Consider the following 56,269-nt stretch of genomic DNA (forward strand, 5'->3'; position numbering starts at 1 on the left):
GGTTATCATTCATTTGTTCAGTTTTGATGGAGTTTGTGGAGTTTGCATTGACTCTTCCATCACATAGACACTACCAAGAATTAGTTATTGATTCAGCGGTTGTTCTGTGGTAAGATGTTCTTCCGCCCGTAATAAGGCGGTAAGATAAAATGCTTTTGTTCCTTGAAAACTGGATAGTGAATGAATGTGTAAACAACGCAAGGATCGCAAGATCCGCTAGTAACATCTCTAATCTTTATTAGCTTAGGATAAGCTATTAAGAGCACACGGAGGATGCCTAGGCGCTAGGAGCCGAAGAAGGACGTGGCGAACGACGAAATGCCTCGGGGAGCCGTAAGCAGGCTTTGATCCGGGGATGTCCGAATGGGGAAACCCGGCTGTAGTAATGTACAGTCACTCTTAACTGAATTCATAGGTTAAGAAGAGGCATACCAGGGGAACTGAAACATCTAAGTACCCTGAGGAAGAGAAAACAATAGTGATTCCGTCAGTAGCGGCGAGCGAACGCGGAGGAGCCTAAACCGGTAAGCTTGCTTACCGGGGTTGTGGGACGTCTCACATGGAGTTACAAAGGAATGGGTTAAGCGAAGAGGTCTGGAAAGGCCCGCCATAGCAGGTAACAGCCCTGTACCTGAAAGTCCATTCTCTCCGAGACGGATCCCGAGTAGTGCGGGACACGTGAAACCCCGTATGAATCCGCCAGGACCATCTGGTAAGGCTAAATACTTCCTAGCGACCGATAGTGAAGCAGTACCGTGAGGGAAAGGTGAAAAGGACCGCGGGAGCGGAGTGAAATAGAACCTGAAACCGTGTGCTTACAAAAAGTCAGAGCCCGATCTATGGGTGATGGCGTGCCTTTTGTAGAATGAACCGGCGAGTTATGTTCACGTGCAAGGTTAAGGTGAGAAGCCGTAGCCGCAGCGAAAGCGAGTCTGAATAGGGCGACTAAGTACGTGGGTGTAGACCCGAAACCGAGTGATCTACCCCTGTCCAGGGTGAAGGTGAGGTAACACTCACTGGAGGCCCGAACCCACGCATGTTGAAAAATGCGGGGATGAGGTGGGGGTAGCGGAGAAATTCCAATCGAACTCGGAGATAGCTGGTTCTCCCCGAAATAGCTTTAGGGCTAGCCTTGGATTCTAGAGTCGTGGAGGTAGAGCACTGATTGGGTGCGGGGCCCGCCAAGGGTTACCAAGCTCAGTCAAACTCCGAATGCCATAGACTTATAGCCAGGAGTCAGACGGTGAGTGCTAAGATCCATCGTCAAGAGGGAAACAGCCCAGACCATCAGCTAAGGTCCCCAAGTGTGTGTTAAGTGGGAAAGGATGTGGAGTTGCACAGACAACCAGGATGTTGGCTTAGAAGCAGCCACCATTTAAAGAGTGCGTAATAGCTCACTGGTCGAGTGACTCTGCGCCGAAAATGTAACGGGGCTAAACACGCCACCGAAGCTATGGATTGATCGTAAGATCAGTGGTAGGGGAGCGTTGTATGTGGGTTGAAGGTGTACCGTAAGGAGCGCTGGACAGCATACAAGTGAGAATGCCGGTATAAGTAACGAAAAGACAAGTGAGAATCTTGTCCGCCGAAAGCCTAAGGATTCCTGAGGAAGGCTCGTCCGCTCAGGGTTAGTCGGGACCTAAGGCGAGGCCGAAAGGCGTAGTCGAAGGACAACAGGTTGATATTCCTGTACCACCGTAAGCCGTTATGAGCAATGGGGTGACGCAGAAGGGGAACGTTGCGGACTGATGGAAGTGTCCGTCCAAGCAGTGAGGCTGATGTGTAGGTAAATCCGCACATCGTAAGGCTGGGCTGTGATGGGGAGCGAAATATAAGTAGCGAAGAACATGTACTCTGGCTGCCGAGAAAAGCCTCTAGCCAGGTGATGGTGCCCGTACCGCAAACCGACACAGGTAGGCGAGAAGAGTATTCTAAGGCGCGCGGAAGAACTCTCGTTAAGGAACTCGGCAAAATGACCCCGTAACTTCGGGAGAAGGGGTGCCTCGGTAGGGTGAATAGCCCGAGGGGGCCGCAGTGAAAAGGCCCAAGCGACTGTTTAGCAAAAACACAGGTCTGTGCGAAGCCGTAAGGCGAAGTATACGGGCTGACGCCTGCCCGGTGCTGGAAGGTTAAGGGGAGCGGTTAGGAGCAATCCGAAGCTGTGAACCGAAGCCCCAGTAAACGGCGGCCGTAACTATAACGGTCCTAAGGTAGCGAAATTCCTTGTCAGGTAAATTCTGACCCGCACGAATGGCGTAACGACTTGGGCGCTGTCTCAACGAGAGATCCGGTGAAATTTTAATACCTGTGAAGATGCAGGTTACCCGCGACAAGACGGAAAGACCCCATGGAGCTTTACTGCAGCTTGATATTGGACTTTGGTACGATCTGTACAGGATAGGTGGGAGCCTGAGAAGGCGGAGCGCAAGCTTCGCCGGAGGCGCCGTTGGGATACCACCCTGATCGTATCGGAGTTCTAACCTGCGCCCGTGAAACCGGGTGAGGGACAGTGTCAGGTGGGCAGTTTGACTGGGGCGGTCGCCTCCTAAAGAGTAACGGAGGCGCCCCAAGGTTCCCTCAGAATGGTTGGAAATCATTCGAAGAGTGCAAAGGCATAAGGGAGCTTGACTGCGAGACATACAGGTCGAGCAGGGACGAAAGTCGGGCTTAGTGATCCGGTGGTACCGCATGGAAGGGCCATCGCTCAACGGATAAAAGCTACCCTGGGGATAACAGGCTTATCTCCCCCAAGAGTCCACATCGACGGGGAGGTTTGGCACCTCGATGTCGGCTCATCGCATCCTGGGGCTGAAGTAGGTCCCAAGGGTTGGGCTGTTCGCCCATTAAAGCGGTACGCGAGCTGGGTTCAGAACGTCGTGAGACAGTTCGGTCCCTATCTGTCGTGGGCGCAGGAAATTTGAGAGGAGCTGTCCTTAGTACGAGAGGACCGGGATGGACGTACCGCTGGTGTACCAGTTGTCTCGCCAGAGGCATCGCTGGGTAGCTATGTACGGACGGGATAAGCGCTGAAAGCATCTAAGCGCGAAGCCCCCCTCAAGATGAGATTTCCCAATTAGTAAGACCCCTTGAAGACGACGAGGTTGATAGGTTCGGGGTGGAAGTGCAGCAATGCATGGAGCTGACGAATACTAATCGGTCGAGGGCTTATCCAAAATACCTGAATTAACAGGTTAACGCGTAGTTTACATTCATTCCTATTCAGTTTTCAGGGAATAAAGCTTCAGTAGCATGCGGCAAGTCTGCTATGCTCTTGAACTTTAGATCTGCAACACTTGGCGGTGTTGTAAACCTGATTTAAGCTCATGCTATGAATTCAGTTTTGCTAAAGCAAAACGCTCAGTTTGGTAACAATGGCGAAGGGGAACCACGCGTACCCATCTCGAACACGACCGTTAAGCCCTTCAGCGCCGATGGTACTTGGACCGCAGGGTCCTGGAAGAGTAGGACGTTGCCAAGCAACAGAAAGAACCTGATTTGTCTCTAAGACAAATCAGGTTTTTTTGTATCTGCACCATTAAGAATTCTCTGACGAATCGTAACAATGTGTAGGAGACCTTTTGCAGAAAGGAAAATCTCTAACGAATCGACACGAAGTTTAGCGGGATACTTGGAGCAAGCAAAGTCGAGTAATATGCATCCTGTAAAGCAATCTAGAGTTCTTTAGAACATCATTTCGGTGTAAATTGAAGCTTAAGCAACACCAGGATTAGTTAAAAGAATTCAACACATTAATATTCATACTAAATAATAATTTACGGCTTTAAAACAAACAGAACAAACCATCAACAACATTATCCCCAGACTTATACACATCGTACACAGCCTAAACCCCATATCTACTGCATAATTAGAATAGTTGATCACATATCCACAGGATACTTTATCCCCAACAAATGATGTATACGAGTTATGCACAATTGAATTCTCCCATATCAGTACAGGAAGTATCCCAGAAACTCATGTTCGGACTTACTCAATACGGATTAATTCACTGCTGCAATGACTGAGCGGAGGAGATGTCTATTTATTTGTTTAAATTCTTGTCAGAGGGGTATAAATCCGTGTAATCTTCCAACACTAACACATACAAGGTTGGTTTATTTTAAGGCTATTGGCAAATCGGTGAATATTGTATATAATGTTTACAAAGTCAAAGATAGTCAAAGTCAGTCAATGATTTTGTCCTTCTGACTTTCAGCCATTATTCTACAACTGGAGGATGAATCGATGCGTAATATCTCTGATATTATTGAACAATATCTGAAGAATATTTTGCTCGAAAGTCCCGAAGGAGCTATTGAGATTCAACGTAACGAGCTTGCGGAGAAGTTTCAGTGTGTACCCTCTCAGATTAACTACGTCATCAGCACTAGGTTTACATTGCAGAAAGGCTATGTCGTGGAGAGTAAGCGCGGGGGCGGGGGATATATCCGGTTGCAACGCATTGAATTGCCTGCTCAGGGAGCGCTGCAACTGCATATTCTGCAAAGCATCGGTACCCATATTGATCAATCCGCGGCGGAAGGACTTATTTATCAGCTGAGGGAAGGCTCTCATATCAGTCCTAAAGAGGCGGGGGTGCTGACCGCGGCTGTCTCCAGGGATGTGCTTACGATTAAGCTTCCTGTAAGGGATGAGATTCGTGCGAATCTGTTAAAAGCCATGCTGATATCCCTGCTATGTAAATGAGAGGTGCTCGCGCCAGCTCGAAAGCGACAGGAGGCTAGAAGAATGATTTGCCAGGAATGCGGGAAGAGACCGGCCACATTGCATTTTACGAAGATCATTTCCGGAGAGAAGACGGAATTTCACATTTGTGAGGTATGCGCACGGGAGAAGGGTGAAATGATTCCGGGAACACCGAACGGGTTCTCGATCCATAACCTCTTATCGGGGCTGTTAGACTTCGAACCCTCCGCTCAGAGCGCACTGGGCGCCAAACCGCAAGTTACACGCTGTGACAACTGCGGTTTAACCTATACACAATTCGGTAAGCTCGGCCGCTTTGGCTGCAGTGAATGCTACAAGCATTTCAATGCCCGATTGGATGGATTATTCCGAAGAGTTCATGGCAATACGGTGCATGTCGGCAAGATTCCGAAGCGCTCCGGAGGACGTATTCAAGACAAGCGCGAGATCGAGAATTTAAAGCGTGAGCTTCAAAACCGGATCGAGCAAGAAGAATTTGAGAGCGCCGCGAAAATCAGAGATGAAATACGCGAGCTGGAGAAGAAGCTCTCCGGCAATTAATTCGCCGGGCTTTCCACGATACGCAGAATGAATACAGCCACTTTCGAAGCCAACCCGCTAAGGAAGCGGGGCTTAGGAGGGATTTTCGATGGAACACCGAAGTTATACGGATAACGCTTTAAGCGAGTGGATGAAGGGTCATGGTCCGGATTCGGAAATAGTCATTTCCAGCCGGGTGCGTATTGCCCGTAACCTGCAGACGCAGCCCTTTCCGATGTTGGCCACGAATCAACAGTCGGAAGAAGTGTTGAATCAGATCACAAGCGCTTTACAGAATGAAGAGTTAAACACCATATCCAATTTCGACTTTATTCCTTTAACGGAGTTATCGGAGCTGGATAAGAGAGTGCTTGTGGAGAAACATTTGATTTCGCCGAACCTAGCGAATGAATCCCGGAACGGAGCCGTCATCTTAAGTGAGAACGAATCTGTGAGCATTATGGTGAATGAGGAGGATCATCTGCGCATTCAATGTCTTTGTCCCGGCTTTCAAATTAAAGAAGCATGGGATCTGGCCAGCCAGATCGATGATATATTCGAGTCGCAACTGGAATACGCTTTTGATGAGAATCGCGGTTACCTTACAAGCTGTCCGACGAATGTCGGCACGGGGATCCGGGCGTCCGTTATGATGCATTTGCCGGCGCTGGTGCTGACACAGCAGATTAACCGTATTTTGTCCGCGATTACGCAGGTAGGTTTGGCAGTTAGAGGACTTTACGGCGAAGGCAGCGAAGCATTAGGCAATCTGTTTCAAATTTCCAACCAAATTACTTTAGGGCAATCTGAAGATGAAATTATAGATAACTTGTACAGCGTAGCCCGCCAAATCATTGAACATGAGAAAGCGGCACGCGAGAAATTGCTTATAGAGTCGAAGCCCCGGATCATCGACCGCGTCATGCGTTCCTACGGCATTTTGTCCCATGCGGGTATTATGGATTCCAAGGAAGCGGCACAGCGTTTATCAGATGTTCGTCTCGGTATTGACCTCGGAATCATCCATCAAGTGTCTACGCATATCATGAATGAATTGATGGTTATGGCGCAGCCCGGTTTCCTGCAGAAGCAGTCCGGGGAGAAACTTTCCGCCGAAGACCGGGATATACGCAGAGCCGAATTGATTCGGGAGCGACTTTCTATCATATAATTGCATACCTATAATCCATGGAGGTGTATTTTAATGATGTTTGGCAGATTTACGGAACGTGCGCAAAAGGTGCTGGCGTTAGCTCAAGAAGAAGCTGTTCGCCTGGGACATAACAATATCGGAACAGAGCATATTCTGCTCGGCTTGATTCGTGAAGGGGAAGGCATTGCTGCTAAAGCTTTAATTGCGCTGGGATTAGGGCTGGAGAAAATTCAGGATGAAGTTGAATCCTTGATCGGCAGAGGCCAGGAGCAACCTAGCAATATCGCATATACGCCAAGAGCCAAGAAAGTAATCGAGCTTTCGATGGATGAGGCTCGCAAATTGGGTCATACGTATGTAGGCACAGAGCATATTCTGCTGGGTCTGATCCGCGAAGGAGAAGGCGTTGCGGCTCGGGTACTTAATAACCTGGGGGTTTCCCTGAACAAAGCCCGTCAGCAAGTATTGCAGTTGCTGGGCAGCAGTGAAGCGGTATCCTCTTCTCACGGCAACCCTGTGAATGTAAATACGCCGACGCTGGACGGTTTGGCTCGAGATCTTACCGTTTCCGCGAAGGAAGGCAACCTCGATCCGGTCATCGGACGCGCCAAAGAAATTGAACGCGTCATTCAAGTGCTCAGCCGCCGGACCAAGAATAATCCGGTGCTGATCGGCGAACCGGGTGTTGGTAAGACCGCGATCGCTGAAGGATTGGCACAGCGCATAATCAATAACGAAATTCCGGAAACCTTGCGTGACAAGCGCGTGATGACGCTGGATATGGGTTCCGTCGTAGCCGGTACTAAATACAGAGGCGAGTTTGAGGACCGTCTGAAGAAAATTATGGACGAAATTCGTCAAGCCGGAAACATCATACTCTTTATTGATGAGCTGCACACCTTGATCGGTGCCGGCGGCGCGGAAGGCGCAATCGATGCATCCAATATTCTGAAGCCGGCGTTGGCTCGGGGCGAATTGCAGTGCATCGGGGCGACCACGCTGGATGAATACCGCAAGTATATTGAGAAAGACGCCGCACTGGAGCGCCGCTTCCAACCGATTACGGTCGATCAGCCGTCTCCTGAAGAAGCGATACAAATTCTGTATGGCTTGAGAGACCGCTACGAAGCCCATCACCGTGTTAAAATTACGGATGAGGCCATTGAGCAAGCCGTGAAGCTGTCGGATCGTTACATCCCGGATCGTTTCCTGCCGGATAAAGCCATTGACTTAATCGATGAAGCAGGTTCCAAAGTAAGGCTGCATTCTTATACGATCCCGCCGAATTTGAAGCAAATGGAAAGCCGTCTGGAAGACATCCGTAAGGAGAAAGACGCGGCTGTTCAATCGCAGGAGTTTGAGAAAGCGGCATCGCTTCGCGATACGGAACAGAAGATGCGCGAAGAGCTGGATACGACGAAGAACGAATGGAAAGAGAAGCAAGGCCGCACGGATTCGGAAGTAACTCCTGAAGATATCGCGCAAGTGGTGGCCAGCTGGACAGGAATTCCGGTATCCAAGCTGAAGGAAGAAGAGACGGAGCGTCTGCTGAACATGGAAGCGATTCTTCATGACCGTGTCATCGGGCAGGAAGAAGCCGTGAAAGCCGTTTCCCGAGCGCTTCGCCGCGCGCGCGCAGGCTTGAAGGATCCGAAGCGTCCGATGGGCTCCTTCATATTCCTGGGTCCTACGGGAGTAGGGAAGACGGAGCTTGCCCGGGCATTGGCGGAAGCCATGTTCGGCGACGAGAATGCCGTCATCCGCATCGATATGTCCGAGTACATGGAGAAGCACTCCACTTCCCGTCTAGTAGGCGCGCCTCCGGGATACGTAGGTTATGATGAAGGCGGTCAATTGACCGAGAAAGTTCGTCGCAAGCCGTATTCCGTAGTGTTACTTGATGAAATCGAAAAAGCGCATCCGGAAGTGTTCAATATTCTTCTGCAGGTGCTCGAAGATGGACGTCTGACCGACTCCAAAGGACGCACCGTCGATTTCCGCAACACATTAATCATCATGACGTCCAATGTCGGCGCCGAAATGATTAAGCGTAATTCTACACTGGGCTTTACAGCTGCTGTGGATGCGGGTAAAGACTACTCGAACATGAAGGATAAAGTTATGGGCGAGCTGAAGAAAAGCTTCCGTCCCGAGTTCCTGAACCGAATCGACGAAATTATCGTGTTCCATTCCCTGGATGAAACGCATATTTCCAAGATCGTATCGCTGATGTCCGATGATCTTCGCAAACGTCTGAAAGAGCAGGAAGTGGACTTCACGTTAACTCCGGCTGCGCTGGCGTTCCTGGCGAAGGAGGGCTTCGATCCCGCATTCGGGGCGAGACCGCTCCGTCGAGCGATTCAGAAGCACATCGAGGACCGACTGTCCGAAGAGTTATTGATGGGCAAAATTTCCAAAGGCGATAACCTCATCATTGACGAAGAGAATGGAGCATTAACCGTTCATCCCAATGAGGCGGAAACCGTAAATAAATAAAGCACGCACAAGAAGCGCTTGGCTGCTCTTTCCAATGGGAGAGGGGGGTCGGGCGTTTTTTGTTCCTTTAAGGAGCGATTCTGATTCTTTTGGTGCAAAGGCTTTCCACGCTTCCTGCAAAATGGTAAACTTTAATTATGCTTTGGATATAAGGAGTACTTAATGGCAAAAGTAAAAACCAAGTTCCTCTGTTCGGAATGCGGCTACGAATCTCCCAAATGGTTGGGCAAATGTCCGGGGTGTCAAGCCTGGAATTCCATGGTGGAAGAAACGGAATCCGTAGTGAAGACACAAGGGATGAAATCATCGTTAATTTTTACGAAAGATAAACCAGTTTCGATCATAGATATTAAGAGCAGTCAGGAACCGCGCGTACTCACCAATATCGGAGAGCTGAACCGCGTTCTCGGCGGAGGCTTCGTGCCGGGCTCTCTGATTCTTGTCGGTGGCGATCCCGGGATCGGGAAATCCACCCTGCTTTTGCAGACATCGCATGCCCTCGCTGTGAAAGGACTGAAGGTACTTTACATATCGGGTGAGGAGTCTGTGAGCCAGACCCGCTTGAGAGCGGACCGCCTCAATGCATTGTCGTCTAACCTGTTCGTGCTCTGCGAGACGAATCTGGAGCAGATTGAAGAAGCGATCGAACAAGTAAAGCCCGACTTTCTGGTTATTGACTCGATTCAGACCGTATACCAACCCTCCGTTACCTCCGCGCCGGGCAGTGTAGCCCAGGTTCGGGAGTGTACAGGACATTTTATGCGTATTTCCAAGGGTAAAGGCATTGCAACCGTTCTGGTAGGTCATGTCACCAAGGAAGGCGCGATTGCCGGTCCTCGGATGCTGGAGCATATGGTGGACTGCGTGCTTTATTTTGAAGGGGAGCGGCATCATACGTACCGTTTGCTTCGCGCGGTTAAGAACCGTTTCGGGTCCACGAATGAGATCGGTATATTTGAGATGAAGGAAGCGGGATTAACCGAGGTGACGAATCCGTCGGAGCTGTTCTTGTCCGAGCGTCCGCTCGGTGTCGCCGGTTCCACGGTCGTTGCCAGTATGGAAGGGACCCGCCCTGTGCTCGTAGAGTTGCAGGCGCTGGTTAGTCCGACCAACTTTCCGACGCCCAGACGCATGTCCGCAGGTATTGATCATAATCGTCTGGCTTTAATCATAGCGGTATTGGAGAAACGCAACGGCATGTTCTTGCAGAATCAGGACGTGTATCTGAACGTGGCCGGCGGCGTGAAATTGGATGAACCTGCTGTGGATTTGGCGGCAGCCGTGTGTATTGCTTCTTCCTTAAAGGATCAACCGACCCGACCTTTCGACGTGGTGTTCGGTGAAATAGGCTTAACCGGTGAAGTCCGGGCGGTCTCCAGAATAGAGCATCGGGTAAAGGAAGCGGAAAAATTAGGATTCAAGCGAGTCATTGTACCGGAAAAGAGTTTAAAAGGTTGGAAACATCCCACCACTATTCAAATTATCGGAGTTAATACAGTAAAGGAAGCACTAGCGGCGGCGTTAGGTTAGGGGGCCAACAGGGATGAAAGAGAAGGAAGACACGCATAGAGATTTAGTTATGAGTCAATTGTTACAACTGGTAGCGCCCGGAACAGCATTCCGCGACGGTCTGGAGAATGTATTGCGGGCCAAGACCGGCGCGTTAATCGTAGTGGGTTATAGCCCTGAAGTTCAGGAAATCGTGGACGGCGGATTCTCTATCAACTGCGATTTTTCACCGAACTATCTATATGAGCTAGCGAAGATGGACGGCGCCATTATTCTCAGTGAAGATATTAAACGCATTCTGTACGCCAACACACAGTTAATTCCCGATTCCTCCATTTCCTCCATAGAAACGGGGATTCGTCATCGTACCGCGGAGCGGGTAGCGAAGCAAACCGGGAAACTGGTTGTATCCATTTCACAGAGACGGAATGTTATCACGCTGTATCAAGGCAATTTGAGATACTCCCTGAAGGATATCGGGGTGATCTTGACCAAGGCTAACCAAGCCATCCAAACCCTGGATAAATATAAAGCCGTACTTAATCAAGGGTTAACAAACTTAACCGCAGGTGAATTTGAAGAACTGGTTACCCTGCACGAAGTGGCTAATGTGGTACAGCGTGTTGAGATGGTGCTTCGAATTAAGGCCGAGATCAAGCGTTATATCAATGAATTAGGAAATGAAGGCCGTCTGATTACGATGCAAATGGAAGAACTGGTCGCCAACATTGAAGAAGATGCCGTGTTGCTTCTGAAAGATTATGCGCGTGACCGCAGTGATGAAAAAATTAAAGAGATTCAGGCGGGTCTGAAGAGGTTGACGGCGGATGAGTTACTTGAATCACACATGATTATCCGATTGTTAGGGTATGCCTATGCCAACAATATTCTTGAGGAGCCGATCGCGCCTAGGGGATATCGGATGTTAAGCAAAATTCCTCGTTTGCCGACCGTCATCATTAACAACCTTGTCGAGCGTTTTGGCATTTTGCCTCATATTCTCATGGCCACGATTGAAGAATTAGATGAAGTGGATGGAATCGGTGAAGTGCGCGCGCGAACCATTAAAGAAGGACTGAAGCGAATTCAGGAACAAGCTTTCATTGACAGGCATATCTGATATACCCTACAATCAAGGAATGACCAATTATTGCTACAACCGTGTCATATTTCCTCTATGCTCACTCCCTGTCATGACAGGCATCTGATTAGGGCATAGTAAAATCGAGGTGAAACCTTATGATAACGAAATCTCTGCCCAGTATCTTTACCATAGGCAATCTGTTTCTGGGGATCGTCTCCATTATTCTGGTGTTTAACGGTAATGCGCCATTAGCCGCGGTCATGGTCATCATTGCGATGCTCCTGGACGGGGTTGACGGAAGGGTAGCGCGAGCGCTGAACGTTCAGAGCGAATTCGGTAAAGAGCTGGACTCCCTGTCTGACGTAATTTCATTCGGCGTTGCTCCCGCATTCATCATATATGTGGTTGCCTTTCAGGAGCTTGCTCCGGCTGCGGGATGGATCGTGACTGCCTTGTTCCCGATATGCGGAGCGCTGCGTCTGGCCCGGTTCAACGTAATCTCGGGAACGCCGGGATACTTTATCGGTTTACCGATACCTGCCGCTGGCGGTGTGCTTTGTACGATGGCACTCTTTCAAGAAAATATCCATAACATCGCACTATTGCTTGCAACCATCGTATTGTCATTGCTGATGGTCAGTAATGTGAAATATCCTAACTTCAAGAAGGTAGGCATTCCGAAAGCGGCGATATGGGTTGTACCGATTATAGTCATCATTGCGATCGTCATTGCCTTGAATGCTTCACCCGATACGCTTTCCAAGCTTATCTTCGTACCTCTATTGATTTACGCCCTCTATGGGCTAAAAAAAAACGTTGACACGCTGTTTCGGCGCCGCCGCAAACAGCAAAGTGAAGATGTCGACGCGGTAGAACAGCAGCTCTAACAACTTCATAAAAATTTCGGGAATTTATCCCATAATAAAAAGCATTTATTTATCGCCAAGAGCGACAAATGAATGCTTTTTTTCATTTTGATTCAATTGATTACGACAGATTAAACAATCCTAGCGTGGAACATTTTCTCGATTCTTCATCAATAACGGTTTCCATGTCAATACTCAACAGATTGCATAAAGCCGAGATATAAAAGAAGTTCTTGCCAAGCTCCGCGGACACCGCTTCCTTACAAGTATCACATAGTTTGCCGTGAATATGTTGCTGCATAAGTCCCATGGCTTCCTGAAGATCGGGTTGTTCAGAATAACGTTGTTTCTCCGCATGAACCTCAATACAGCCGCACTCTGTAACCGACTTGATTACGGAACGGTGAACGGAAGCGTTAGCTTGATTGCACTTCGACAGCACATCCAGCAAGCTTCGGTGCCTAAGTAATAATTCGGAAACCTGATCCTGAAATTCCTTTAAGCTGGGAGAGTTCATTCCTTGCACCTCTATTATCTAGAATTTACTAATTTGATTATAACGAATAATGGTTTCGATATCAAAAGAAAACGCTTTTATGAAAAAAATAATCTCCAGGGGATTAGCCTTATATGAATTGGACCATAATTGTAACAGAAGCATGGAACAGGTGTGTGCTCTTTATTTCAGGAGGTGAATCCTATGATATTACAAAGAATGATTCAATGGTTGTGCGCTTGTGTGGGCGGGATGTTGGGCTACCAATGGAGTGTGTCTTCCGATGCGCCGTTGCGTTGGTTGGAACCCTTAACCGGGAGCGTGAGGATGAGTGGAGAATCGTACTGGTTAACCGGTGCGGGAGCGATTGTGTTTTTACTTGGTTCTTCTTGGGTAGCTAAGAAAGTTGCGACAGGGTTCCATAAAGCGGAGGCCCGATTAATGCAAATGCCTCTTGGGGATTTGATTACCGGAGTTGCGGGACTTATATTAGGACTGGTCATTGCTGTGTTGTTATTTCCGTCCATTCGCGAGCTGCAGGGTTACGGCTTGTTAATATCCGTATTCGTTACAGGTTTGCTTGGCTTTTCCGGTTACCGAATCGCTTACACGAAGAAGGAAGAAGCGGCCGAGCTGTTAAAGGGCATACGCGGCGGAGGCACCCGTAATAAGGAAAGCAAATTGTTCGAAGAGCACAAGATCTTGGACACCAGCGTCATTATTGACGGACGTATTGCGGATATTTGCAAGACCGGATTTATTGAGGGGACGCTCGTCATTCCGGAATTTGTACTCGAGGAGCTGCAACATATTGCGGATTCTTCCGATTTGTTAAAAAGGAACCGGGGACGCCGGGGGCTGGATATTTTGAATAAAATCCAGAAGGAATTGGACGTGCATGTTCTCATTTATGAAGGAGACTTTGAAGAAATCTCCGAGGTGGACAGCAAGCTTGTAAAATTGGCCAAAGTGCTTGGGGGCAAGGTAGTTACGAATGATTTCAACCTTAATAAAGTATGTGAGCTGCAGGGTGTGTCCGTTCTGAACATTAACGATTTGGCGAATGCGGTAAAACCTGTCGTTTTGCCAGGCGAAGAAATTCTGGTTCAGATTATTAAAGACGGCAAGGAATTCGGACAAGGTGTCGCTTACTTGGATGACGGTACCATGATTGTCGTGGAAGGCGGCAGAGACTTTATCGGAAGCACGATTGAAGTGTTAGTGACCTCTGTTCTGCAAACCTCAGCCGGCCGAATGATCTTTGCGAAGCCGAAGCTCTTGGAAAAAGCGCTGTAAACGATTATGATGGGAAGATAGAGTAAATCATTCTGTTCTCTAATCATACGGGTTGACAGGCGGGGAAGACATGAATCAGCTGGGCGTAGTGGTCGTGGCGGCAGGCAAAGGCTTGCGTATGGGCACCAAGGAAAGCAAACAATATTTACGGCTGAACGGAAAGCCGATATTGGTACATACATTGGAAGTGTTCAACAGGATGCAGGACGTGGATGAGGTCGTATTGGTTGTAGGCGCTGATGATGTTGAGCGTTGTGAAACCTACGTACGGGATTTCGGATTGACCAAAGTAAAGCACGTTATCGCCGGCGGATCCGAACGTCAGCATTCGGTGTATCAAGGCTTGGCGGCTCTGAATACGGATTGGGTGCTGGTGCATGACGGTGTACGGCCGCTCATTCGTGAAGAAGACGCTCTACGTTGCTTGCAGGGCGCGCGGCAATCCGGGGCGGCCGTGTTAGCGGTGCCTGTGAAAGATACAATCAAGATTGTGAATGAGGTAGGTGTCATCACCACGACGCCGGACCGCAAGAGCTTGTGGGCGATCCAAACGCCGCAGGCTTTTCGCCGTTTGGCATTGATGGCAGCGCATGAAGATGCGGCGGGAGAAGGTTTTCTGGGCACAGACGACGCGATGCTGGCCGAAAGGGCCGGAACGGAAGTGCATGTGGTTGAAGGCGATTATACGAATATTAAAATTACGACGCCCGAAGATTTGGATTGGGCGGAATACTTGCTGGGGAAACGGGGAGCGATGAATTAATGATACGCGTAGGACAAGGGTTTGATGTGCACCAACTGACGGAAGGCAGGAAATGTATTATCGGAGGCGTCGATATTCCGTATGAAAAGGGTTTGCTGGGTCACTCCGACGCGGACGTACTTTTACACGCGATTACAGATGCTATATTGGGCGCTCTGGGTCGCGGAGATATCGGCACACACTTCCCGGATACGGATGCCGCATTCAAGGATGCGGACAGCCTGGAGTTACTGAAGGAAGTGTGGGCATTCTCCAAGGAAGCGGGATTTACCCTTGGTAACCTTGATGCGACAATTATTGCGCAGAAACCGAAGATGGCGCCGTATATCCCGCAGATGGCCGAGATTATCGCGCAAGCTCTCGAGGCGGACCGGTCCCAAGTGAATGTGAAAGCAACGACAACCGAGCAGCTAGGCTTTGCCGGACGGGGCGAAGGGATTGCCTCGCAGGCGGTTGTTCTCTTAATTCAGAAGTGATAGAATCGGAAGGATAAGCAGTTGATCAGGATTTCGAGAGGGGAATTACAAGCATGGAGAGGGAAGTTCGTGTCCGGTACGCGCCAAGTCCAACCGGGCATTTGCATATAGGAAACGCGAGAACGGCGTTATTCAATTATTTATTCGCCCGCAGTCGCGGGGGAAAGTTTATTATCCGGATCGAAGATACGGATGTGAAGCGGAACGTGGCCGGCGGCGAAGAGAATCAGCTTACGTACCTGAGCTGGCTGGGTATGGACTGGGATGAGAGCATCGACAAGGGCGGAGAGTACGGACCTTACCGCCAGACCGAGCGTATCGACCTGTATAAAGAACAGTATGAGAAGCTGATTGCAGAAGGTAAAGCCTACTACTGTTATTGCACGGAAGAAGAGCTGGAGCAGGAGCGGGAAGAGCAGACCGCGCGCAGCGACATGCCGATGTACTCCGGCAAGCATCGGGACTTGACGGACGAACAGCGCCGAGCGTTTGAAGCTGAAGGCCGTGTGCCAAGCGTGCGTTTTCGTGTGCGCGAGGGAGCCGTGTACACCTTTGACGATATGGTGAAAGGTTCTGTCTCCTTCGAAGGGGACGGCATCGGCGACTTCGTCATCGTGAAGAAGGACGGCATACCGACCTACAACTTTGCCGTTGTAGTCGATGATTACCTCATGCGCATTTCCCATGTGTTGCGCGGTGACGATCATATCTCGAACACGCCGCGACAATTGATGATCTATGAAGCGTTGGGCTGGGAGCCCCCGGTATTCGCACATATGACGCTGATTGTGAATGAGAGCCGCAAGAAGCTGAGCAAACGGGATGAGTCCATCATTCAATTCATCGAGCAATATGATCGACTGGGTTTCTTGCCGGAAGCCTTGTTTAACTTTATTACATTGTTAGGCTGGTCTCCTGAAGGTGAGGACGAGATGTTCACCCGTGAGGAACTGATCAAGGTATTCGATCCGGGCAGATTGTCGAAGAGCCCGGCCGTCTTCGACACAACCAAACTGAACTGGATGAATAACCAGTACATGAAAAAAGCGGATACTGAACGAGTTACGGCCATGTGTATCCCGCATCTGCAACAAGCTGGCCGGATTCCAGCAGAGCTGGATACGGCGTCGGAGCAGTGGGTCACGCTTCTTGTCGGTTTGTATCAGGAACAACTGAATTGCGCGGCGGATATCGTGCCTATAACATCGCTGTTCTTTGATGACATCGGAGAACTGGAAGAGGACACGAAAGCGGTTCTCGCGGAAGAACAGGTTCCTGCGGTGGCGGAGGCTTTCCTAAAGGAAGTGGAGAATGCCCAAGAATTTAGCGCCGATGGGATGAAAGGATTGCTAAAGAATGTGCAAACCGAAACGGGATTCAAGGGCAAGCAATTGTTCATGCCGATTCGGGCTGTTCTGACCGGCCAGGTTCACGGGCGCGACTTGAATCAAACGCTGTTCCTTCTTGGTAAGGACAAGGTGGTTCAACGTTTGCAACAATTTTTGTCTACAAAATAATGATGATTCCGTATAAGTTATATTGTCTGTGAGGCTGATATTGGATATACTGTAAGCATAGGAATACAATAGCGATGAAGAGGAAAGTACGTTTAAGCGAGGAATCCCAGAGAGGATAACCGGCAAGGGATGATTGGCCGAGTGGAAGTTATTTGTTCCCCTTAAGCGGAAATGCGCCTGTGAGCTGCGCTTTTGATAACAACGTCCGTTCACGGACGGTTGGGGTAGAGAGTGCCGGATTATCCACGTTACGGATCCAAGACGGACATCTTAACGATGCCCAAGCAGAGTGGAACCGCGGATCACGCCTCTGCAGCGAATTAACGCTGCAGAGGCTTTTTGTTTGTACAGGGGAAGTTCATTTCATCATAAGGGTTACTCCCGGGGGAAGAGGGTAGGCGTCATGTTTCGCACAATGAGGTCGGATATCCAAGCAGTGTTCGACAACGATCCGGCGGCGAGAAGTCGGTTTGAGGTTATTTTCACCTATTCAGGTTTGCATGCCATCTGGGCTTATAGAATCGCGCACTGGTTTTATTTGCGTCAGTGGTTTACGTTAGCGCGCATGATTTCCCAAATCAGCCGATTTTTTACCGGCATTGAAATCCATCCTGGAGCGACCATCGGGGAGCGGTTATTTATCGATCACGGCATGGGTGTGGTCATCGGCGAAACGTGTGAAATCGGGAATGATGTCGTCTTGTACCAAGGGGTGACTCTCGGGGGAACGGGTAAAGAGAAAGGCAAGCGGCACCCTACGATCGGCAATCATGTCGTCGTCTCCTCAGGGGCCAAAATTCTAGGTTCGTTTACAGTAGGAGATCACGCGAAGGTAGGCGCGAATTCCGTCGTACTTAAAGCTATTCCGGCTTGTACAACGGTAGTGGGCATTCCCGGCCGAATTGTAAAGTATAACGGGAAGCGTATGGATGACAAACTAAACCATAGCCAAATGCCGGATCCAATCATTGAAGCATTCCGTTTTATGCAGAAGGAAATTCATGAGCTGAAGCAGGAAGTGGAACAATTGCGCGAGGGCAAGAAGCGGGAGAAGCCGAGCGAGACCGAGTTTCTGACCCGCGAAAGAGAAGCGACCAAGAAAGCTGAGGTATAGATTATGACCCTACACATATTCAACACGATGAGCCGGGAGAAAGAACCCTTCGTTCCGCTCGAACCAGGTAAAGTGAAGATGTACGTATGCGGCCCGACCGTATATAACTACATTCATATCGGGAATGCCCGTCCGGCGATATTCTTTGATGTCGTGCGGCGTTATCTTGCGGCAACGGGGTATGATGTTACCTATGTGCTGAACTTTACGGATGTGGATGACAAAATGATTCGCAAAGCCGAAGAACTGGGCGAAACAGTCCCGCAGATCGCGGAAAAGTTCATTGGCGCTTACTATGAGGATGTCCGCGGTTTAGGCATTCAGGATGCGGATATTCATCCGAGGGTGACCGAAACGATGGATGAAATCATTGAATTCATCCAGGGCTTGCTGGACAAAGGCTACGCCTATGTAAGCGAAGGAGATGTCAATTTCCGTACGTCGCGATTTGAAGAGTACGGAAAGCTGTCGCATCAGAATCTGGATGAATTGCAATTTGGAATCCGTATTGGTGTCGATGAGCGCAAAGAAAACGCGCAGGATTTTGTGCTCTGGAAAAATGCCAAACCCGGGGAGATTCATTGGAAGGCGCCTTGGGGTGAAGGACGTCCGGGTTGGCACATTGAATGCTCTGCCATGATTAAGAAGTATTTGGGCACGACCATTGATATTCACGGCGGCGGACATGACTTAACGTTTCCCCATCATGAGTGTGAAATTGCGCAGACCGAATCTTACACAGGCGAGAAATTCGTCAATTACTGGATGCATAACGGCTACATTAACATTAACAATGAGAAAATGTCCAAGTCACTCGGCAACGGCATTAATGTAGTCGAACTCAGACAACGCACGAAACCGCAGGCCATCCGTTATTTCATGCTTTCGGGCCACTATCGCAGCCCTCTGAATTTCAGCGAGGAGAGCTTGAAACAGGCTGAAAACAGTGTGGAACGAATTTGGAATTCGTATGGGAATCTTCAGCATCGATATACCAATGCCGCAGCCATTCAAGCTGTTGACGGGACGTTTGATCATCCTGAAATTACGGCTAAGCTTGAAGAGATCCGATCCGATTTCTATACACGCATGAACGATGACTTTAGTACACCGGATGCGATTACAGCATTATTTAACCTGGTCGCGGAAACCAATCTGTACCTGCAACAAGGAGTGGTAGGAGAGCCAGTACTGCGGCGGATGCTGGATTTATTCCAAGAGTTCGATGCGGTATTGGGTATACTGGAACAAGAGATTCCGGCTTTGTTGGATGAAGAAATTGAACGTTTGCTAACCGAGCGGGTGGAAGCTCGTCAAGCCAAGAATTGGGCGCGTGCGGACGAAATTCGTGATATGCTGACGGAGAAAGGCATCCTGTTGGAAGATACGCCGCAAGGGATGCGTTGGAGAAGGAAATGAGTGAAGTAATTACGAATCAACCTATCTATTTTCCCCCTGCCAAAAGAGCAGATCTAATGAATCCGCTGGTATTAGCCTATATGGGCGACGCCGTCTATGAAACCTTCATACGACAATATGTCGTGTCCCAGCCGAATCACAGGCCCAATCATCTGCACAGGGAAGCCACAAAGTTTGTTTCCGCCAAGGCGCAGGCCAGGGCTTTGGATCGCATGCTACCTTTATTGACGGAAGAAGAGGTAGATATCATGAAGCGGGGCCGGAACGCCAAGTCCGGGAGCTCCCCGAAGAATACAGATATCCTGGTTTATCGTCACAGCACGGCCTTCGAGTGCTTATTGGGTTATCTGTACTATCAACAACGGTTCGATCGTCTGGATGAACTCATGCGCTTCACCTTAGAGAAATAACAAAGATAAATCAGGAGGCAGTTCACATGGAAGAAGAATATATCGCCGGGAAGCACTCCGTACTGGAGGCGCTCCGCTCCGGCCGGGGCATGAATAAATTATGGATCGCGGAAAACGCGCAGAAGCAGTTGACGCAACCGATACTCGCGGAAGCCAAGAAGGCGGGAGTCATAGTCCAGTACGTGGACAAGCGCAAGCTGGACCAGATGGCTGACGGCGTGCAGCATCAAGGCGTCATGGCTCAGGTGGCCGCTTATGAATACGCCGAAGTCGAGGATCTGCTCGCGGCGGCCAAGGCCAAGAACGAGGATCCGTTCCTGATCATCCTCGACGAGATTGAGGATCCGCATAACCTCGGATCCATCTTAAGAACCGCTGACTGCACCGGCGTTCACGGCGTCATCATACCCAAGCGGCGCTCGGTCGGCCTCACCGCTACGGTATCCAAGACGTCCGCCGGCGCCGTCGAATACGTGCCGGTTGCGCGAGTGACGAATATCGCGCAAACGATCGACCAGCTCAAGGAGCTGGGTGTGTGGATCGCGGGTACGGATGTTTCCGCGAAGGAAGATTTGTACCGCACCAACCTGAACATGCCGATCGCCATCGTCATTGGCAATGAGCAGAAGGGTGTGGGGCGGTTAATCAAGGAAAAGTGCGACTTCCTGCTTAAGCTGCCGATGTTCGGACAGATCAATTCCCTGAACGCTTCGGTTGCCGCCGGCGTGTTCATGTATGAGGCCGTTCGCCAGCGCCAAGCGGCAAAGTAATCGCCATGAGGGAGATGGAAGAGTACTTGGTGGTGGACGGCTACAACATGATCGGCTCCTGGCCGGAACTGATCAAGCAGAAACAAATCAGTCTCGAGTCCGCTAGGGACCGCCTGATTGAGATGCTGTCGGAGTATCAGTCGTTTACCGGAATGAAGGTGATCGTCGTATTTGACGCTTACCTCGTTCCGGGGACAGGTTCCGAGCTTACGCAGAGCAAGGTGGCCGTACAATTCACACGGGAGAAGGAAACGGCGGATGAAGTCATTGAGCGTCTTATGTCGGAATTAACCAAACGCCGAAGACAGATTTATGTGGCTACTTCCGATTGGATCGAACAACATGTTACCTTCGGTAAAGGCGCGCTTCGCTTGTCGGCGAGAGAACTGCTAAGCGATATTGAAGACAGTAAACGCGAAATTCATGTTCAACTGAAGGAGCAGCAAACCCATTCTTCGCGCAACACGCTGGATAATAAACTGAGCCGGGATATGAAGCTTCTGTTCGAACGATGGAGACGGCAATAAGCGGATGTAAGTCATTTGTAAATTTGACGAAAAGGTGTCAAAACCTGCGGATCCCTTATTGACGGTTCTAGGTTACATAATATATACTTGGGATATTCTTTTTTGAAAATATAGGAAATGCATAAGCGCACCTGATATGGAATTTGCCTTGCGGGCCGGAGGGATTGTTGGTGGTTATCGACCTCAAAGAACTGAGAATGTACGAATATGATCTCAAAACCGACGAAGACATTGTCGACATGGTCCGTGATGACAATAGCGAAGCGCTTGAGTACTTGATTAACAAGTACCGTAACTTTGTCCGTGCCAAGGCGCGTTCCTATTTCCTGATCGGGGCCGATCGCGAGGATATCGTGCAAGAAGGCATGATCGGACTGTACAAGTCTATCCGCGATTTCCGCGGGGACAAGCTGGCCTCCTTCAAAGCTTTTGCGGAATTGTGCATTACCCGGCAGATTATTACGGCAATCAAGACAGCCACCCGGCAGAAGCATATCCCCCTGAATTCCTACGTTTCTTTGGACAAGCCTATCTATGATGAGGACTCTGACCGAACTTTGCTTGACGTTATTTGCGGCTCCCGTGTAACGGACCCGGAAGAACTGATGATCAACAAGGAAGAGTTTAGCGGACTCGAAGATATGATGGGTGAAATTCTGAGCGACCTGGAACGTAAAGTGTTAATGCTGTACCTGGACGGAAGATCCTATCAAGAAATCGCGGTGGATTTGGACCGGCATGTGAAGTCGATCGATAACGCCCTGCAACGTGTGAAGCGTAAGCTTGAAAGGTATCTGGAAGTAAGGGAATTATAATACAATGTATCTGCTGAGAGGGCTCCGTTTGGGGCTTTTTTTGTTTGTGCGCAAGACAAGAATCCATTTCCCAGTTGAATCTCATTTGGTAGGAAGGGTATAGTAATAGAATGACTACTAGAGTTAAAGAGGGAATGTTGATATGAGTTACCGTAAATTTTTACTGATCTTTAGTGCTTTTACCGTGCTGTTCGCCTCAGGTGTAATGGCTGCTTTTTATACAGTGGACCCCTTGCAATATTACAGACAGGCGTCGGCCTATCCGCCACTGTACTCCTTTCAGGAACGATATCAGAATCCCGGTTTAGCCCGTAATTACGATTACGACACTATCATCCTGGGAACCTCCATGACGCAATGCTTCCGGCCGTCCCATGTGGATTCCATACTCGGTGGCAAGACACTGAAGCTGTCAATTGAAGGATCCTATTCCCAAGAACAGAATTTAATTGCCAATGTAGCTCTGAAGACAGGCAAGGTGAAGCGTGTCATCTGGGGATTGGATTATTTTGCGCTGAGGGAAGGTAAGGATATTGTTCGGGAGGATCAGGGACCTTTTCCTTATTTCTTATATGATGATAATCCGTTGAACGACTATAAATATTTGCTGAATGTAACAACGATGAAAATGTCCTGGGAAATCCTTAAAGGAGAGATGGAAGGGAATCGGCGGGTGAAAAACCTGGACCTTCTTAATAATTGGGACTACCAAGCGACTTACGGCGCGAAGCCGGTGATGGAGAATTACAAGAAAGCTCTGGAGTTGGAACCGGAACTGAGGATTGGCGAAGATACGTTTGAAGAAGTGAAGACGACGTTTGAGGAAAATGTTTATGATCTGGTCAAGGCGCATCCGGACGTGGAGTTTATATTCTTTTATCCTCCTTATTCTATTTTAAGGCAACAGGTGTGGCATGAGCTTAATCCGGACCGGTATCAGAATCAAGAGCTGACGAAAAAGTATATTGTGGATCGGTTCAGCGCCATGCCGAACGTGCAGGTTTATGATTTCCAGAGCGCTAAGGATGTTACGTTCAATCTAGCAAATTATAAAGATGTGTCTCATTATTCGGAAGAAATTAATGTGTGGATGTTAAAGAATTTCAAGACGCGCAAGTATTTGGCCCGACCTGATAATATTGAACAAACCCTTACGGCGTTGAATGAACAGGTAGAGGCATTGGATGTTTCGGTACTGGCGCAACAGACGGACGCACCTGTGAAACAATAGGATGGGCCGTTTAGCTTGCTAAAAATATGTATATAATGCTGGTAAATACAAGTAGCGCAGCGTCAATACAATATCCTTGACATGATATTTGCCTTGTGATAAAGTGTTTTAGGTAGCCCTAATTATGCGTACGAATTTTTAGGTTGAACATAAACGACTATATATAAGGTTGTCTGGGGAGGTGCACAGCATGCGGGTAATCATTACTTTAGCTTGTACGAACTGCAAACAAAGAAACTACGCAACGACAAAGAATAAGCGCAACAACCCCGACCGCATCGAGTTGAAGAAGTACTGCAAGTACTGTAACGAATCAACAGCTCATCGCGAAACGCGGTAGTAGTTCCTTTGGAGGTGTAGTATCGTGGCTTTCATCAGCAGAATGAAACAAAGCTTTGGAACATCATTTTCTTTTTTCACGGACAGCGTAGCTGAACTGAAGAAAGTGAAATGGCCTAGCCGCAAAGAACTGACAAGCTATACAATTGTTGTTGTGCTTACAGTGGTGTTTGTTACGATTTATTTCGCTATTCTTGACCTCGGTATTTCTGAACTGCTGCGTCTTGTATTTGAATGAAAGTAGATCCAAGGGTGGCTTGTTATGGAGATGGAGAAAAGATGGTATGTAGTTCATACCTATTCCGGGTATGAGAACAAAGTGAAAGCCAATTTAGAGAAGCGTGTCGAATCTATGAGTATGACCGACAAGATTTTCCGCGTGCTTGTTCCGATGGAAGAAGAGATTGTGAACAAGGACGGGAAGAAGAAGACCGTTATGCGTAAAGTATATCCGGGCTATGTCCTAGTAGAAATGATTCAGACAGATGATTCTTGGTACGTTGTGCGTAACACTCCAGGGGTTACCGGCTTCGTAGGGTCCACGGGTGCAGGCTCCAAGCCTACAGCTTTGCTTCCTGAAGAAGTTGAATCCATCCTCAAGCATATGGGTATGGAAGAGCCGAAGGCGAAGATTGACTTCGAACTGAAGGAGAACGTACGCGTGAAGGTTGGGCCTTTCGCGAACTTTGTCGGGTCTGTGGAAGAAATTCTCGTGGACAAGATGAAGTTGAAAGTGCATGTGAATATGTTCGGCAGAGAAACGCCGCTAGAATTGGATTTCACGCAAGTAGAGAAGATTTAATTCTTCTTGTTCTTGCTGTGTTTTTCATGAAGCGCGCGGAGACTCTGTGTGGCTTGTCTGCAAGTGGCAGGCCATGGTTTAGTGGGAGGGAAACATCCCGTTACACCACATTATGGCAAGGAGGTGTTTTACATGGCTAAAAAGGTTATCAAGATGGTGAAATTGCAGATTCCTGCAGGTAAAGCGAATCCAGCTCCTCCGGTAGGTCCGGCGTTGGGTCAAGCAGGTGTCAACATTATGGCTTTCTGTAAAGAGTTTAACGCTCGTACCGCAGATCAAGCAGGTCTTATTATTCCTGTTGTTATCACTGTATTCGAGGATCGTTCCTTTACATTCGAAACCAAGACTCCACCGGCTGCTGTATTGCTTCGTGTAGCTGCGGGAATCGCTAAAGGTTCCGGCGAACCGAACAAGAAGAAAGTCGCAACAGTGAAACGCGCGAAAGTTCGCGAAATCGCTGAACAGAAAATGCCTGACCTTAACGCAGCGTCCGTTGAAGCGGCAATGCTGATGGTTGAAGGTACTGCCCGTTCCATGGGTATCGTAGTCGAAGACTAGTCGTTTGTCTCGCGGCCTGCAATGCAGGCTTGCATAGTGGGAGGAATATCCGCTAATACCACAAAGGAGGAGAATATTTATGCCGAAACACGGAAAGAAATATGTAGAAGCAGCAAAGCTGATCGACAGCGAAGCGACTTACGAGTCTCTTGAAGCGATTGAGCTTGTTAAGAAAGCAGCGACTGCCAAGTTCGACGAGACCGTTGAAGTTGCAGTTCGTCTGGGCGTAGATCCAAGAAAACAAGACCAGGCTGTTCGTGGCGTAGTTGTATTGCCGCACGGAACTGGTAAGACTAAACGTGTCCTTGTTTTCGCGAAAGGTGAGAAAGCGAAAGAGGCGGAAGCTGCTGGAGCGGACTTCGTTGGCGATCAAGACCTGATCAACAAAATCCAACAAGGCTGGTTCGAGTTTGATGTCTGCGTAGCTACACCTGACATGATGGCTGAAGTCGGTAAACTGGGTCGTGTACTCGGTGGTAAAGGCCTAATGCCAAACCCTAAAGCTGGCACGGTAACTTTCGATGTAACCAAAGCGGTTCAGGAGATCAAAGCGGGTAAAATCGAATACCGTCTGGATAAAGCAGGACAAATCCACGCGCCAATCGGTAAAGTATCCTTCGATGCAGAGAAGTTGAACGAGAACTTCCGTACACTTGTTGAAGCATTGAACAGAGCTAAACCGGCTGCGGCGAAAGGCATCTACTTGAAGAACATTGCTGTTTCTTCGACAATGGGCCCGAGCGCACGCGTTAACGTACAATCTTTCAGATAAGATAAACTTAAGAGAAGTTATTGTTGGTTGTTAAAGATTGGCAATTGACTAACTCAAATGGTTGTGTTATTCTGATTTACGTTGTTGTTCTGATGTAACATAAACAGTTGAATATGCTAACCGTAGACAGTAGGTGCTTTAAAGCTTAATTTCCTACCGAGGTGTTGTGATATATTAGGTCGTTTTCTTCGTGAAAATTTAACCGAACTTCATGCCTTCGTAGATGTCTACGGAGGCTTTTTCTATGAAGTTTCGGTATGTACCTAGAAATTATAGGAGGTGGACAGTTTGGCAAATACCAAGATTATTGAACAGAAAGAATTACGTGTTGGTGAAGTGGCAACGAAATTGCGCGAGAGCAGTTGTACCGTTGTTGCGGATTACCGCGGATTGAATGTTTCCCAAATTACTGAGCTTCGTAAGCAGCTTCGTGAAGCGGGAATTGAATTCCAAGTGCTGAAGAATTCTTTAACTAGACGTGCTACGGCGCAAACCGAGTTGACAGAATTAGACGAACACCTTACGGGTCCTACGGCGATCGCTTTCTCTACTGGCGATTTGGTAGCCCCAGCGAAAATCCTAACGGCTTTCGCGAAGAAGAACGACGCTCTTAAAGTTAAAGGCGGCGTTGTGGAAGGTCGCGTAGTTGGCTACGATCAGATCAAAGCTCTAGCAGACCTGCCATCCAGAGACGGACTTCTTTCCATGTTGCTTAGCGTACTTCAAGCTCCGGTTCGCAACTTTGCCCTTGCGGTTAAAGCTGTATCCGAGAAGCAAGAAGCTTAATCTATTCACCCTTTTTCAACAAACAAATCTATTTAAAATAACGGAGGTATATCCATGAGTAACGAGCAAATCCTAGAAGCGATTAAAGGTATGACTATTCTTGAACTGAACGACCTGGTAAAAGCAATTGAAGAAGAATTCGGCGTAACAGCAGCAGCACCAGTAGCTGTGGGCGGCGGCGCAGCAGCAGCTGAAGTTGAAGAGCAATCCGAGTTTGACGTAATCCTTAACAACGCTGGCGCATCCAAAATCAACGTAATCAAAGCTGTTCGCGAACTTACAGGCCTTGGTCTGAAAGAAGCGAAAGACTTGGTTGATAACGCTCCTAAAGCAATCAAAGAAAAAGTTGGCAAAGAAGAAGCAGACGCGGTTAAAGCTAAGCTTGAAGAAGCCGGCGCATCCGTAGAAGTTAAATAATTTAGCTTTAATAACGTCCCCTTGAAGCTCACCCTTCAGGGGGACTTTTTTCACACGCAAGAAGACCTGGGTTGACATTCTTTCGAGTTACTATGGAGGTTCATTAATGTCGGAACACTATTATACGAATAAACCTTCTACCGTTCACAAGCGACATACGATTGAACAAGAGCTCGTGGGCCGCAAGTTTACATTCGTGACGGATAGCGGTGTTTTCTCCAAAACAGGTGTCGATTATGGTAGCAAAGTGCTGATTCAGCATATGTCCATTCCTGAGCATGCTGAAGTGCTGGATGTAGGTTGCGGATACGGTCCAATCGGATTAGCGGCAGCAACGCTTGCATCTGCAGGCCGGGTCACCATGGTGGACATTAATGAGCGTGCCGTGGAACTCGCTAAAGAAAATGCGACACGCAACGGGATCTCAAATGTAGACATTATGCAAAGCGATGCGCTTGAAAGTCTGCAAGGCAGAACTTTCGACATCATTCTGACCAATCCGCCAATTCGCGCCGGTAAAGACGTGGTACACTCGATCTTCGAGCAATCTGCGAATCATCTGAAGCCCGGAGGTCAGCTGTGGGTTGTCATCCAGAAGAAGCAAGGCGCCCCGTCAGCCTTATCGAAACTGGAGGATTTATTCTCTAATGTAGAGGAGAAAGCTAAGGACAAGGGATATCGCATTTTTTGCGCAAAAAAAGCAGATTGAGTTGGAATTGACTTCAAATTCTGCTTGTGTTATCATTATAAAATGTCAGTATTGGGATGGTCTCATTTTTCTTTAGTTTGCTAAAATGTCAAGTTCTTTTTTATCATTTTTATGAATAAAAAATCGAGCGTTGACGTATAATGTTTAAATTTTGCGGCAAATCTACAAGAAGTGGGATCATAGGCAACAGCTAGAATAACATTTTTGGGAGCAGAAAACTCTTTGGGAGCAATTTTGTTAGGATTGCTTTACTAAGGGCTTTCTTTTATGTCTTTCTGTTTCCGAAATCGGGTATGAAAGTAGACATGAGGGGTGAGTTTAAGTTGGCAGGTCAACTTGTTCAATTAGGAAGACGCACTCGGAGAAGTTATGCCAGAATCGAAGAAGTGCTAGAAGTTCCGAACCTGATCGAAATCCAACAGAAATCCTATGAGTGGTTTCTGGAAGAGGGATTGCGAGAGATGTTTCAAGATATTTCTCCGATTCAGGATTTCACAGGCAACCTGGTTCTGGAGTTTATTGACTACAGTCTGGGCGAACCGAAGTATTCTGTCGATGAGTCCAAGGAACGAGACGTAACCTATGCGGCACCGCTGCGTGTTAAAGTGCGTCTAATCAATAAGGAAACCGGCGAAGTCAAGGAACAAGAAGTGTTCATGGGTGACTTCCCGCTGATGACCGATACGGGTACCTTTATTATTAACGGTGCGGAACGGGTTATCGTCAGCCAGCTGGTTCGCTCTCCTAGCGTCTATTTTAGCACAAAAGTCGACAAGAATGGGAAGAAAACATATACAGCTACCGTTATCCCTAACCGCGGTGCTTGGTTGGAGCTGGAGACCGATGCGAAGGATATTATCTATGTCCGTATTGATCGCACAAGAAAGATTCCGGTCACAGTTCTGTTAAGAGCATTGGGTTTTGGTACGGATGCAGAAATTATCGAATTGCTCGGTGAAGACGAGTATATTCGGAATACGCTGGATAAGGATAGCACGGATTCTACCGAAAAAGCATTAATCGAGATTTACGAGCGTCTTCGCCCGGGCGAACCTCCTACACTGGATAATGCGAGAAGCTTATTGGTCGCGCGTTTCTTTGATCCGAAGCGTTATGATCTTGCGAATGTCGGTAGATATAAGATAAACAAAAAACTACACATTAAAAACAGATTGTTTAATCAACGTCTTGCTGAGACGCTGGTAGACCCGGAAACAGGCGAGATTATCGCTGAAGCCGGTCAAATGATCGATCGTCGTCTACTAGACGAGATTCTGCCTAGTTTGGAGAAGAACGTAGGTTTCAGAGAGCACCGCATAGCTGCGGGCGTTCAAGATGCGGACAGCATTCCTCTTCAAACGATCAGTGTATTTGCACCGGATGAAGATGGTCGTGTAATCAAGATTATCTCGAACGGTATTATCGATAAGAGCATCAAGAACATTACATCATCCGATATTATCGCTTCGATTAACTATTTCATGAATCTGTTGCATGGCATCGGCAGCACGGATGATATTGACCATTTGGGCAATCGTCGTTTGCGTTCCGTCGGTGAACTCCTTCAGAATCAATTCCGTATCGGTTTATCCCGGATGGAACGTGTGGTTCGTGAGAGAATGTCCATTCAGGACGCTAATGTAATTACGCCTCAAGCGCTGATCAACATACGGCCCGTGATTGCGTCCATTAAAGAGTTCTTCGGAAGCTCCCAACTCTCGCAATTTATGGATCAAACGAATCCGCTGGCTGAACTTACGCACAAACGTCGTCTGTCCGCTCTCGGACCCGGCGGTTTGACTCGTGAGCGCGCGGGCTTTGAAGTTCGTGACGTCCATCACTCTCACTACGGCCGTATGTGCCCGATTGAGACTCCTGAGGGACCGAACATCGGTTTGATTAACTCCTTGTCCACCTTCGCTCGAATTAACGAGTATGGCTTCATTGAGGCGCCTTACCGTTGGGTTGATCCGAAGACAGGAAAGGTAACGGAACAGATTAGTTACCTGACAGCGGATGAAGAGGATAACTATGTTGTCGCACAAGCGAACGTACCGTTGGAAGCAGATGGAACTTTTGCTGAAGACATGGTTATTGTTCGTTACAATAAGCAAGCGGATAATATCTTGACGATGCCTCGTGAACGCGTGGATTACATGGACGTATCTCCGAAACAGGTTGTGTCGGTAGCGACGGCGCTCATTCCGTTCCTTGAGAACGATGACTCCAACCGCGCCTTGATGGGATCGAACATGCAACGTCAAGCGGTGCCGTTGCTCATACCTAAATCCCCGTTAGTGGGAACAGGTATGGAACATAAGTCGGCGAAAGATTCCGGCGTATGTATCGTGGCTAAGCATGACGGAATCATTGAGAAGGTTTCGGCGAATGAAATCTGGCTTCGTCGTCAGGAAATGGTAGACGGTAAACTTGTAAACGGCGATATCGTGAAGCACAAGCTTCATAAGTTTATGCGTTCCAACCAAGGTACCTGCATCAACCAACGCCCGATCTGCCATAAAGGCGAGATTATCAAGAAGGGTGACATCTTAGCGGACGGACCGTCCACCGAGATGGGTGAACTGGCGCTTGGACGCAACGTAGTTGTAGCGTTCATGACTTGGGAAGGTTACAACTATGAGGATGCGATCCTGCTTAGTGAGAAGCTTGTGAAAGAGGATGTTTACACCTCCATTCACATTGAAGAATACGAGTCCGAAGCGCGGGATACGAAGCTTGGACCAGAAGAGATCACACGCGATATTCCGAACGTCGGTGAAGACGCGTTGAAGAATCTGGATGAGCGCGGAATTATCCGTGTCGGCGCTGAAATCGCAGCCGGCGATATCCTGGTAGGTAAAGTAACGCCGAAGGGTGTTACGGAACTGACCGCGGAAGAGCGCCTATTACACGCCATCTTCGGGGAGAAAGCACGCGAAGTGCGTGACACCTCCTTGCGCGTACCTCACGGAACCGACGGAATCGTCGTTGACGTGAAAGTATTTACCCGTGAGAACGGGGACGAGCTGCCGCCGGGTGTGAACCAGCTGGTTCGCGCATACATCGCGCAGAAGCGTAAAATTTCCGAAGGTGACAAGATGGCCGGACGTCACGGAAACAAGGGTGTTATCGCCCGCATCTTGCCTGAAGAAGATATGCCGTTCCTGCCGGACGGAACGCCTGTTGAAGTTGTTCTGAACCCATTGGGCGTACCTTCCCGTATGAATATCGGACAGGTGCTTGAAGTTCACTTAGGCATGGCTGCCAAAGCATTGGGAATTTACACAGCTTCGCCGGTATTTGACGGCGCGCGTGAGTATGATGTTTTCGACGCCATGGAAGAAGCAGGCATGCAGCGTAACGGTAAGACTGTACTATACGACGGACGGACAGGCGATACGTTTGAACGTGAAGTTACCGTCGGTGTCATGTACATGATTAAACTGGCGCACATGGTTGATGACAAGATCCATGCCCGTTCCACAGGTCCTTACTCTCTCGTTACGCAACAGCCACTGGGCGGTAAAGCTCAATTCGGCGGACAGCGTTTCGGTGAGATGGAAGTTTGGGCACTCGAGGCATACGGAGCCGCTTATACGCTTCAAGAAATCCTTACCGTGAAGTCTGATGATGTGGTCGGCCGTGTGAAAACGTACGAGTCCATCGTCAAAGGCGAGAATGTTCCGGAGCCAGGTGTTCCTGAATCGTTCAAGGTATTGATTAAGGAGCTGCAGAGCTTGGGTATGGATGTCAAGATTCTCACCAAGAATGAAGAAGAAATCGAAATGAAAGAACTCGATGATGAAGATGATACGACCAGCGATAAGCTGAACCTCAACCTTGAGGGTGCGGAAGCCGGCGTGGAATAATACCGAAGTCCGGGGCAACCCGGACTGCCGGTCTTTTCATTGAGATGAAACTTTCATAATAGTCGATAACATACAGTTCGGGCAAAATCATTAGCACATTCAAGAGGAGGGTTGCTCCTTGATGGACGTAAACAACTTCGAATTTATGAAAATTGGTCTGGCATCGCCTGACAAAATTCGTTCTTGGTCCCGCGGAGAAGTAAAGAAGCCGGAAACGATCAACTACAGAACATTGAAGCCAGAGAAAGAAGGGCTGTTCTGTGAGAAAATCTTCGGGCCTACGAAGGACTGGGAGTGCCATTGCGGCAAATACAAGCGTGTACGTTATAAAGGTGTCGTCTGTGATCGCTGCGGCGTTGAAGTAACGCGCGCCAAAGTGCGTCGTGAGCGTATGGGTCATATTGAATTGGCTGCGCCTGTATCTCATATCTGGTATTTCAAAGGGATCCCGAGCAGAATGGGTCTCGCTCTGGATATGTCGCCAAGATCGCTGGAAGAGATTATTTACTTCGCATCTTATGTTGTAACCGATCCAGGAGATACACCTCTGGAGAAAAAGCAGCTTCTGTCCGAGAAAGAATATCGCAGTTACCGTGAGAAGTATGGCTATGGATTCCAAGCCGGCATGGGCGCCGAAGCGGTGAAGAAGCTTCTTCAGGATATTGAGGTCGACAAAGAACTTGAATTCTTGAAAGAGGAACTTCGCACAGCCCAAGGCCAACGCCGTAACCGTGCGATTAAGCGTTTGGAAGTCATTGAAGCCTTCCGTAACTCCGGGAATTTCCCGGATTGGATGATTCTCGACGTGTTGCCGGTCATTCCTCCTGAGCTGCGTCCGATGGTTCAGCTAGACGGCGGACGTTTCGCAACGTCTGACCTTAATGACCTTTATCGTCGTGTGATCAACCGTAATAATCGCTTGAAGCGTTTGCTCGACCTCGGCGCGCCGGATATTATCGTGCAGAACGAGAAACGTATGCTTCAAGAAGCGGTTGACGCTTTGATTGACAACGGTCGTCGCGGACGTCCGGTAACGGGTCCGGGTAACAGACCTTTGAAATCGCTCAGCCACATGCTGAAAGGTAAACAAGGCCGTTTCCGTCAGAACTTGCTGGGTAAACGGGTTGACTACTCCGGTCGTTCCGTTATCGTTGTTGGTCCTAGCTTGAAGATGTACCAATGCGGTCTTCCTAAAGAGATGGCACTAGAGTTATTCAAGCCTTTCGTTATGAAAGAATTGGTCAACAAAGGCATCGCGCACAACATCAAGAGCGCGAAGCGCAAAGTAGAACGCGTTTCCCCTGAAGTGTGGGACGTTCTTGAAGAAGTAATCAAGGAGCATCCGGTTCTTCTGAACCGCGCACCTACATTGCATAGATTAGGTATTCAGGCGTTTGAACCGATCCTGGTTGAAGGACGCGCCATCAAGCTGCATCCGCTCGTCTGTACCGCCTACAACGCGGATTTCGACGGTGACCAAATGGCTGTTCACGTACCTTTGTCCGCGGAAGCTCAAGCTGAAGCCCGTATTCTGATGCTTGCCTCCGGCAACATTCTGAATCCGAAGGACGGTAAACCGGTTGTAACCCCATCTCAGGATATGGTACTTGGTATCTTCTATCTGACGATGGACAATCCGGAAGCTGCCGGCTCAGGCATGATTTTCCGTAATGTTAACGAAGCCGTTTCCGCTTACCAACGCGGTACCGCATCGTTGCATGCTCGTGTTGCGATTCCGGTCAGAGCTCTGAACAAAGAATCTTTCACCGACAAGCAACAAGATGCAATGATCGTCACAACGATCGGTAAAATTATCTTTAACGAGATATTCCCGACGCATTTCCCTTATATTAACGAGCCAAGTAAGAACAACTTGATTAACGGAACGCCGGATGTATACTTCATCCACGAGAAGGGCGTAAACGTTCGCGAATATATTATGGGTCTTCCGGTTGTCGGCGGCGTCGGCAAGGATTATGTGGGTAATGTGATTGCGGAATGTTTCCGTATTTACCATACAACACAGACTTCCGTCATTCTCGACAAGATCAAACAACTTGGTTTCACGTACTCGACTAAAGCGGGAATCACGGTTGCCGTATCGGACGTTATCGTACCGAAGGAGAAAGACGAGATTCTTCAGGAGTCCGAAGGTAAGGTTAAAGTCGTTATGAATCAGTACCGTCGCGGTCTGATCACGAACGAAGAGCGTTATGACCGCGTTATCGCGATCTGGAGTAAGACCAAGGATGAGATTACAGAAGTATTGCTTAAATCCATGGATCGCTTTAACTCGATCATGATGATGGTTGATTCCAAGGCGCGGGGTAACAAATCGCAGATTACCCAATTGGGCGGTATGCGTGGTCTGATGGCCAACCCATCCGGTCGTATTATCGAGTTACCGATTAAGTCCAACTTCCGTGAAGGTCTGACGGTTTTGGAATACTTTATCTCTACGCATGGTGCCCGTAAAGGTTTGGCCGATACAGCCCTGCGTACGGCGGATTCAGGTTACCTGACTCGTCGTCTGGTAGATGTGGCCCAAGACGTTATCGTCCGTGAAGAGGATTGCGGTACGGATAAAGGCTTCAGTGTCAGCAAAATTCAAGACGGTAAAGAAGTCATTGAGGATCTGTTCGACCGGATTGAAGGACGTTATTCCTTCGAGACGATTCGTCATCCGCAAACTGGCGAAGTTATCGTGAACCGCAACGACCTCATCGATTCCAACAAAGCCGATGAAATTATCGCTGCAGGCGTAACGAAGCTTTCCATTCGTTCCGTATTGAGCTGCCGCGCGCGACATGGTGTCTGCAAAACTTGTTACGGACGTAACCTGGCTACTGGTAAACACGTTGAGATTGGTGAAGCGGTTGGTATTATCGCAGCGCAATCCATCGGTGAGCCGGGAACCCAGCTGACGATGCGTACGTTCCATACCGGCGGTGTAGCCGGAGACGATATCACGCAAGGTTTGCCGCGTATCCAAGAGTTGTTCGAGGCGCGTAATCCTAAAGGTCAAGCGATCATCACGGAGTTTGACGGTGTTGTTAAAGAAATCCGTGAAGCGAAAGACCGCCGTGAGATTGAAATCATTGGTGAAGCCGAATCCAAAGTATACGCTGTTACCTACGGTTCCCGTATTCGCGTAAGCGAAGGGCAACAAGTGGAAGCAGGAGATGAACTTACGGACGGTTCCATCGATCCGAAAGAAATGCTGCGTATTAAAGGCATCCGCGGCGTTCAGAACTATATTCTTCAAGAAGTACAGCGCGTTTATCGAAACCAGGGTGTTGAGATCAACGACAAGCATATTGAAGTTATGGTTCGCCAGATGTTGCGCAAGATCCGTGTCATTGATTCCGGTAACACTAAACTTCTGCCGGGCTCCTTTACCGACATTCATGAGTATGAGGAAGCGAACAGAGAAGTGCTGCTTAACGGAGAAGAGCCTGCCGTGGCTAAACCGGTATTGCTCGGTATCACCAAGGCTTCCCTGGAGACCGACTCCTTCCTGTCTGCGGCTTCCTTCCAAGAGACAACAAGAGTTCTTACGGATGCGGCAATCAAGGGCAAGGTGGATCAACTTCTCGGCTTGAAAGAGAATGTTATTATCGGTAAGCTGATTCCTGCGGGTACGGGTATGCACCGTTACCGCAATATTAAATTGGCTGATCCGGCCGGCGAAGAGTTGGAATCCGTGGATCCGGAATTAGAAACCGTTACTGTAGAATAGATTTTACTCACTTGCTCATATGTAGAGTCCGGGCCGAGTTTACATTCTTGGTCCGGATTCTGTATGGTAAGTATTACTTTAAGATTAGAGGATAACAATTAGGTAAAGTCCTTGACACCTTATAGTTGAAATGATAATATATCGAAGTGTGCCTAACAGGTTCTCTTCTGTACTTTGGAGGATGTAGCTTTTTATGTCTTATGAAAAAGTAATACAGAACAGCCGAATCAGCATTGGCACGAAACAGACAATCAGAATGGTGGAGCTTGGTCTTGCCACTGAAGTCTTTGTTGCGAAAGATGCAGATCCTAGGATTACGATAAAAGCAATTAATCTCTGCAAGAAGCACGGGGTTAAGGTGACGCAAGTGGATACGATGAAAGCACTCGGTAAAGCTTGCGGTATTGAAGTAGGTGCCGCTATGGCGGCAGCAGTGAATGAATAACCAAATTAGTGTTTTTGTCTGGCGTCAGGTTTGAGAGGATATATCTTCTCGGGCTTCATGACGCTGGCAAAAACTTTTCATTTGCTTATTTATGAACCGCCTGGGTCTGTGGGCTTAATGAACTTTTGGTATAATTTGAGGAAGGAGGTGGCGAAATGCCAACTATTAACCAACTAGTACGCAAAGGCAGAAAGGCTAAAGTAGTAAAGTCTAAATCTCCTGCGCTACAAAAAGGATTTAACGCTCTAAAACGTGAGGGTACTGAAATCAGCGCTCCACAGAAACGCGGTGTTTGCACTCGTGTAGGTACTATGACTCCGAAGAAACCGAACTCGGCTCTTCGTAAATATGCCCGTGTACGTTTAACAAACCGTGTAGAGGTGACTGCTTACATTGGTGGTATCGGTCATAACCTTCAAGAGCATAGCGTTGTATTGATCCGCGGAGGCCGTGTTAAAGATCTTCCGGGTGTACGTTACCACATCGTTCGCGGTGCATTGGATACTGCAGGCGTTAACAACCGTATGCAAGCTAGATCCAAATACGGAACGAAGCGTCCTAAAGTTAAGAAGTCTTAATCGTTTTACAGCAATGTGAAACTGAAATTATGAAATGAATTCATTTTTTGAGAAAGGGGGATAACAACTATGCCACGTAAAGGTCCCGTTACTAAAAGAGACGTATTACCGGATCCGATATACAACAGCAAGCTGGTTACCCGTCTAGTCAACCGTGTTATGATCGACGGTAAGAGAGGTGTCGCTCAAACAATTTTGTATGATGCGTTCAACCTGATTCAAGAGCGTACTGGTAAAGAACCGATGGAGGTTTTTGAAAGTGCGATTAAGAACATCATGCCAGTTCTTGAAGTTAAAGCACGCCGTGTAGGTGGAGCTAACTATCAAGTGCCTATCGAAGTTAAGCCTGAGCGCCGTACTTCCCTAGGTTTGCGTTGGTTGGTAAACTACTCCCGCAACCGCGGCGAGAAAACCATGGAAGAGCGTCTAGCTGCTGAAATCATTGATGCATCCAATAACACTGGAGCATCCGTGAAGAAGCGTGAAGATACGCACAAGATGGCTGAAGCCAACAAAGCGTTCGCTCACTACCGTTGGTAGGATAAGATTACAGAATCGTATCGGTTTACGCCTTTACGTTTCTGATACTTATATTTCTTAAAGTGTTAATTTGAAAGGAGACATAATCATGGCTAGAGAGTTCTCCTTGAAAGATACACGTAATATCGGGATCATGGCTCATATTGATGCTGGTAAGACTACTACCACAGAGCGGATCTTGTTCTACACTGGTCGTACGCATAAGATTGGCGAGGTGCACGAAGGTGCAGCTACCATGGACTGGATGGAGCAAGAACAGGAGCGCGGAATCACGATCACGTCCGCTGCGACTACCGCTGCTTGGAAGGGTCACCGCATCAATATCATTGATACCCCGGGACACGTTGACTTCACAGTTGAAGTTGAACGTTCCCTTCGTGTATTGGACGGGGCTGTAGGTGTATTCAGTGCCAAAGAAGGCGTTGAGCCTCAATCCGAAACCGTTTGGAGACAAGCGGACCGTTACGGCGTTCCCCGGATCGCATACGTAAACAAGATGGACATCATCGGTGCTGACTTCTTGGCAGTTATCGATCAAATGCGCGACAAACTGGGTGCAAACGCAGTTGCTATTCAATTGCCGATCGGCGCTGAAGATCAATTCAAAGGCGTTATTGACATCGTTGAAGAGAAAGCGTATATCTACAAAGACGATCTTGGTAAAGATGCAGAAGAAGTTGAAATCCCTGCTGAATACAAAGATAAAGTTGCAGAACTTCGTCTTGAACTGATTGAGCGCGTTGCTGAGTTGGATGAAGAATTGACAATGAAATACCTTGAAGGCGAAGAATTCACAATTGCTGAAATCAAATCCGCTCTTCGTAAAGGTGTAGTAGAAGTTAAGATCTTCCCAGTTATCGCGGGCTCTTCATACCGTAACAAAGGTGTTCAACCCATGTTGGATGCTGTTATTGATTACCTGCCGGCTCCCATCGATGTACCTGATATTAAAGGTCTTCTGGAAGACGGTTCCGAAGAAGTTCGTAAATCTTCCGACGATCAACCGTTCTCCGCGTTGGCGTTCAAGATTATGACGGATCCTTTCGTAGGTAAACTAACATTCTTCCGTGTATATTCCGGTGTTCTAAACTCTGGTTCTTATGTGCTTAACGCAACTAAGGGCAAGCGTGAAAGAATCGGTCGTATTCTTCAAATGCATGCGAACAGCCGTCAAGAAATTTCCGTCGTATACGCTGGAGATATCGCGTCTGCCGTAGGTTTGAAAGATACAACTACAGGAGACACACTGTGTGACGAGAAAAACCCGATTATCTTGGAGTCCATGAACTTCCCAGAGCCGGTAATTTCCGTTGCGATCGAGCCTAAAACTAAAGCTGACCAAGATAAGATGGGTGTAGCTCTGTCCAAGCTTTCTGAAGAAGATCCTACGTTCCGCGCTCACACGGACGAAGAAACGAATCAAACAATTATCTCCGGTATGGGTGAGCTTCACCTTGAGATCATCGTTGACCGTATGTTCCGTGAGTTTAAAGTGGAAACAAACGTAGGTAAGCCTCAGGTTGCTTACAGAGAAACGTTCCGTCAGGCAGCTAAAGTTGAAGGTAAGTTCGTTCGTCAATCCGGTGGCCGTGGTCAATACGGACATTGTTGGGTTGAGTTCGAGCCTCTTGAACCAGGCAGCGGCTTTATCTTTGAAAGCAAAATCGTCGGTGGTTCGGTTCCTAAAGAATTCGTCGGTCCTGTTCAAGCGGGTATCGAAGAATCCATGAAGAACGGTGTTATCGCTGGCTTCCCATTGGTTGATATTAAAGCAACTATGGTTGACGGATCTTATCATGATGTCGATTCCTCCGAGATGGCGTTTAAAGTTGCTGGCTCCATGGCGCTTAAAGCTGCTAAAGAGAAATGTAACCCTTGCCTTCTTGAGCCGATCATGAAAGTTGAAGTTACTGTACCTGAAGAATACATGGGCGATGTAATGGGAATGTTGAACTCCCGTCGCGGACGTATCGAAGGTATGGATGCTCGCCATGGCGCGCAAATCATTCGTGCTAAGGTGCCTTTATCCGAAATGTTTGGATATTCCACAACACTTCGTTCAGGTACACAAGGCCGTGGTGTATTCTCCATGGAAATCTCTCACTACGAAGAAGTGCCTCGTAACATCGCGGAAGAAATCATCGCGAAAAACAAAGGCGCATAGAAACGGTTTTGCATCCTGCCTCGTGCAGGTAGTATAATCGATTCATATAGAGTCCGCGCTCAAGCGGTATTCGTAAGAACCGGACTCACCCATATTACAAATTATTAAGGAGGCTTTTTCAAAATGGCAAAAGCTAAATTTGAACGTAACAAACCGCACGTTAACATCGGTACGATCGGTCACGTCGATCATGGTAAAACTACTCTTACAGCTGCAATCACTACTGTTCTTTCCAAAAGATACGGTGGCGCGGCAGTAGCCTTCGACCAAATCGATAAAGCTCCAGAAGAGCGCGAGCGCGGTATCACAATCTCCACAGCTCACGTTGAATATGAAACTCCTAACCGTCACTATGCACACGTTGACTGCCCAGGCCATGCCGACTATGTTAAAAACATGATCACAGGCGCAGCTCAAATGGACGGCGCGATCCTGGTTTGTTCCGCAGCTGACGGCCCAATGCCGCAAACTCGTGAGCACATCCTTCTTTCCCGCCAAGTAGGCGTACCTTACATCGTTGTATTCCTAAACAAATGCGACATGGTTGAAGACGAAGAGCTTCTAGAACTAGTTGAGATGGAAGTTCGCGACCTTCTTAGCGAGTATGAGTTCCCAGGCGACGACACTCCGATCATCCGTGGTTCCGCTCGTGAAGCACTTGCTAATCCAGAAGGCGAATGGGCTGACAAAATCATCGAGTTGTTTGAGCAAGTTGACACTTACATCCCAACTCCAGAACGCGACACTGACAAGCCTTTCCTTATGCCTGTCGAGGACGTATTCTCCATCACAGGTCGTGGTACAGTTGCTACAGGCCGTGTAGAGCGTGGTGTGGTTAAGGTTTCTGACGAAATCGAAATCGTAGGTATCGCTGAAGAAACTCGTAAATGTATCGTTACTGGTGTTGAGATGTTCCGTAAACTTCTTGACTCCGCTCAAGCGGGCGACAACATCGGAGCATTGCTTCGTGGTGTAGATCGTAATGATATCCAACGTGGACAAGTATTGGCTAAACCGGGTTCCGTTAAGCCACACACAAACTTCACAGCTCAAATTTACGTTCTGACTAAAGAAGAGGGTGGCCGTCATAAGCCTTTCTTCACAGGTTACCGTCCACAGTTCTACTTCCGTACAACTGACGTAACAGGTGTTATCTCCCTTCCAGAAGGTACTGAAATGGTTATGCCAGGCGACAACATCACAGTAACGGTTGAGCTAATTAACCCAATCGCTATTGAAGATGGTACTCGTTTCGCGATTCGCGAAGGCGGACGTACAGTTGGCGCGGGTGCGGTTGCATCCATCCAAAAGTAATTTAAACTTCATTTGAAGTTATTGAAGAGCTCTTGTCCTAACGGACTGGAGCTTTTCTTTTATATAGAAGAAACAGTGATATTTTGAGTCAAATCGGCTTGAAAAGGCCTTCTATGAAAATCCCAAGAAATATATAAACATTTTACTTGCAATGTGCCTAGGAATTATATATAATATTGACTGTTGGTCTGTGACGTTGCGATGATGTGAGAGGTTACCGACACACCCGGCTCCTTTGCCATGGCGGTGCTGCAGGAAAATTTTCACGGAGTATGTCCGATAATAAATTGGGCGATAGAAGGAGGGACTTATATGGCAAAGCAAAAGATTCGTATTCGCTTGAAAGCATACGATCACAGAATTCTTGATCAATCCGCAGAGAAAATTGTAGAAACAGCAAAACGTTCCGGTGCAGGTGTTTCCGGGCCGATTCCGCTTCCTACTGAGAAGCAAATCATTACTATTCTACGTGCGGTTCACAAATACAAGGATTCTCGTGAGCAATTCGAACAACGCACACACAAGCGTTTGATCGACATTGTTAATCCAACACCACAAACTGTGGATGCATTGATGCGTTTGGATCTACCATCCGGCGTAGACATCGAAATCAAACTTTAATCGGTTGACTTTGATTGTATACATGAACATTCTAACTACTAAGTGATAGAGGAAAAGAGGTGTCAACATGACAAAGGGTATCTTAGGGAAGAAGCTGGGGATGACTCAAGTTTTTACTCCTGAAGGTTTAGTAATTCCGGTAACTGTAATTGAAGCTGGTCCATGCGTAGTTCTTCAAAAGAAAGACCTGGAGAATGACGGATACGAAGCGGTTCAATTAGGTTTCTCCGATAAGAAAGCAAACAAAGCTATTAAGCCAGAGTTGGGCCATGCGAAGAAAGCTGGTACAACACCTAAGCGCTACATTCGCGAATTCCGCGGAATCAACCTTGCAGATTATGAAATTGGCCAAGAGGTTAAAGCTGATCTGTTTGAAGTTGGCGAATATGTTGACGTTACTGGTACTTCCAAAGGTAAAGGCTTTGCCGGCGTTATCAAACGTTGGAACCAAAGCACGGGCCCAATGTCTCACGGTTCCCGTTACCACCGCGGTCCAGGTTCCATGGGTTCCATCCAAGCTAACCGTGTACCGAAAGGTAAACGCCTGCCAGGACACATGGGTTCCGAAACCATTACGATCCAAAACCTCGAAGTTGTTAAAATTGACGCTGAGCGCAACGTAATCCTTGTTAAGGGTTCGATCCCAGGTCCGAAAAACAGCTACGTGAACGTTAAAACTACAACGAAAAACTAAGAACGAAAGAAAGGAGGATTCCTAAATGCCGAAAGTAACGCTTTTTAATGTAAGTGGTAAAGAGGTTGGCGACATCGAGCTTGCCGATTCCGTCTTCGGAATTACACCGAACACTTATGTACTTCATGACGCGGTAGTTTCTCAACAAGCTTCCCTGCGCCGTGGTACACACAAAACTAAAGGTCGCTCCGAAGTACGCGGAGGCGGACGTAAACCTTGGAAACAAAAAGGTACTGGTCGCGCCCGTCAAGGTAGCATCCGTGCTCCTCAATGGAAAGGCGGCGGTATCGTTTTCGGACCGACACCTCGCAGCTACGGCTTCAAACTTCCTAAAAAAGTTCGCCGTCTTGCGATTAAATCCGCATTGTCTTCGAAAGTGATCGACAACGAGATCATCGTATTAGATCAACTGACAATGAACGCGCCGAAAACTAAAGAATTCACTGCGATTCTTAACAACCTGAATGTTGCTCGTAAAGCATTGGTAGTTACAGCTACTTATGAAGACAATGTTGCATTGTCCGCACGTAACATCCCTGGTATTAAGTTTGTAACAGCTGAAGGAATCAACGTCCTGGATGTATTGGTTTATGACAAACTAATCATCACTAAGGACGCAGTAGCGAAGGTAGAGGAGGTGCTTGCGTAATGAAAAATCCTCGTGATATTATCAAGCGCCCTGTAATTACGGAACGCACAAGCGAAATGATGAACGACAGAAAATATGTCTTCGAAGTTGAAATGCGTGCAAACAAAACCGAAATCAAACTGGCGATCGAGTCGATCTTCAAAGTGAAGGTTACAGATGTTAACACACTGAGAATGGCTGCGAAACCTAAGAGATACGGTAAATATTCCGGTTACACTTCCGAATGGAAGAAAGCGATCGTAACACTGAGCGAAGACAGCAAAGCTCTAGAATTCTTCGAGACTGTATAATAAATTCTTAAAGTAAGGAGGGAATCCACGTGCCAATTAAAAAGTATAAACCGACATCGCCAGCTCGTCGCGCTATGTCCGTGTCCACTTTTGAAGAAATTACAACAAGCACACCCGAGAAATCGTTGCTTGCGCCGTTAAGCAAAAAAGCCGGCCGTAACAACATGGGTAAAATTACAGTTCGTCACCAAGGCGGCGGACACAAACGTAAATACCGTATCATCGACTTCAAGCGTACTAAAGATGGAATTCCAGGCCGCGTTGCTACAGTTGAGTACGATCCAAACCGTACTTCTAACATCGCCCTGATCCACTACGCTGACGGTGAGAAGAGATATATCCTTGCTCCTAAGGGTCTTAAAGTAGGCGACGAAGTAATGTCCGGACCTACAGCTGATATCAAAATCGGTAACTGCCTAGCAATGGAGAACATTCCCGTCGGTACAGTTATCCACAACATCGAGTTGAAGCCAGGCAAAGGCGGCCAATTGGTTCGCGCTGCAGGTACTGAAGCTCAACTTCTTGGTAAAGAAGAAAAGTACGTAACAGTTCGTCTGACTTCCGGCGAAGTTCGTAAAATCCTTAAAGTTTGCCGCGCTACGATCGGATCTGTCGGTAACGAAGATCACGAGCTAGTGAAAATCGGTAAAGCTGGTCGCTCCCGCTGGTTGGGTCAACGTCCAGAAGTCCGCGGTGTTGTCATGAACCCTAACGATCACCCACACGGTGGTGGTGAAGGCCGTGCTCCAATCGGTCGTAAATCTCCTATGTCTCCATGGGGTAAACCGACACTTGGTTACAAAACACGTAAAAAAGGCAAATCTTCTGATAAATACATCGTTCGTCGTCGCACGAAATAAGGAACACCTGATCGGTAATCGATTAGGAATCGTTGTTTGAAGGGAGGACAAAATATGGGACGCAGTCTTAAAAAAGGACCTTTCATCGACGCTTACTTGCTGAAAAAAGTTGAAGTTATGAACGAAGCCAGCAAGAAAGCCGTTATCAAAACATGGTCTCGTCGTTCGACGATTTTCCCTCAGTTTGTCGGTAACACTTTCGGTGTTTACGACGGCCGCAAGCACGTGCCGGTTTATGTAACTGAGGATATGGTAGGACACAAACTAGGTGAATTCGCACCTACTCGTACGTACAAAGGTCATGATGATGATCGCAAGACAGGCAAGAGATAATAAACGTAACTTCTTATATGTTTGAGAGGAGGTAATACAATGCAAGCTAAAGCAAACGCGAATTACGTTCGAATTGCTCCTCGTAAAGTTCAGCTCGTTATCGACTTGATCAGAGGTAAGGCAGTAGGTGAAGCGATCGCAATCCTTCGTCATACACCTAAATCCGCTTCGCCTGTAGTTGAAAAGATTCTAAATTCCGCAATCGCGAACGCAGAACACAACTACAACCTGGATACTAGCAAATTGGTCGTTAGCCAAGCATATGTAAACCATGGTCCGATTATGAAGAGATTCCGCCCTCGTGCGATGGGTCGTGCAAGTGCGATACACAAAAGAACAAGCCACATTACATTAGTGGTATCCGAGAAATAAGGAGGGAAAACGTGTGGGTCAAAAAGTAAATCCCGTCGGATTACGCGTAGGTATTATCCGTGACTGGGAATCCAAATGGTACGCTGGTAAAGACTTCGGCACTCTGTTGCTTGAAGATGTTAAAATCCGTGAGTACTTAAAGAATAAGCTGAAAGACTCAGCTGTATCTCATATCGAAATCGAACGTGCGGCTAACCGCGTTAACGTAACGATTCATACTGCTAAGCCAGGTATGGTAATTGGTAAAGGTGGATCTGAAGTTGAAGCGATCCGTACTCATATCACTACTATGTCCGGTGGCAAGAAAGTGCATATCAACATCGCTGAGATTAAATCTCCTGATCTGGATGCCATTCTTGTAGCTGAAAGCATTGCACAACAACTGGAGCGTCGCGTTTCCTTCCGTCGTGCGTTGAAACAAGCGATTCAAAGATCTATGCGTTCTGGCGCAAAAGGAATTAAAACTGCGGTTAGCGGTCGTCTGGGCGGCGCTGAGATTGCTCGTAGCGAAGGCTACAGCGAAGGAACAGTTCCACTTCATACACTTCGTGCGGATATCGACTACGGTACTGCTGAAGCTCACACAACATACGGACGTATCGGTGTGAAAGTATGGATCTATCGTGGAGAAGTTCTTCCGGCTGCCAAGAAAAAGGCTGTCCTACCGGAAGGAGGTAACTAATCATGTTAGTACCTAAACGGGTTAAACACCGCAAAGAGATGCGCGGTAACATGAAAGGTCGCGCTAAAGGCGGAACTGAGATTAACTTCGGTGAATACGGTTTGCAAGCTACTGAGCCGGCATGGATTACGAACAGACAAATCGAAGCTGCACGTATCGCAATGACACGTTACATCAAACGTGGCGGTAAAGTGTGGATCAAAATCTTCCCTTCGAAGCCAATTACACAGAAGCCTCTTGAAGTACGGATGGGTTCCGGTAAAGGTAACGTTGAGAAATGGGTTGCCGTTGTTAAACCAGGTAAAATCCTGTTTGAACTTGCCGGTGTACCTGAAGATATCGCTCGCGAAGCTATGCGTCTTGCTTCTCACAAACTTCCGATCAAGACTAAGTTTGTGAAACGTGAAGGATTGGGTGGTGAAGCAAATGAAGGCTAGTGAATTTCGCAACCTAACCACTGCTGAGATTGAACAAAAGATTACCGGATTTAAAGAAGAGCTCTTTAACCTCCGTTTTCAACTGGCTACTGGCCAACTGGATAACCCGACTCAAATCCGTGATTTGCGCAAAGAAATTGCTCGCGCCAAAACGGTATTACGTGAGAGAGAACTTGGGATTAGTTAAGTACAACTAAATTCAGAGAGGAGGCTGTTCAATGAGCGAAGATCGCAATCAAAGAAAATTGCAGGTCGGTAAAGTAGTCAGCGATAAAATGGATAAAACCATTACAGTTGCTGTTGAAACATACAAGATGCATGATCTTTACCACAAGCGCATTAAATACACGAAAAAATTTAAAGCACATGATGAGCTGAACGAAGCCAAAATCGGCGACACAGTGAAAATCATGGAAACTCGTCCGTTGTCCAAAGACAAGCGCTGGAGACTTGTTGAAGTGACGGAGAAAGCCGTTATTATCTAAACGGAACGAAACAATCCCGGAAGGAGGGAACTTGAATGATTCAACCATTTACACGCTTAAGCGTTGCTGACAACTCTGGTGCTAAACAATTGATGTGTATCCGCGTACTGGGTGGTACCGGCCGTCGTGTTGGTCACATCGGCGATTTGATCATCTGCTCCGTTAAACAAGCAACACCAGGCGGCGTTGTCAAAAAAGGTGATGTTGTTAAAGCAGTTATCGTTCGCACTAAACGCGACACAAGACGTAAAGACGGTTCCTACATCAGCTTCGACGAGAATGCGGCGGTTATCGTGAAAGACGATAAGAGCCCACGCGGAACTCGGATCTTCGGACCTGTTGCTCGTGAACTTCGTGATAAAGACTTCATGAAAATCGTATCTCTTGCTCCTGAGGTTATCTAAGAAGGAAGTTTGCAGGCGCAAACTTATAGGAGGTGTATTGAATGCCAAAAACTAAGAAAAGACTGGAAGACCATAACAACAAACTTCACGTGAAGAAGGATGACACGGTTATGGTGATTACAGGTAAAGATAAAGGTAAGAAGGGCCGTATCATCGCTGCTTTCCCTCGTGAAAACCGTGTATTGGTTGAAGGAATCAACATGGTGAAGAAGCATGCGAAGCCTTCCCAACAGAATCCGCAAGGCGGGATCTTGAATCAAGAAGCTCCAATTCACGTTTCGAACGTGATGCTGCTTGATCCGAAGAGCGGCCAGCCAACTAGAATCGGATATAAAGTTCTGGACAACGGTAAAAAAGTACGGGTTGCTAAAAAATCAGGCGAAGTCATTAACTAATCGTCTTAACAGAAAGGAGGCACACTTAACGTGACTGCAAGATTAAAAGATCGTTATCTGAATGAAATCACTCCTGCTTTAATGCAGAAGTTCACTTACTCTACAGTAATGCAAGTTCCTAAGATCGAGAAAGTCGTTATCAATATGGGTATCGGCGAAGCGGTTTCGAACTCCAAGGTTCTTGACGTAGCGGTAGAAGAGCTTAAACTGATTGCTGGCCAAAAGCCTGTTATCACAAAAGCTAAGAAATCCATCGCGGGTTTCAAACTTCGTGAGAACATGCCGATCGGTGCTAAAGTTACCCTTCGCGGTGAGCGTATGTACTACTTCTTGGACAAATTGTTCAACGTAGCATTGCCACGCGTACGTGACTTCCGCGGTATTTCCGCTAAAGCTTTCGACGGTCGCGGTAACTACACACTGGGCCTTAAAGAGCAATTGATCTTCCCGGAAATCGAGTACGATAAAGTCGATAAAGTACGCGGTATGGATATCGTTATCGTAACGACGGCCAAGACTGATGAGGAAGCTCGTGAGTTATTGATTCAAATGGGAATGCCGTTTACGAAATAAAAATTTCTGTGAAGCAGGCATTTGCTTTCGAAGCAACCTTGCTTCGCTAACTCAGGAGGTGTCAACCTAAGTGGCAAAAACTTCGATGAAAATTAAGCAACAACGTGCTCCGAAGTTCAAAGTACAGGCTTACACTCGCTGTGAGCGCTGCGGTCGTCCGCACTCCGTACTGCAAAAGTTCAAGATTTGCCGGATTTGTTTCCGCGAATTAGCATACAAAGGCCAGATTCCTGGCGTAAGAAAAGCAAGTTGGTAATCAACCCATTTTCGGGAAGGAGGTTCGCTACAATATGGTAATGTCAGATCCAGTTGCAGATATGCTTACACGCATTCGTAACGCAAACGTTGTTCGTCACGAAACAGTTGAATTGCCTGCTTCCAAGCAGAAGAAGGAAATCGCTGAGATCCTGAAGCGTGAGGGATTTATCCGTGACGCTGAATATATTGAAGACAACAAACAAGGGATTATCCGTATCTTCTTGAAATACGGCCCTAACAATGAGCGTGTTATCACCGGATTGAAGAGAATCAGCAAACCAGGTCTTCGCGTTTACACGAAAAGCACGGAAGTGCCTCGCGTACTAGGCGGATTGGGAATTGCAATCATCTCCACATCCAAAGGTGTTATGACCGACAAAGAAGCTCGTCAAACTAAAGCAGGCGGAGAAGTTATCTGCTACGTATGGTAATATAATTTTTAACGAATGGAGGTGCACGAATGTCTCGTATTGGTCGCAAACCGATTACAGTGCCTAACGGCGTTACTGTAACACTTGAAGATACAAACATCACGGTTAAAGGTCCTAAAGGAACGCTTAGCCGCGAATTACACAAAGATATGAAAGTGACTGTGGAAGACAACAACGTCGTTGTTGAACGCCCGTCTGATCATAAACTTCACCGTTCCCTACACGGAACTACTCGCAGCGTTATCAATAACATGGTGGCTGGAGTTTCCGAAGGATTCACGAAAAACCTTGAGCTTGTCGGCGTTGGATACAGAGCTAACAAGACTGGTGATAAAGTGGTTCTGAATGTAGGCTACTCTCACCCGGTTGAAATCACACCGGAATCCGGTATTGAATTCGAAGTTCCTGTTAACACGAAGATTATCGTTAAAGGAATCGATAAAGAACTGGTCGGCGCAACTGCTGCGAAAATTCGTTCCGTGCGCGAGCCTGAGCCTTACAAAGGTAAAGGTATCAAGTACGAAGGTGAACGTATTATCCGCAAAGAAGGTAAAGCCGGTAAGAAAAAATAAGATCGCTTAACGTGATCTTTCATGTATAAGCCCTCGGGGCTGCAACTGACTGGAAAGGAGTGACCATCAGGATGATTACAAAAGCTGATAAAAATAAGGCCCGTCTGAAAAGACACCTTCGCGTACGTAAGAAAATCCAAGGGACTACAGAGCGTCCTCGGTTGAACATCTACCGTTCTTCCAAACACATGTATGCTCAAATCATTGACGATGTTAGAGGTGTTACTATCGCTTCTGCATCTACTGTGGATAAAGAAGTTGACATTTCCAACGGAGGAAATGTTGAAGCGGCTCGTCAAGTTGGCGCATTAATCGCGAAACGTGCGAAGGATGCCGGTCTGGATCGTGTAGTTTTCGATCGCGGCGGATACTTGTACCACGGACGTGTTCAAGCTTTGGCAGACGCTGCTCGCGAAGCAGGTCTTGAATTCTAATCAATAAATAAGGAGGTAAACGACTTGCGTGTAGATCCTAATACTTTAGAACTGACTGAAAAAGTAGTTAACATTAACCGCGTAGCTAAAGTAGTTAAAGGCGGACGCCGTTTCAGCTTCAGCGCACTAGTAGTAGTGGGCGACGGCAACGGTTGGGTTGGTGCCGGTATCGGCAAAGCTGGCGAAGTGCCAGACGCCATCCGTAAAGGTATTGAAGATGCGAAGAAGAACTTGATTCATGTTCCTCTCGTAAAAACAACAATCCCACATCTTGTGACTGGTAAATTCGGAGCTGGTAGAGTATTATTAAAACCGGCATCCCAAGGTACTGGAGTAATCGCTGGAGGACCGGTTCGTGCGGTGCTTGAGCTTGCAGGTGTAGGCGATATTCTAACAAAATCTCTGGGCTCTTCGAACTCCATGAACATGGTGAACGCGACACTGGAAGGCTTATCTCGCCTGAAAAAAGCCGAAGAAGTTGCGAAACTTCGCGGTAAAACAGTGCAAGAGCTACTAAGTTAGGAGGGGAAACAATGGCCAAGCAATTACAAATTACCCTCGTTCGCAGTCTGATCGGTCGTCCGGAAACACAACGCGCCACTGTCAATACTCTTGGCTTGCGCAAAGTGAACCAAACTGTAGTTCACAACGATAACCCAGCCATTCGCGGTATGGTTAATCATGTGACTCACCTATTAAAAGTTACAGAAATCGAAGGCTAGAAATTATAGCGGAGCACAAAACTAGAGGAGGTGCAACGATGAAATTACACGAGTTACAACCTGCTCCTGGTTCCCGCCATCCGAAGAAACGCATTGGTCGCGGTATCGGTAGCGGTACAGGTAAAACGGCAGCTCGCGGACACAAAGGACAAAACGCTCGTTCAGGCGGTGGCGTTCGTCCAGGCTTCGAAGGTGGTCAAAACCCACTTTATCGTCGTCTGCCAAAGCGCGGTTTCACGAACTTCAATCGCAAGGAATACGCCTTGGTTAACATTGAAGATCTGAACAGCTTTGCGGCGGGTACTGAAGTTACTCCGGAGCTTCTTAAAGAATCCGGTATTGTGAAGAACTCTAAGAGCGGAATTAAAATCTTGGGTAACGGCGAAGTTACTGTACAGCTTACAGTTAAAGCTAACAAGTTCTCTCAATCTGCGGTAGACAAAATCCAAGCTGCCGGTGGTAAAACCGAGGTGATCTAATGTTGAAGACCATATCGAACATATGGAAAGTAGAAGATCTGAGAAGAAGAATTATTTTCACACTGCTCATACTGATCATCTATAGAATCGGATCTTTTATTCCGGTACCTAACATTAACACAGATGTACTAACAGGTCTGGATCAACAGAACAATGTGTTTGGTCTTCTGAACACATTCTCCGGCGGTGCATTGGCCAACTTCTCCATCTTCGCGATGGGAATTATGCCATACATCACAGCATCCATTATCGTGCAACTCTTGTCGATGGATGTGGTTCCCCGCTTTACCCAATGGTCTAAAGAAGGGGAAGTCGGACGCCGTAAATTGGCTCAGATCACACGTTATGGTACAATCGTGTTGGGTCTGATTCAAGCCTATGGTTTGGCCATCGGGTTCAACAGACTTTACAATCTCGATATGGTTAGAGATGCAAGCTTCACGACTTACTTGATCATCGCGATCGTGCTAACGGCGGGAACGGCATTTCTGATGTGGTTGGGTGAGCAAATTACGGAGAATGGTATCGGTAACGGTATTTCTGTAATCATCTTCGCGGGTATCGTTGCAGGTATCCCGACGGCCATCCGCCAAATTTATCAAACGCAATTCATGGATGCAGGCGATTTACTGTTCCTGAACATTGTTAAGGTAGTAATCCTCCTAATTCTGATGGTTGCGGTTATTGTCGGTGTAATCTTTGTCCAACAGGGCATTCGAAAAATACCAGTACAATACGCGAAGCGCGTTGTTGGACGCAAAATGTACGGTGGCCAATCCACTCACATTCCGCTGAAAGTTAACGCTGCTGGGGTAATCCCGGTTATCTTCGCATCATCTTTACTTCTTTTCCCGATTACGATTTCTCAGTTCTGGGCTCAATCATCCGTGTCTGTGTGGATCTCGAATAACTTGATGTACACAAAACCGCTTGGTATGGTGCTCTACGTTCTGTTGATTATCGGATTTACATTCTTCTACACATTCGTGCAGATTAATCCTGTGCAGATGGCAGACCAAATGAAGAAGAACGGCGGATACATTCCGGGCATTCGTCCTGGTAAAATGACATCCACCTACCTGACGCGTGTAATGACTCGCATTACACTGGCAGGCGCCATCTTCCTGGCGGTCATCTCCATATTACCGACAATTGCCGGTAATATCGCGAAGTTGCCGAGTGCTGTAGCTATCGGCGGAACATCGATTCTTATCGTCATCGGGGTTGCCCTAGAAACGATGAAGCAGATCGAAAGCCAACTGATTAAACGTCACTACAAAGGTTTTATCAATAAATAGCAATAGGTTCTGACGTCATCCAATGCGATCATCGTCGGCACCTATTGTGCTGTTGTAACGCTCAATACCCTGTTCGTTTCAACTTGAAACGATGTAGTCCTTACAAGATAAGTTATCTTACGCCACTTAGGTTGCGTAGGGAACTTGCGGGAGGAAACTTAAGATGAACATCATTTTCATGGGACCTCCCGGTGCAGGTAAGGGAACACAAGCCGAGCGTATTGTATCCGAGTTTAAGATTCCCCACATCTCTACCGGAGATGCATTCCGCGCAGCCATGAAACAAGGCACGGCAATGGGGGTCAAGGCTAAGGAGTACGTCGATCAAGGTTTGTTGGTCCCGGATGACATTACGATAGGGATCGTAAAAGAAAGACTTCAAGAAGCGGATTGCGCCTCAGGTTTCCTACTTGATGGTTTTCCAAGAACATTGGAACAAGCCGCTGCACTTGACGACATCCTAACCGGCATGGAGCGCAAGCTGGATCATGTGATCAACCTTCGGGTAGACCGTGACCTGTTACTGGCCCGTCTTACGGGCAGACGCATATGCAAATCATGCGGCGCAACTTACCATGTAATCTTCAACCCTCCGCACCGGGAACATCTTTGCGACAAATGCTCTGGGGAACTCTACCAACGTTCCGATGATACGGAAGAAAAGGTTGGTACCAGACTTGATGAGTATATAAACAAAACAGCTCCGTTGCTTGCATATTACGAACAGAAGCATTTGCTTCGCGAAGTAAACGGCGAGCAAGAAATTGATGCGGTAACTTCTGAAATCAACTCCGTGCTAAGAGGTCAAGCTTAATGATTATTTGTAAGTCCGACTATGAGTTGAGCTTGATGAGGGAAGCCGGGCGGATTGTCGCTGACACGCATCGTCTTATGCGAGATTCGGTTAAACCGGGGGTAACAACTCTTGAGTTAGATCAGATCGCAGAAAGATACATTCGCAGTCAGGGCGCAGTTCCATCTTTCAAGGGGTACAATGATTTCTCGGGAAGCATTTGCGCATCCGTCAACGATGAATTAGTGCATGGCATACCAGGCCGGCGCATACTGAACGAAGGCGACATTATCAGCATCGATATTGGGGCTCAATATCAAGGCTATCATGGCGATTCTGCATGGACTTATCCGGTAGGAGAGATTTCGGAAACAGCTAAGAAACTTCTTGAAGTGACTGAGCGCTCCCTCTATGCCGGATTGGAACAAGCGAAGCCGGATGTACGCTTGCATACGATCTCGAACGCGATTCAACGGGTGATAGAAGAAGAAGGCTTTTCCGTCGTTAAAGAGTATGTCGGTCATGGAATTGGTGCAGACTTGCATGAAGAACCCCAAATTCCGAATTACGGCATGCCGGATCGCGGTCCTCGCTTGAAACCGGGGATGGTGCTTGCTATCGAACCGATGGTAAACGTCGGCGAACGTTTTGTGAAGACGCTGCAGGATGATTGGACCGTAGTAACGGTTGACGGATCCTTGTGCGCTCATTTCGAACATACGATTGCCATTACGCAGGACGGTTATGAAATCTTAACGAAAAGCAGAGCGTAGGTGATGAGCGTGATTGAAGCAAAGAAACCTGAGCTCGGACAGATTGTTAAGATTCTGAAAGGTCGTGACGACGGCAAGATTGCTGTCATCATCGGAATCGTGGACGGACGGTTTGTATCTATAGCCGACGGGGATAAGCGTAAATTCGATCAGCCCAAGAAGAAGAACCTTCTTCACCTTGAACTGCAAGAATGGATCAGCTCCGAGGTTGTAGACAGTATTCGGGAAAGCGGCCGAGTGACCAATGGGAAGCTGCGGTACGCTGTCTCGAAATTCATTGAAGCATCGCAAAGCAATGCTTGATTCGAGAGGAGAGTTGTACATTGGCTAAAGAAGATGTGATTGAAGTAGAAGGTACGGTACTCGAGCCACTGCCGAACGCTATGTTTAAGGTAGAGCTGGAGAACGGCCATCAAATTCTTGCCCACGTATCCGGGAAGCTTAGAATGCATTTCATTCGTATTTTGACCGGCGATAAAGTAGTCATTCAATTGTCACCATACGATCTGACTAGAGGACGTATTACGTACCGTAAGTAAGTTTAACTAAGTGAGCTTACCTGTTGCTGTGTCATGCAGAACTGAAGCTAAGCTTACGAAGTCGGATTTGCTAAAGCAAATCTCTTAGGAGGTAATCCAAATGAAAGTTAGACCATCGGTTAAACCGATTTGCGAAAAATGCAAAGTCATTCGCCGTAAAGGGAATGTAATGGTAATCTGTGAAAATCCGAAACACAAACAAAAACAAGGTTAATAGGAGGTGTAGTTTAGAATGGCTCGTATAGCTGGTGTTGACTTACCTCGTGACAAGCGTGTTGAAATTGCGCTGACGTACATTTTCGGGATTGGCAAAACAACTTCCCAAAATATTCTGGCTAGCACTGGAATCAGCAAAGAAACTCGCGTTCGCGACTTGACAGAAGACGAAGTGAGCAAACTTCGTGAAGAAATCGACAAGAATGTTAAAGTGGAAGGCGACCTTCGCCGTGAAATTTCCCTAAACATCAAACGTCTGATCGAAATCGGATCTTACCGTGGCCTTCGTCACCGCCGCAGCTTGCCTGTTCGCGGTCAACGTACGAAAACAAACGCACGTACGCGCAAAGGTCCTCGTCGTACTGTAGCTAACAAAAAGAAATAAGAAGGGGGGATAACTAAAAATGGCTAAAGCGAAAAAAGTAGTACGTACCAAACGCCGTGATCGCAAGAATATCGAGTCTGGAGTAGCACACATTCGTTCTACTTTCAACAACACGATCGTAACGATCACAGATCCGCATGGTAATGCAATTTCCTGGTCTACTGCGGGTAACATGGGTTTCAAAGGTTCCCGTAAGAGCACTCCGTTCGCAGCGCAAATGGCAGCTGAAACAGCAGCTAAAGCAGCAATGGAGCACGGATTGAAATCCGTCGAAGTTATGGTTAAAGGTCCTGGTGCAGGTCGTGAAGCTGCAATCCGTTCCCTTCAAGCCGCTGGTCTTGAAGTTAACCTGATTAAAGACGTAACCCCAATTCCTCATAACGGATGCCGCCCACCAAAACGTCGTCGTGTCTAGTTTCCTGGACATTGTGGTATAAATATCTTTAACTTGTGAATAATGAATGAAAGAGATAGGCATACTACATGATTTAACCGATTTGGTTTAATAGAGGTCGACGTTTTGAAGGAGGGTTATTTTAATGATTGAAATCGAAAAGCCGAAAATAGAAACCGTAGCAGTAAACGAAGACGGAACGTACGGACGGTTCGTGATTGAACCGTTGGAGCGTGGCTACGGCACGACATTGGGGAATTCCCTGCGCCGTATCCTCCTGTCTTCCCTGCCTGGCGCAGCGGTAACCTCGGTTCAAATCGACGGAGTACTTCATGAGTTCTCCACGATTCCCGGTGTTAAGGAAGACGTTACGGAAATTATTCTAAACCTCAAAGGGCTATCGTTGAAAATTCATTCCGACGAGGATAAGGTGCTCGAAATCGATGCAGACGGCGAAGGCAACGTAGTTGCCGGAGATATCCGCGCGGACAGCGATGTCGAGATCCTGAACCCGGACCTTCATATTGCGACCTTGTCTTCGGATGCTAGATTGCATATGCGCGTCTTCGCTAACCGCGGACGCGGCTATGTGCAAGCTGACCGGAATAAGAAGGAAGAGCAGTTGATCGGAGTCGTTCCGGTAGATTCTGTCTACACGCCGATTACCCGCGTCAATTACAGCATCGAAAACACTCGTGTAGGTCAAGTTACCAACTATGACAAACTAACCCTCGAAGTGTGGACAGATGGCAGCATCCGTCCAGAAGAAGCTGTAAGTCTCGGAGCCAAGATCCTGACAGAGCACTTGATGCTGTTCGTTGGTCTGACCGACGAAGCTAAAGATGCTGAAATCATGGTCGAAAAAGAAGAGGACAAAAAAGAAAAAGTGCTTGAAATGACAATTGAAGAGTTGGACCTAAGCGTTCGTTCTTACAACTGTCTCAAGCGCGCCGGCATCAATACCGTTCAAGAGCTGATCACGAAAACCGAAGAAGACATGATGAAAGTCCGCAACTTGGGACGCAAGTCTTTGGAAGAAGTTCAAGAGAAGCTGGAAGAGCTGGGCTTGGGCCTAAGAATGGAAGACTAATAGACTCAAGCTACAGTAGATACTGCAGTACTTTACGAAGGAGGGGAAACACATGGCATACCAAAAGTTAGGTCGTGACGCAAGCGCACGTAAAGCTTTATTCCGTGACTTGGTAACCGACTTATTTATACATGAACGTATTCAAACGACTGAAGCGAAAGCTAAAGAAGTTCGTTCTATTGCTGAAAGACTAATTACTCTTGCTAAACGTGGTGACCTTCATGCTCGCCGTCAAGTGGCAGCATTCGTTCGTCGTGAGCAAGTAACTGGAGATCAAGATGCGATCCAGAAGCTGTTCGACGAATTGGCACCTCGCTACGCGGAACGTCCAGGCGGATACACTCGTATTCTTAAGCTAGGACCTCGCCGCGGAGACGCAGCTCCTATGGTTTACTTGGAATTAGTAGACCGTACCTAATGGATTAAATGGGGAAAGGGTGGACAGAATCTTCGGATTCTGATGAAGCCCTTTTTTTGTTGAACGGAAACAGCGTGGCTTTAAGGCGGAGGACAAGCATGAGAAACCTGTGTATGGTGGTTAGTTATGACGGTACGAAGTATTTCGGATTTCAAACCCAGCCGGACGGAAACACAATCCAGGATCGAATCGAAGAGTCTATTTTCCGGTTAACGGGGGAAAAGCTCAAGATTACGGCCTCGGGTCGGACGGATGCCGGCGTGCATGCCAGAGGGCAGGTTTTTAACTTTTACACGGAGTCCGTTATCCCCATTGAACGTTGGTGTCTTGCGCTGAATAACCGACTGCCGGATGACATTGTGATTCTGAGAGCTACCGAGGTGTCAGAAGCGTTTCATTCTAGGCGCACCGCCAAGAAGAAAACGTACTGTTACACCATAAATGCCAA

General features: G+C 47.6%; 67 protein-coding genes, 2 rRNA genes and 1 other annotated feature (2 of these 70 running past the window's edge). Of the genes, 68 read left to right on the top strand and 1 reads right to left on the bottom strand.

From position 1 onward, the window contains the following. From SY83_RS23325 to pssA, 10 genes are all read left to right on the top strand, one after another. Positions 1-67: the 3' end of a hypothetical protein gene (locus SY83_RS23325; RefSeq protein WP_082882477.1), read on the top strand. The gene continues 152 nt to the left of window position 1, outside the view; only the last 67 of its 219 coding nucleotides appear in the window; its start codon lies off the left edge, out of view; it ends in the stop codon at positions 65-67. A 179-nt stretch (positions 68-246) separates the two neighbouring features. After that, positions 247-3,173, top strand: a 23S ribosomal RNA gene (locus SY83_RS11210). 188 nt (positions 3,174-3,361) lie between these two features. After that, positions 3,362-3,478: ribosomal RNA gene (rrf, locus tag SY83_RS11215) — 5S ribosomal RNA — on the top strand. A gap of 770 nt (positions 3,479-4,248) precedes the next feature. After that, positions 4,249-4,710, top strand: coding sequence for a CtsR family transcriptional regulator (locus SY83_RS11220; protein ID WP_068606524.1), 462 nt, complete (start codon positions 4,249-4,251; stop codon positions 4,708-4,710). A 42-nt stretch (positions 4,711-4,752) separates the two neighbouring features. After that, positions 4,753-5,271, top strand: coding sequence for a protein-arginine kinase activator protein McsA (locus tag SY83_RS11225; protein ID WP_068606526.1), 519 nt, complete (start codon positions 4,753-4,755; stop codon positions 5,269-5,271). An 88-nt stretch (positions 5,272-5,359) separates the two neighbouring features. Continuing rightward, a complete protein-coding gene (locus tag SY83_RS11230; RefSeq protein WP_068606528.1) occupies positions 5,360-6,421 on the top strand; it encodes a protein-arginine kinase McsB in 1,062 nt (353 codons plus the stop codon). Positions 6,422-6,454: 33 nt separating this feature from the next. Then, positions 6,455-8,899: an ATP-dependent protease ATP-binding subunit ClpC gene (gene clpC / locus SY83_RS11235; RefSeq protein WP_068606530.1), complete on the top strand. Its 2,445-nt coding sequence runs from the start codon at positions 6,455-6,457 to the stop codon at positions 8,897-8,899. Between the two features lie 162 nt (positions 8,900-9,061). Next, on the top strand, positions 9,062-10,429 hold the full coding sequence (gene radA / locus SY83_RS11240) for a DNA repair protein RadA (RefSeq protein WP_068606531.1): 1,368 nt from the start codon (positions 9,062-9,064) through the stop codon (positions 10,427-10,429). A 13-nt stretch (positions 10,430-10,442) separates the two neighbouring features. Continuing rightward, positions 10,443-11,528: a DNA integrity scanning diadenylate cyclase DisA gene (gene disA, locus SY83_RS11245; RefSeq protein WP_068606533.1), complete on the top strand. Its 1,086-nt coding sequence runs from the start codon at positions 10,443-10,445 to the stop codon at positions 11,526-11,528. Between the two features lie 119 nt (positions 11,529-11,647). After that, complete coding sequence (gene pssA, locus SY83_RS11250) at positions 11,648-12,379, top strand: CDP-diacylglycerol--serine O-phosphatidyltransferase (RefSeq protein ID WP_068606535.1); 732 nt, start codon at positions 11,648-11,650, stop codon at positions 12,377-12,379. 100 nt (positions 12,380-12,479) lie between these two features. On the opposite strand, the gene SY83_RS11255 is transcribed toward pssA, so the two are convergent. After that, positions 12,480-12,875 carry a nucleoside triphosphate pyrophosphohydrolase family protein gene (locus tag SY83_RS11255; RefSeq protein WP_068606537.1) on the bottom strand — a complete coding sequence of 132 codons (396 nt, stop codon included), beginning with the start codon at positions 12,873-12,875 and terminating at the stop codon, positions 12,480-12,482. 183 nt (positions 12,876-13,058) lie between these two features. Here SY83_RS11255 and SY83_RS11260 point away from each other — a divergent pair, with 183 nt between their 5' ends. The 58 genes from SY83_RS11260 to truA all read left to right on the top strand — a co-directional run. Continuing rightward, positions 13,059-14,150: a PIN/TRAM domain-containing protein gene (locus SY83_RS11260; protein WP_068606539.1), complete on the top strand. Its 1,092-nt coding sequence runs from the start codon at positions 13,059-13,061 to the stop codon at positions 14,148-14,150. Between the two features lie 70 nt (positions 14,151-14,220). Next, the gene (gene ispD, locus SY83_RS11265) at positions 14,221-14,913 is read left to right on the top strand and encodes a 2-C-methyl-D-erythritol 4-phosphate cytidylyltransferase (RefSeq protein WP_068606541.1); all 693 of its coding nucleotides are present in this window, start codon (positions 14,221-14,223) and stop codon (positions 14,911-14,913) included. After that, positions 14,913-15,389 carry a 2-C-methyl-D-erythritol 2,4-cyclodiphosphate synthase gene (gene ispF / locus SY83_RS11270; protein WP_068606543.1) on the top strand — a complete coding sequence of 159 codons (477 nt, stop codon included), beginning with the start codon at positions 14,913-14,915 and terminating at the stop codon, positions 15,387-15,389. The genes ispD and ispF overlap by 1 nt, the downstream gene beginning before the upstream one ends. A gap of 53 nt (positions 15,390-15,442) precedes the next feature. Next, on the top strand, positions 15,443-16,906 hold the full coding sequence (gene gltX, locus SY83_RS11275; protein ID WP_068606545.1) for a glutamate--tRNA ligase: 1,464 nt from the start codon (positions 15,443-15,445) through the stop codon (positions 16,904-16,906). Positions 16,907-17,309: 403 nt separating this feature from the next. Next, positions 17,310-18,020 carry a serine O-acetyltransferase gene (gene cysE / locus SY83_RS11280; protein ID WP_068606547.1) on the top strand — a complete coding sequence of 237 codons (711 nt, stop codon included), beginning with the start codon at positions 17,310-17,312 and terminating at the stop codon, positions 18,018-18,020. A 3-nt stretch (positions 18,021-18,023) separates the two neighbouring features. Then, positions 18,024-19,439, top strand: a complete 1,416-nt coding sequence (gene cysS / locus SY83_RS11285) for a cysteine--tRNA ligase (protein ID WP_068606549.1) — start codon at positions 18,024-18,026, stop codon at positions 19,437-19,439. Further along, on the top strand, positions 19,436-19,849 hold the full coding sequence (locus SY83_RS11290) for a Mini-ribonuclease 3 (RefSeq protein ID WP_068606551.1): 414 nt from the start codon (positions 19,436-19,438) through the stop codon (positions 19,847-19,849). Before cysS ends, SY83_RS11290 begins: the two co-directional genes overlap by 4 nt. A gap of 26 nt (positions 19,850-19,875) precedes the next feature. Next, complete coding sequence (gene rlmB, locus SY83_RS11295; RefSeq protein ID WP_068606554.1) at positions 19,876-20,619, top strand: 23S rRNA (guanosine(2251)-2'-O)-methyltransferase RlmB; 744 nt, start codon at positions 19,876-19,878, stop codon at positions 20,617-20,619. A gap of 5 nt (positions 20,620-20,624) precedes the next feature. Further along, positions 20,625-21,146 carry an NYN domain-containing protein gene (locus tag SY83_RS11300; RefSeq protein ID WP_068606556.1) on the top strand — a complete coding sequence of 174 codons (522 nt, stop codon included), beginning with the start codon at positions 20,625-20,627 and terminating at the stop codon, positions 21,144-21,146. 197 nt (positions 21,147-21,343) lie between these two features. After that, complete coding sequence (gene sigH, locus SY83_RS11305; RefSeq protein ID WP_407944593.1) at positions 21,344-21,961, top strand: RNA polymerase sporulation sigma factor SigH; 618 nt, start codon at positions 21,344-21,346, stop codon at positions 21,959-21,961. Between the two features lie 142 nt (positions 21,962-22,103). Further along, a complete protein-coding gene (locus SY83_RS11310; protein WP_068606560.1) occupies positions 22,104-23,192 on the top strand; it encodes a hypothetical protein in 1,089 nt (362 codons plus the stop codon). A gap of 190 nt (positions 23,193-23,382) precedes the next feature. Beyond that, complete coding sequence (rpmG, locus tag SY83_RS22720) at positions 23,383-23,532, top strand: 50S ribosomal protein L33 (RefSeq protein WP_082882478.1); 150 nt, start codon at positions 23,383-23,385, stop codon at positions 23,530-23,532. Between the two features lie 24 nt (positions 23,533-23,556). Further along, complete coding sequence (gene secE / locus SY83_RS11315) at positions 23,557-23,769, top strand: preprotein translocase subunit SecE (RefSeq protein WP_068606562.1); 213 nt, start codon at positions 23,557-23,559, stop codon at positions 23,767-23,769. Positions 23,770-23,799: 30 nt separating this feature from the next. Beyond that, complete coding sequence (gene nusG / locus SY83_RS11320; RefSeq protein ID WP_068611058.1) at positions 23,800-24,333, top strand: transcription termination/antitermination protein NusG; 534 nt, start codon at positions 23,800-23,802, stop codon at positions 24,331-24,333. 132 nt (positions 24,334-24,465) lie between these two features. Further along, positions 24,466-24,891 (top strand): 50S ribosomal protein L11, encoded by a 426-nt coding sequence (gene rplK, locus SY83_RS11325; protein WP_068606563.1) that lies wholly within the window; start codon positions 24,466-24,468, stop codon positions 24,889-24,891. Positions 24,892-24,970: 79 nt separating this feature from the next. Continuing rightward, entirely contained in the window at positions 24,971-25,663 is a 693-nt protein-coding gene (gene rplA, locus SY83_RS11330) for a 50S ribosomal protein L1 (protein ID WP_068606565.1), read from the top strand. Between the two features lie 102 nt (positions 25,664-25,765). Further along, positions 25,766-25,915 (top strand) — a sequence feature (ribosomal protein L10 leader region). 36 nt (positions 25,916-25,951) lie between these two features. Further along, positions 25,952-26,449 carry a 50S ribosomal protein L10 gene (rplJ, locus tag SY83_RS11335; RefSeq protein ID WP_068606567.1) on the top strand — a complete coding sequence of 166 codons (498 nt, stop codon included), beginning with the start codon at positions 25,952-25,954 and terminating at the stop codon, positions 26,447-26,449. Between the two features lie 54 nt (positions 26,450-26,503). Continuing rightward, positions 26,504-26,866, top strand: coding sequence for a 50S ribosomal protein L7/L12 (gene rplL, locus SY83_RS11340; protein WP_068606569.1), 363 nt, complete (start codon positions 26,504-26,506; stop codon positions 26,864-26,866). Positions 26,867-26,972: 106 nt separating this feature from the next. Continuing rightward, positions 26,973-27,575, top strand: coding sequence for a class I SAM-dependent methyltransferase (locus SY83_RS11345; protein WP_068606571.1), 603 nt, complete (start codon positions 26,973-26,975; stop codon positions 27,573-27,575). 305 nt (positions 27,576-27,880) lie between these two features. Next, the gene (gene rpoB, locus SY83_RS11350) at positions 27,881-31,444 is read left to right on the top strand and encodes a DNA-directed RNA polymerase subunit beta (protein ID WP_082882479.1); all 3,564 of its coding nucleotides are present in this window, start codon (positions 27,881-27,883) and stop codon (positions 31,442-31,444) included. A gap of 118 nt (positions 31,445-31,562) precedes the next feature. Continuing rightward, positions 31,563-35,183: a DNA-directed RNA polymerase subunit beta' gene (gene rpoC / locus SY83_RS11355; protein WP_068606575.1), complete on the top strand. Its 3,621-nt coding sequence runs from the start codon at positions 31,563-31,565 to the stop codon at positions 35,181-35,183. Between the two features lie 193 nt (positions 35,184-35,376). Continuing rightward, positions 35,377-35,628 (top strand): ribosomal L7Ae/L30e/S12e/Gadd45 family protein, encoded by a 252-nt coding sequence (locus SY83_RS11360; protein WP_068606577.1) that lies wholly within the window; start codon positions 35,377-35,379, stop codon positions 35,626-35,628. 155 nt (positions 35,629-35,783) lie between these two features. Next, complete coding sequence (gene rpsL, locus SY83_RS11365) at positions 35,784-36,206, top strand: 30S ribosomal protein S12 (protein ID WP_068606579.1); 423 nt, start codon at positions 35,784-35,786, stop codon at positions 36,204-36,206. Positions 36,207-36,275: 69 nt separating this feature from the next. Next, a complete protein-coding gene (rpsG, locus tag SY83_RS11370) occupies positions 36,276-36,746 on the top strand; it encodes a 30S ribosomal protein S7 (protein WP_068606581.1) in 471 nt (156 codons plus the stop codon). A gap of 88 nt (positions 36,747-36,834) precedes the next feature. Next, the gene (fusA, locus tag SY83_RS11375) at positions 36,835-38,910 is read left to right on the top strand and encodes an elongation factor G (protein ID WP_068606583.1); all 2,076 of its coding nucleotides are present in this window, start codon (positions 36,835-36,837) and stop codon (positions 38,908-38,910) included. Positions 38,911-39,033: 123 nt separating this feature from the next. Next, a complete protein-coding gene (tuf, locus tag SY83_RS11380; protein WP_068606585.1) occupies positions 39,034-40,224 on the top strand; it encodes an elongation factor Tu in 1,191 nt (396 codons plus the stop codon). A 312-nt stretch (positions 40,225-40,536) separates the two neighbouring features. Next, positions 40,537-40,845 carry a 30S ribosomal protein S10 gene (gene rpsJ, locus SY83_RS11385; protein ID WP_017692074.1) on the top strand — a complete coding sequence of 103 codons (309 nt, stop codon included), beginning with the start codon at positions 40,537-40,539 and terminating at the stop codon, positions 40,843-40,845. Between the two features lie 67 nt (positions 40,846-40,912). Further along, a complete protein-coding gene (rplC, locus tag SY83_RS11390) occupies positions 40,913-41,539 on the top strand; it encodes a 50S ribosomal protein L3 (protein WP_068606587.1) in 627 nt (208 codons plus the stop codon). A 25-nt stretch (positions 41,540-41,564) separates the two neighbouring features. Then, positions 41,565-42,188, top strand: coding sequence for a 50S ribosomal protein L4 (rplD, locus tag SY83_RS11395; RefSeq protein WP_068606589.1), 624 nt, complete (start codon positions 41,565-41,567; stop codon positions 42,186-42,188). After that, positions 42,188-42,478, top strand: a complete 291-nt coding sequence (gene rplW, locus SY83_RS11400; protein ID WP_068606590.1) for a 50S ribosomal protein L23 — start codon at positions 42,188-42,190, stop codon at positions 42,476-42,478. Before rplD ends, rplW begins: the two co-directional genes overlap by 1 nt. A gap of 29 nt (positions 42,479-42,507) precedes the next feature. Next, the gene (gene rplB, locus SY83_RS11405; protein ID WP_068606593.1) at positions 42,508-43,338 is read left to right on the top strand and encodes a 50S ribosomal protein L2; all 831 of its coding nucleotides are present in this window, start codon (positions 42,508-42,510) and stop codon (positions 43,336-43,338) included. Between the two features lie 54 nt (positions 43,339-43,392). Next, on the top strand, positions 43,393-43,671 hold the full coding sequence (gene rpsS / locus SY83_RS11410; RefSeq protein ID WP_068606594.1) for a 30S ribosomal protein S19: 279 nt from the start codon (positions 43,393-43,395) through the stop codon (positions 43,669-43,671). 39 nt (positions 43,672-43,710) lie between these two features. Further along, positions 43,711-44,043 (top strand): 50S ribosomal protein L22, encoded by a 333-nt coding sequence (rplV, locus tag SY83_RS11415; protein WP_068606597.1) that lies wholly within the window; start codon positions 43,711-43,713, stop codon positions 44,041-44,043. A 13-nt stretch (positions 44,044-44,056) separates the two neighbouring features. Then, the gene (gene rpsC, locus SY83_RS11420) at positions 44,057-44,725 is read left to right on the top strand and encodes a 30S ribosomal protein S3 (RefSeq protein ID WP_068606599.1); all 669 of its coding nucleotides are present in this window, start codon (positions 44,057-44,059) and stop codon (positions 44,723-44,725) included. 2 nt (positions 44,726-44,727) lie between these two features. Beyond that, positions 44,728-45,162, top strand: a complete 435-nt coding sequence (gene rplP / locus SY83_RS11425) for a 50S ribosomal protein L16 (protein ID WP_068606601.1) — start codon at positions 44,728-44,730, stop codon at positions 45,160-45,162. Beyond that, positions 45,152-45,349 (top strand): 50S ribosomal protein L29, encoded by a 198-nt coding sequence (gene rpmC / locus SY83_RS11430; protein ID WP_068606603.1) that lies wholly within the window; start codon positions 45,152-45,154, stop codon positions 45,347-45,349. Before rplP ends, rpmC begins: the two co-directional genes overlap by 11 nt. Before the next feature lie 31 nt (positions 45,350-45,380). After that, on the top strand, positions 45,381-45,647 hold the full coding sequence (gene rpsQ, locus SY83_RS11435) for a 30S ribosomal protein S17 (protein WP_068606605.1): 267 nt from the start codon (positions 45,381-45,383) through the stop codon (positions 45,645-45,647). Positions 45,648-45,682: 35 nt separating this feature from the next. Further along, positions 45,683-46,051: a 50S ribosomal protein L14 gene (rplN, locus tag SY83_RS11440; protein WP_068606607.1), complete on the top strand. Its 369-nt coding sequence runs from the start codon at positions 45,683-45,685 to the stop codon at positions 46,049-46,051. Positions 46,052-46,092: 41 nt separating this feature from the next. Continuing rightward, positions 46,093-46,446, top strand: a complete 354-nt coding sequence (gene rplX, locus SY83_RS11445) for a 50S ribosomal protein L24 (protein WP_068606609.1) — start codon at positions 46,093-46,095, stop codon at positions 46,444-46,446. Between the two features lie 30 nt (positions 46,447-46,476). Then, on the top strand, positions 46,477-47,019 hold the full coding sequence (gene rplE / locus SY83_RS11450) for a 50S ribosomal protein L5 (protein ID WP_082882481.1): 543 nt from the start codon (positions 46,477-46,479) through the stop codon (positions 47,017-47,019). 70 nt (positions 47,020-47,089) lie between these two features. After that, a complete protein-coding gene (locus SY83_RS22725; protein WP_082882482.1) occupies positions 47,090-47,275 on the top strand; it encodes a type Z 30S ribosomal protein S14 in 186 nt (61 codons plus the stop codon). Between the two features lie 34 nt (positions 47,276-47,309). Next, positions 47,310-47,708: a 30S ribosomal protein S8 gene (gene rpsH / locus SY83_RS11455; RefSeq protein WP_068606611.1), complete on the top strand. Its 399-nt coding sequence runs from the start codon at positions 47,310-47,312 to the stop codon at positions 47,706-47,708. A 29-nt stretch (positions 47,709-47,737) separates the two neighbouring features. Next, complete coding sequence (gene rplF / locus SY83_RS11460; protein ID WP_068606614.1) at positions 47,738-48,280, top strand: 50S ribosomal protein L6; 543 nt, start codon at positions 47,738-47,740, stop codon at positions 48,278-48,280. A gap of 71 nt (positions 48,281-48,351) precedes the next feature. Further along, positions 48,352-48,714 carry a 50S ribosomal protein L18 gene (gene rplR, locus SY83_RS11465; RefSeq protein WP_068606617.1) on the top strand — a complete coding sequence of 121 codons (363 nt, stop codon included), beginning with the start codon at positions 48,352-48,354 and terminating at the stop codon, positions 48,712-48,714. A gap of 24 nt (positions 48,715-48,738) precedes the next feature. Continuing rightward, the gene (gene rpsE / locus SY83_RS11470) at positions 48,739-49,236 is read left to right on the top strand and encodes a 30S ribosomal protein S5 (protein ID WP_068606619.1); all 498 of its coding nucleotides are present in this window, start codon (positions 48,739-48,741) and stop codon (positions 49,234-49,236) included. Positions 49,237-49,247: 11 nt separating this feature from the next. After that, positions 49,248-49,436, top strand: a complete 189-nt coding sequence (gene rpmD / locus SY83_RS11475) for a 50S ribosomal protein L30 (protein WP_068606621.1) — start codon at positions 49,248-49,250, stop codon at positions 49,434-49,436. A gap of 38 nt (positions 49,437-49,474) precedes the next feature. Next, on the top strand, positions 49,475-49,915 hold the full coding sequence (gene rplO, locus SY83_RS11480) for a 50S ribosomal protein L15 (RefSeq protein WP_068606623.1): 441 nt from the start codon (positions 49,475-49,477) through the stop codon (positions 49,913-49,915). Continuing rightward, on the top strand, positions 49,915-51,213 hold the full coding sequence (gene secY, locus SY83_RS11485) for a preprotein translocase subunit SecY (RefSeq protein ID WP_068606625.1): 1,299 nt from the start codon (positions 49,915-49,917) through the stop codon (positions 51,211-51,213). The genes rplO and secY overlap by 1 nt, the downstream gene beginning before the upstream one ends. 163 nt (positions 51,214-51,376) lie before the next feature. Next, positions 51,377-52,027 (top strand): adenylate kinase, encoded by a 651-nt coding sequence (locus tag SY83_RS11490; RefSeq protein ID WP_068606627.1) that lies wholly within the window; start codon positions 51,377-51,379, stop codon positions 52,025-52,027. Continuing rightward, positions 52,027-52,779 carry a type I methionyl aminopeptidase gene (gene map / locus SY83_RS11495; RefSeq protein ID WP_068606629.1) on the top strand — a complete coding sequence of 251 codons (753 nt, stop codon included), beginning with the start codon at positions 52,027-52,029 and terminating at the stop codon, positions 52,777-52,779. The genes SY83_RS11490 and map overlap by 1 nt, the downstream gene beginning before the upstream one ends. Positions 52,780-52,782: 3 nt before the next feature. Beyond that, complete coding sequence (locus tag SY83_RS11500; RefSeq protein ID WP_068606630.1) at positions 52,783-53,082, top strand: KOW domain-containing RNA-binding protein; 300 nt, start codon at positions 52,783-52,785, stop codon at positions 53,080-53,082. Positions 53,083-53,102: 20 nt separating this feature from the next. After that, complete coding sequence (infA, locus tag SY83_RS11505; RefSeq protein ID WP_068606632.1) at positions 53,103-53,318, top strand: translation initiation factor IF-1; 216 nt, start codon at positions 53,103-53,105, stop codon at positions 53,316-53,318. A 100-nt stretch (positions 53,319-53,418) separates the two neighbouring features. Next, entirely contained in the window at positions 53,419-53,532 is a 114-nt protein-coding gene (rpmJ, locus tag SY83_RS11510) for a 50S ribosomal protein L36 (protein WP_003333770.1), read from the top strand. Between the two features lie 18 nt (positions 53,533-53,550). Next, positions 53,551-53,919, top strand: coding sequence for a 30S ribosomal protein S13 (gene rpsM, locus SY83_RS11515; protein ID WP_068606634.1), 369 nt, complete (start codon positions 53,551-53,553; stop codon positions 53,917-53,919). A gap of 19 nt (positions 53,920-53,938) precedes the next feature. Continuing rightward, entirely contained in the window at positions 53,939-54,334 is a 396-nt protein-coding gene (gene rpsK / locus SY83_RS11520) for a 30S ribosomal protein S11 (RefSeq protein ID WP_068606636.1), read from the top strand. A gap of 124 nt (positions 54,335-54,458) precedes the next feature. Then, positions 54,459-55,403, top strand: a complete 945-nt coding sequence (locus tag SY83_RS11525; protein WP_068606639.1) for a DNA-directed RNA polymerase subunit alpha — start codon at positions 54,459-54,461, stop codon at positions 55,401-55,403. Positions 55,404-55,455: 52 nt separating this feature from the next. Beyond that, positions 55,456-55,821 carry a 50S ribosomal protein L17 gene (rplQ, locus tag SY83_RS11530; RefSeq protein WP_068606641.1) on the top strand — a complete coding sequence of 122 codons (366 nt, stop codon included), beginning with the start codon at positions 55,456-55,458 and terminating at the stop codon, positions 55,819-55,821. Positions 55,822-55,919: 98 nt separating this feature from the next. After that, positions 55,920-56,269, top strand: the beginning of a protein-coding gene (gene truA, locus SY83_RS11535) for a tRNA pseudouridine(38-40) synthase TruA (protein WP_068606643.1). Its footprint extends 424 nt past the window's final position; 350 of the gene's 774 nt are visible here — the first part of the coding sequence; its start codon is at positions 55,920-55,922; its stop codon lies off the right edge, out of view.

It is taken from the genome of Paenibacillus swuensis, assembly GCF_001644605.1.
GTDB classification, from domain to species: Bacteria; Bacillota; Bacilli; order Paenibacillales; family DY6; genus Paenibacillus_N; species Paenibacillus_N swuensis.

Excerpts from the sequence above, each read along its gene's own strand:
- SY83_RS11500 (WP_068606630.1), top strand. The coding sequence starts at position 52,783 with ATGAGCGTGATTGAAGCAAAGAAACCTGAGCTCGGACAGATTGTTAAG.
- rplR (WP_068606617.1), top strand. The coding sequence starts at position 48,352 with ATGATTACAAAAGCTGATAAAAATAAGGCCCGTCTGAAAAGACACCTT.
- clpC (WP_068606530.1), top strand. The coding sequence starts at position 6,455 with ATGATGTTTGGCAGATTTACGGAACGTGCGCAAAAGGTGCTGGCGTTA.
- map (WP_068606629.1), top strand. The coding sequence starts at position 52,027 with ATGATTATTTGTAAGTCCGACTATGAGTTGAGCTTGATGAGGGAAGCC.
- SY83_RS11255 (WP_068606537.1), bottom strand. The coding sequence starts at position 12,875 with ATGAACTCTCCCAGCTTAAAGGAATTTCAGGATCAGGTTTCCGAATTA.
- SY83_RS11525 (WP_068606639.1), top strand. The coding sequence starts at position 54,459 with ATGATTGAAATCGAAAAGCCGAAAATAGAAACCGTAGCAGTAAACGAA.
- rpsS (WP_068606594.1), top strand. The coding sequence starts at position 43,393 with ATGGGACGCAGTCTTAAAAAAGGACCTTTCATCGACGCTTACTTGCTG.
- cysE (WP_068606547.1), top strand. The coding sequence starts at position 17,310 with ATGTTTCGCACAATGAGGTCGGATATCCAAGCAGTGTTCGACAACGAT.
- tuf (WP_068606585.1), top strand. The coding sequence starts at position 39,034 with ATGGCAAAAGCTAAATTTGAACGTAACAAACCGCACGTTAACATCGGT.
- rpsH (WP_068606611.1), top strand. The coding sequence starts at position 47,310 with ATGGTAATGTCAGATCCAGTTGCAGATATGCTTACACGCATTCGTAAC.
- rpsG (WP_068606581.1), top strand. The coding sequence starts at position 36,276 with ATGCCACGTAAAGGTCCCGTTACTAAAAGAGACGTATTACCGGATCCG.
- SY83_RS11290 (WP_068606551.1), top strand. The coding sequence starts at position 19,436 with ATGAGTGAAGTAATTACGAATCAACCTATCTATTTTCCCCCTGCCAAA.
- rplD (WP_068606589.1), top strand. The coding sequence starts at position 41,565 with ATGCCGAAAGTAACGCTTTTTAATGTAAGTGGTAAAGAGGTTGGCGAC.
- SY83_RS11310 (WP_068606560.1), top strand. The coding sequence starts at position 22,104 with ATGAGTTACCGTAAATTTTTACTGATCTTTAGTGCTTTTACCGTGCTG.
- sigH (WP_407944593.1), top strand. The coding sequence starts at position 21,344 with ATGTACGAATATGATCTCAAAACCGACGAAGACATTGTCGACATGGTC.
- rplQ (WP_068606641.1), top strand. The coding sequence starts at position 55,456 with ATGGCATACCAAAAGTTAGGTCGTGACGCAAGCGCACGTAAAGCTTTA.
- radA (WP_068606531.1), top strand. The coding sequence starts at position 9,062 with ATGGCAAAAGTAAAAACCAAGTTCCTCTGTTCGGAATGCGGCTACGAA.
- SY83_RS11490 (WP_068606627.1), top strand. The coding sequence starts at position 51,377 with ATGAACATCATTTTCATGGGACCTCCCGGTGCAGGTAAGGGAACACAA.
- rplF (WP_068606614.1), top strand. The coding sequence starts at position 47,738 with ATGTCTCGTATTGGTCGCAAACCGATTACAGTGCCTAACGGCGTTACT.
- SY83_RS11230 (WP_068606528.1), top strand. The coding sequence starts at position 5,360 with ATGGAACACCGAAGTTATACGGATAACGCTTTAAGCGAGTGGATGAAG.
- SY83_RS11360 (WP_068606577.1), top strand. The coding sequence starts at position 35,377 with ATGTCTTATGAAAAAGTAATACAGAACAGCCGAATCAGCATTGGCACG.
- nusG (WP_068611058.1), top strand. The coding sequence starts at position 23,800 with ATGGAGAAAAGATGGTATGTAGTTCATACCTATTCCGGGTATGAGAAC.
- rplW (WP_068606590.1), top strand. The coding sequence starts at position 42,188 with ATGAAAAATCCTCGTGATATTATCAAGCGCCCTGTAATTACGGAACGC.
- rpsL (WP_068606579.1), top strand. The coding sequence starts at position 35,784 with ATGCCAACTATTAACCAACTAGTACGCAAAGGCAGAAAGGCTAAAGTA.
- SY83_RS11220 (WP_068606524.1), top strand. The coding sequence starts at position 4,249 with ATGCGTAATATCTCTGATATTATTGAACAATATCTGAAGAATATTTTG.
- rpmJ (WP_003333770.1), top strand. The coding sequence starts at position 53,419 with ATGAAAGTTAGACCATCGGTTAAACCGATTTGCGAAAAATGCAAAGTC.
- rplA (WP_068606565.1), top strand. The coding sequence starts at position 24,971 with ATGCCGAAACACGGAAAGAAATATGTAGAAGCAGCAAAGCTGATCGAC.
- pssA (WP_068606535.1), top strand. The coding sequence starts at position 11,648 with ATGATAACGAAATCTCTGCCCAGTATCTTTACCATAGGCAATCTGTTT.
- rpsJ (WP_017692074.1), top strand. The coding sequence starts at position 40,537 with ATGGCAAAGCAAAAGATTCGTATTCGCTTGAAAGCATACGATCACAGA.
- SY83_RS11300 (WP_068606556.1), top strand. The coding sequence starts at position 20,625 with ATGAGGGAGATGGAAGAGTACTTGGTGGTGGACGGCTACAACATGATC.
- ispF (WP_068606543.1), top strand. The coding sequence starts at position 14,913 with ATGATACGCGTAGGACAAGGGTTTGATGTGCACCAACTGACGGAAGGC.
- rpsQ (WP_068606605.1), top strand. The coding sequence starts at position 45,381 with ATGAGCGAAGATCGCAATCAAAGAAAATTGCAGGTCGGTAAAGTAGTC.
- rpmG (WP_082882478.1), top strand. The coding sequence starts at position 23,383 with ATGCGGGTAATCATTACTTTAGCTTGTACGAACTGCAAACAAAGAAAC.
- rplK (WP_068606563.1), top strand. The coding sequence starts at position 24,466 with ATGGCTAAAAAGGTTATCAAGATGGTGAAATTGCAGATTCCTGCAGGT.
- rplX (WP_068606609.1), top strand. The coding sequence starts at position 46,093 with ATGCCAAAAACTAAGAAAAGACTGGAAGACCATAACAACAAACTTCAC.
- SY83_RS11225 (WP_068606526.1), top strand. The coding sequence starts at position 4,753 with ATGATTTGCCAGGAATGCGGGAAGAGACCGGCCACATTGCATTTTACG.
- fusA (WP_068606583.1), top strand. The coding sequence starts at position 36,835 with ATGGCTAGAGAGTTCTCCTTGAAAGATACACGTAATATCGGGATCATG.
- rpoB (WP_082882479.1), top strand. The coding sequence starts at position 27,881 with ATGAGGGGTGAGTTTAAGTTGGCAGGTCAACTTGTTCAATTAGGAAGA.
- gltX (WP_068606545.1), top strand. The coding sequence starts at position 15,443 with ATGGAGAGGGAAGTTCGTGTCCGGTACGCGCCAAGTCCAACCGGGCAT.
- rplO (WP_068606623.1), top strand. The coding sequence starts at position 49,475 with ATGAAATTACACGAGTTACAACCTGCTCCTGGTTCCCGCCATCCGAAG.
- rplC (WP_068606587.1), top strand. The coding sequence starts at position 40,913 with ATGACAAAGGGTATCTTAGGGAAGAAGCTGGGGATGACTCAAGTTTTT.
- rpmC (WP_068606603.1), top strand. The coding sequence starts at position 45,152 with ATGAAGGCTAGTGAATTTCGCAACCTAACCACTGCTGAGATTGAACAA.
- rpmD (WP_068606621.1), top strand. The coding sequence starts at position 49,248 with ATGGCCAAGCAATTACAAATTACCCTCGTTCGCAGTCTGATCGGTCGT.
- rplP (WP_068606601.1), top strand. The coding sequence starts at position 44,728 with ATGTTAGTACCTAAACGGGTTAAACACCGCAAAGAGATGCGCGGTAAC.
- SY83_RS11260 (WP_068606539.1), top strand. The coding sequence starts at position 13,059 with ATGATATTACAAAGAATGATTCAATGGTTGTGCGCTTGTGTGGGCGGG.
- rplL (WP_068606569.1), top strand. The coding sequence starts at position 26,504 with ATGAGTAACGAGCAAATCCTAGAAGCGATTAAAGGTATGACTATTCTT.
- rpsM (WP_068606634.1), top strand. The coding sequence starts at position 53,551 with ATGGCTCGTATAGCTGGTGTTGACTTACCTCGTGACAAGCGTGTTGAA.
- SY83_RS11345 (WP_068606571.1), top strand. The coding sequence starts at position 26,973 with ATGTCGGAACACTATTATACGAATAAACCTTCTACCGTTCACAAGCGA.
- cysS (WP_068606549.1), top strand. The coding sequence starts at position 18,024 with ATGACCCTACACATATTCAACACGATGAGCCGGGAGAAAGAACCCTTC.
- secY (WP_068606625.1), top strand. The coding sequence starts at position 49,915 with ATGTTGAAGACCATATCGAACATATGGAAAGTAGAAGATCTGAGAAGA.
- rlmB (WP_068606554.1), top strand. The coding sequence starts at position 19,876 with ATGGAAGAAGAATATATCGCCGGGAAGCACTCCGTACTGGAGGCGCTC.
- ispD (WP_068606541.1), top strand. The coding sequence starts at position 14,221 with ATGAATCAGCTGGGCGTAGTGGTCGTGGCGGCAGGCAAAGGCTTGCGT.
- rpsK (WP_068606636.1), top strand. The coding sequence starts at position 53,939 with ATGGCTAAAGCGAAAAAAGTAGTACGTACCAAACGCCGTGATCGCAAG.
- rplN (WP_068606607.1), top strand. The coding sequence starts at position 45,683 with ATGATTCAACCATTTACACGCTTAAGCGTTGCTGACAACTCTGGTGCT.
- rplV (WP_068606597.1), top strand. The coding sequence starts at position 43,711 with ATGCAAGCTAAAGCAAACGCGAATTACGTTCGAATTGCTCCTCGTAAA.
- disA (WP_068606533.1), top strand. The coding sequence starts at position 10,443 with ATGAAAGAGAAGGAAGACACGCATAGAGATTTAGTTATGAGTCAATTG.